The sequence below is a fragment of the Lentilactobacillus kisonensis DSM 19906 = JCM 15041 genome (assembly GCF_001434135.1).
Classification (GTDB): Bacteria; Bacillota; Bacilli; order Lactobacillales; family Lactobacillaceae; genus Lentilactobacillus; species Lentilactobacillus kisonensis.
Genome location: NZ_AZEB01000002.1, coordinates 115,343 through 173,013, shown reverse-complemented (window position 1 = coordinate 173,013; position 57,671 = coordinate 115,343). Strand labels below are relative to the sequence as shown.

At 41.5% G+C, this 57,671-nt stretch carries 52 protein-coding genes (2 of these 52 running past the window's edge); 15 read left to right on the top strand and 37 right to left on the bottom strand.

Going from position 1 to position 57,671, the window contains the following annotated elements; all coding sequences use genetic code 11:
- Both FC98_RS02315 and FC98_RS14580 read left to right on the top strand, forming a co-directional pair.
- A protein-coding gene (locus FC98_RS02315) for a DUF6198 family protein (protein WP_082602713.1) crosses the window boundary here: on the top strand, window positions 1-326 show its final stretch. It extends 349 nt beyond the left edge of the window; only the last 326 of its 675 coding nucleotides appear in the window; its start codon lies off the left edge, out of view; its stop codon occupies window positions 324-326.
- Between the two features lie 28 nt (window positions 327-354).
- On the top strand, window positions 355-498 hold the full coding sequence (locus FC98_RS14580) for a hypothetical protein (protein WP_008856606.1): 144 nt from the start codon (window positions 355-357) through the stop codon (window positions 496-498).
- 88 nt (window positions 499-586) lie between these two features.
- Here FC98_RS14580 and FC98_RS02310 read toward each other — a convergent pair whose 3' ends face one another.
- From FC98_RS02310 to FC98_RS02285, 6 genes are all read right to left on the bottom strand, one after another.
- Window positions 587-1,591: a hypothetical protein gene (locus FC98_RS02310; protein WP_040471397.1), complete on the bottom strand. Its 1,005-nt coding sequence runs from the start codon at window positions 1,589-1,591 to the stop codon at window positions 587-589.
- Entirely contained in the window at window positions 1,575-2,441 is an 867-nt protein-coding gene (locus FC98_RS02305; protein WP_008856604.1) for a nucleotidyl transferase AbiEii/AbiGii toxin family protein, read from the bottom strand. Before FC98_RS02305 ends, FC98_RS02310 begins: the two co-directional genes overlap by 17 nt.
- Window positions 2,438-3,031 carry a type IV toxin-antitoxin system AbiEi family antitoxin domain-containing protein gene (locus FC98_RS02300; protein ID WP_008856603.1) on the bottom strand — a complete coding sequence of 198 codons (594 nt, stop codon included), beginning with the start codon at window positions 3,029-3,031 and terminating at the stop codon, window positions 2,438-2,440. The genes FC98_RS02305 and FC98_RS02300 overlap by 4 nt, the downstream gene beginning before the upstream one ends.
- Before the next feature lie 249 nt (window positions 3,032-3,280).
- Window positions 3,281-5,062: an MFS transporter gene (locus tag FC98_RS02295; RefSeq protein WP_056949139.1), complete on the bottom strand. Its 1,782-nt coding sequence runs from the start codon at window positions 5,060-5,062 to the stop codon at window positions 3,281-3,283.
- 80 nt (window positions 5,063-5,142) lie between these two features.
- Window positions 5,143-5,613 carry a MarR family winged helix-turn-helix transcriptional regulator gene (locus FC98_RS02290; RefSeq protein WP_008856599.1) on the bottom strand — a complete coding sequence of 157 codons (471 nt, stop codon included), beginning with the start codon at window positions 5,611-5,613 and terminating at the stop codon, window positions 5,143-5,145.
- A 265-nt stretch (window positions 5,614-5,878) separates the two neighbouring features.
- Window positions 5,879-6,742: a YitT family protein gene (locus FC98_RS02285; RefSeq protein WP_008856598.1), complete on the bottom strand. Its 864-nt coding sequence runs from the start codon at window positions 6,740-6,742 to the stop codon at window positions 5,879-5,881.
- A 405-nt stretch (window positions 6,743-7,147) separates the two neighbouring features.
- On the opposite strand from FC98_RS02285, the gene FC98_RS02280 reads away from it, so the two are divergent.
- The 3 genes from FC98_RS02280 to FC98_RS02270 all read left to right on the top strand — a co-directional run bounded on the left by FC98_RS02280 (window position 7,148) and on the right by FC98_RS02270 (window position 9,316).
- Complete coding sequence (locus FC98_RS02280) at window positions 7,148-8,290, top strand: DNA/RNA non-specific endonuclease (protein ID WP_056949138.1); 1,143 nt, start codon at window positions 7,148-7,150, stop codon at window positions 8,288-8,290.
- A 105-nt stretch (window positions 8,291-8,395) separates the two neighbouring features.
- Entirely contained in the window at window positions 8,396-8,800 is a 405-nt protein-coding gene (locus FC98_RS02275) for a hypothetical protein (RefSeq protein WP_008856596.1), read from the top strand.
- An 87-nt stretch (window positions 8,801-8,887) separates the two neighbouring features.
- Window positions 8,888-9,316, top strand: coding sequence for a hypothetical protein (locus FC98_RS02270; RefSeq protein WP_008856595.1), 429 nt, complete (start codon window positions 8,888-8,890; stop codon window positions 9,314-9,316).
- A gap of 226 nt (window positions 9,317-9,542) precedes the next feature.
- Here the strand turns inward: FC98_RS02270 and FC98_RS02265 are convergent, their stop codons facing one another.
- From FC98_RS02265 to helD, 5 genes are all read right to left on the bottom strand, one after another.
- Window positions 9,543-9,923: a type II toxin-antitoxin system PemK/MazF family toxin gene (locus FC98_RS02265; RefSeq protein ID WP_008856594.1), complete on the bottom strand. Its 381-nt coding sequence runs from the start codon at window positions 9,921-9,923 to the stop codon at window positions 9,543-9,545.
- A 70-nt stretch (window positions 9,924-9,993) separates the two neighbouring features.
- The gene (locus FC98_RS02260; protein ID WP_008856593.1) at window positions 9,994-10,266 is read right to left on the bottom strand and encodes an AbrB/MazE/SpoVT family DNA-binding domain-containing protein; all 273 of its coding nucleotides are present in this window, start codon (window positions 10,264-10,266) and stop codon (window positions 9,994-9,996) included.
- A gap of 405 nt (window positions 10,267-10,671) precedes the next feature.
- Window positions 10,672-12,228: a glutamine-hydrolyzing GMP synthase gene (gene guaA / locus FC98_RS02255; protein ID WP_054654714.1), complete on the bottom strand. Its 1,557-nt coding sequence runs from the start codon at window positions 12,226-12,228 to the stop codon at window positions 10,672-10,674.
- A gap of 82 nt (window positions 12,229-12,310) precedes the next feature.
- Window positions 12,311-13,240, bottom strand: coding sequence for a type I pantothenate kinase (gene coaA, locus FC98_RS02250; RefSeq protein WP_056949137.1), 930 nt, complete (start codon window positions 13,238-13,240; stop codon window positions 12,311-12,313).
- A 113-nt stretch (window positions 13,241-13,353) separates the two neighbouring features.
- Complete coding sequence (helD, locus tag FC98_RS02245) at window positions 13,354-15,648, bottom strand: RNA polymerase recycling motor HelD (protein ID WP_008856588.1); 2,295 nt, start codon at window positions 15,646-15,648, stop codon at window positions 13,354-13,356.
- A gap of 482 nt (window positions 15,649-16,130) precedes the next feature.
- Between helD and FC98_RS02240 the strand changes: the two genes are divergently transcribed.
- A complete protein-coding gene (locus FC98_RS02240; protein WP_008856587.1) occupies window positions 16,131-16,784 on the top strand; it encodes a histidine phosphatase family protein in 654 nt (217 codons plus the stop codon).
- Between the two features lie 184 nt (window positions 16,785-16,968).
- Window positions 16,969-17,967: a GW dipeptide domain-containing protein gene (locus tag FC98_RS02235; protein ID WP_054654683.1), complete on the top strand. Its 999-nt coding sequence runs from the start codon at window positions 16,969-16,971 to the stop codon at window positions 17,965-17,967.
- 120 nt (window positions 17,968-18,087) lie between these two features.
- Here FC98_RS02235 and FC98_RS02230 read toward each other — a convergent pair whose 3' ends face one another.
- Both FC98_RS02230 and FC98_RS02225 read right to left on the bottom strand, forming a co-directional pair.
- Window positions 18,088-18,744: a Fic family protein gene (locus FC98_RS02230; RefSeq protein WP_054654680.1), complete on the bottom strand. Its 657-nt coding sequence runs from the start codon at window positions 18,742-18,744 to the stop codon at window positions 18,088-18,090.
- Window positions 18,745-18,755: 11 nt separating this feature from the next.
- A complete protein-coding gene (locus FC98_RS02225) occupies window positions 18,756-19,958 on the bottom strand; it encodes a hypothetical protein (RefSeq protein WP_008856584.1) in 1,203 nt (400 codons plus the stop codon).
- A 224-nt stretch (window positions 19,959-20,182) separates the two neighbouring features.
- On the opposite strand from FC98_RS02225, the gene FC98_RS02220 reads away from it, so the two are divergent.
- Complete coding sequence (locus FC98_RS02220; RefSeq protein WP_008856583.1) at window positions 20,183-20,473, top strand: hypothetical protein; 291 nt, start codon at window positions 20,183-20,185, stop codon at window positions 20,471-20,473.
- Between the two features lie 5 nt (window positions 20,474-20,478).
- On the opposite strand, the gene FC98_RS02215 is transcribed toward FC98_RS02220, so the two are convergent.
- Entirely contained in the window at window positions 20,479-20,724 is a 246-nt protein-coding gene (locus FC98_RS02215; protein ID WP_008856582.1) for a hypothetical protein, read from the bottom strand.
- 392 nt (window positions 20,725-21,116) lie between these two features.
- Between FC98_RS02215 and FC98_RS02210 the strand changes: the two genes are divergently transcribed.
- Window positions 21,117-22,325 carry a hypothetical protein gene (locus tag FC98_RS02210; protein ID WP_056949136.1) on the top strand — a complete coding sequence of 403 codons (1,209 nt, stop codon included), beginning with the start codon at window positions 21,117-21,119 and terminating at the stop codon, window positions 22,323-22,325.
- A 115-nt stretch (window positions 22,326-22,440) separates the two neighbouring features.
- Here the strand turns inward: FC98_RS02210 and FC98_RS02205 are convergent, their stop codons facing one another.
- From FC98_RS02205 to FC98_RS02170, 8 genes are all read right to left on the bottom strand, one after another.
- Window positions 22,441-22,626 (bottom strand): hypothetical protein, encoded by a 186-nt coding sequence (locus FC98_RS02205; RefSeq protein ID WP_008856579.1) that lies wholly within the window; start codon window positions 22,624-22,626, stop codon window positions 22,441-22,443.
- A 2-nt stretch (window positions 22,627-22,628) separates the two neighbouring features.
- Complete coding sequence (locus FC98_RS02200; RefSeq protein WP_008856578.1) at window positions 22,629-23,195, bottom strand: hypothetical protein; 567 nt, start codon at window positions 23,193-23,195, stop codon at window positions 22,629-22,631.
- A 357-nt stretch (window positions 23,196-23,552) separates the two neighbouring features.
- Window positions 23,553-24,515: an ABC transporter ATP-binding protein gene (locus FC98_RS02195; RefSeq protein ID WP_008856577.1), complete on the bottom strand. Its 963-nt coding sequence runs from the start codon at window positions 24,513-24,515 to the stop codon at window positions 23,553-23,555.
- Entirely contained in the window at window positions 24,512-25,609 is a 1,098-nt protein-coding gene (locus FC98_RS02190) for an ABC transporter ATP-binding protein (protein ID WP_054654673.1), read from the bottom strand. Before FC98_RS02190 ends, FC98_RS02195 begins: the two co-directional genes overlap by 4 nt.
- Window positions 25,610-25,619: 10 nt before the next feature.
- A complete protein-coding gene (locus FC98_RS02185; protein WP_008856575.1) occupies window positions 25,620-26,648 on the bottom strand; it encodes an ABC transporter permease in 1,029 nt (342 codons plus the stop codon).
- A gap of 14 nt (window positions 26,649-26,662) precedes the next feature.
- On the bottom strand, window positions 26,663-27,592 hold the full coding sequence (opp3b, locus tag FC98_RS02180) for an oligopeptide ABC transporter permease (protein WP_008856574.1): 930 nt from the start codon (window positions 27,590-27,592) through the stop codon (window positions 26,663-26,665).
- Window positions 27,593-27,710: 118 nt separating this feature from the next.
- Window positions 27,711-29,333, bottom strand: coding sequence for a peptide ABC transporter substrate-binding protein (locus FC98_RS02175; RefSeq protein ID WP_056949135.1), 1,623 nt, complete (start codon window positions 29,331-29,333; stop codon window positions 27,711-27,713).
- A gap of 625 nt (window positions 29,334-29,958) precedes the next feature.
- Entirely contained in the window at window positions 29,959-31,584 is a 1,626-nt protein-coding gene (locus FC98_RS02170; RefSeq protein ID WP_056949134.1) for a peptide ABC transporter substrate-binding protein, read from the bottom strand.
- Between the two features lie 683 nt (window positions 31,585-32,267).
- Here FC98_RS02170 and hflX point away from each other — a divergent pair.
- Window positions 32,268-33,545 carry a GTPase HflX gene (gene hflX / locus FC98_RS02165; protein ID WP_008856570.1) on the top strand — a complete coding sequence of 426 codons (1,278 nt, stop codon included), beginning with the start codon at window positions 32,268-32,270 and terminating at the stop codon, window positions 33,543-33,545.
- 72 nt (window positions 33,546-33,617) lie between these two features.
- Entirely contained in the window at window positions 33,618-34,979 is a 1,362-nt protein-coding gene (locus FC98_RS02160; protein ID WP_008856569.1) for an APC family permease, read from the top strand.
- A 431-nt stretch (window positions 34,980-35,410) separates the two neighbouring features.
- On the opposite strand, the gene FC98_RS02155 is transcribed toward FC98_RS02160, so the two are convergent.
- Window positions 35,411-36,367 carry a zinc-binding dehydrogenase gene (locus FC98_RS02155; protein WP_056949133.1) on the bottom strand — a complete coding sequence of 319 codons (957 nt, stop codon included), beginning with the start codon at window positions 36,365-36,367 and terminating at the stop codon, window positions 35,411-35,413.
- Between the two features lie 27 nt (window positions 36,368-36,394).
- Window positions 36,395-37,381 (bottom strand): LacI family DNA-binding transcriptional regulator, encoded by a 987-nt coding sequence (locus FC98_RS02150; RefSeq protein ID WP_040471391.1) that lies wholly within the window; start codon window positions 37,379-37,381, stop codon window positions 36,395-36,397.
- Window positions 37,382-38,216: 835 nt separating this feature from the next.
- On the opposite strand from FC98_RS02150, the gene FC98_RS02145 reads away from it, so the two are divergent.
- The 3 genes from FC98_RS02145 to FC98_RS02135 all read left to right on the top strand — a co-directional run bounded on the left by FC98_RS02145 (window position 38,217) and on the right by FC98_RS02135 (window position 42,258).
- The gene (locus FC98_RS02145) at window positions 38,217-39,608 is read left to right on the top strand and encodes an SLC45 family MFS transporter (protein ID WP_054654671.1); all 1,392 of its coding nucleotides are present in this window, start codon (window positions 38,217-38,219) and stop codon (window positions 39,606-39,608) included.
- 145 nt (window positions 39,609-39,753) lie between these two features.
- Window positions 39,754-41,424, top strand: coding sequence for a glycoside hydrolase family 13 protein (locus FC98_RS02140; protein WP_056949132.1), 1,671 nt, complete (start codon window positions 39,754-39,756; stop codon window positions 41,422-41,424).
- Window positions 41,425-41,571: 147 nt separating this feature from the next.
- On the top strand, window positions 41,572-42,258 hold the full coding sequence (locus tag FC98_RS02135; protein ID WP_056949131.1) for an MgtC/SapB family protein: 687 nt from the start codon (window positions 41,572-41,574) through the stop codon (window positions 42,256-42,258).
- Between the two features lie 546 nt (window positions 42,259-42,804).
- Here FC98_RS02135 and FC98_RS14575 read toward each other — a convergent pair.
- From FC98_RS14575 to uidA, 13 genes are all read right to left on the bottom strand, one after another.
- A complete protein-coding gene (locus tag FC98_RS14575) occupies window positions 42,805-45,669 on the bottom strand; it encodes a DUF5776 domain-containing protein (RefSeq protein ID WP_056949130.1) in 2,865 nt (954 codons plus the stop codon).
- A 186-nt stretch (window positions 45,670-45,855) separates the two neighbouring features.
- Window positions 45,856-46,563 carry an amino acid ABC transporter permease gene (locus tag FC98_RS02125; RefSeq protein ID WP_008857766.1) on the bottom strand — a complete coding sequence of 236 codons (708 nt, stop codon included), beginning with the start codon at window positions 46,561-46,563 and terminating at the stop codon, window positions 45,856-45,858.
- Between the two features lie 15 nt (window positions 46,564-46,578).
- Window positions 46,579-47,217 carry an amino acid ABC transporter permease gene (locus FC98_RS02120; RefSeq protein WP_008857767.1) on the bottom strand — a complete coding sequence of 213 codons (639 nt, stop codon included), beginning with the start codon at window positions 47,215-47,217 and terminating at the stop codon, window positions 46,579-46,581.
- On the bottom strand, window positions 47,214-48,044 hold the full coding sequence (locus tag FC98_RS02115; protein ID WP_056949129.1) for a transporter substrate-binding domain-containing protein: 831 nt from the start codon (window positions 48,042-48,044) through the stop codon (window positions 47,214-47,216). The genes FC98_RS02120 and FC98_RS02115 overlap by 4 nt, the downstream gene beginning before the upstream one ends.
- A gap of 23 nt (window positions 48,045-48,067) precedes the next feature.
- Window positions 48,068-48,808 (bottom strand): amino acid ABC transporter ATP-binding protein, encoded by a 741-nt coding sequence (locus FC98_RS02110; RefSeq protein ID WP_054654663.1) that lies wholly within the window; start codon window positions 48,806-48,808, stop codon window positions 48,068-48,070.
- Window positions 48,809-49,090: 282 nt separating this feature from the next.
- Window positions 49,091-49,594 (bottom strand): MarR family winged helix-turn-helix transcriptional regulator, encoded by a 504-nt coding sequence (locus FC98_RS02105; RefSeq protein ID WP_040471866.1) that lies wholly within the window; start codon window positions 49,592-49,594, stop codon window positions 49,091-49,093.
- 236 nt (window positions 49,595-49,830) lie between these two features.
- The gene (locus tag FC98_RS02100) at window positions 49,831-50,667 is read right to left on the bottom strand and encodes a DUF6681 family protein (protein WP_040471868.1); all 837 of its coding nucleotides are present in this window, start codon (window positions 50,665-50,667) and stop codon (window positions 49,831-49,833) included.
- Entirely contained in the window at window positions 50,667-51,293 is a 627-nt protein-coding gene (locus tag FC98_RS02095; RefSeq protein WP_056949128.1) for a hypothetical protein, read from the bottom strand. The genes FC98_RS02100 and FC98_RS02095 overlap by 1 nt, the downstream gene beginning before the upstream one ends.
- 78 nt (window positions 51,294-51,371) lie before the next feature.
- Window positions 51,372-51,812 carry a Fur family transcriptional regulator gene (locus FC98_RS02090; protein ID WP_008857776.1) on the bottom strand — a complete coding sequence of 147 codons (441 nt, stop codon included), beginning with the start codon at window positions 51,810-51,812 and terminating at the stop codon, window positions 51,372-51,374.
- A 144-nt stretch (window positions 51,813-51,956) separates the two neighbouring features.
- Window positions 51,957-52,526 (bottom strand): guanylate kinase, encoded by a 570-nt coding sequence (locus tag FC98_RS02085; RefSeq protein ID WP_008857778.1) that lies wholly within the window; start codon window positions 52,524-52,526, stop codon window positions 51,957-51,959.
- 3 nt (window positions 52,527-52,529) lie between these two features.
- Window positions 52,530-52,958, bottom strand: a complete 429-nt coding sequence (locus FC98_RS02080; RefSeq protein ID WP_008857779.1) for a bis(5'-nucleosyl)-tetraphosphatase — start codon at window positions 52,956-52,958, stop codon at window positions 52,530-52,532.
- Between the two features lie 32 nt (window positions 52,959-52,990).
- Window positions 52,991-54,130, bottom strand: a complete 1,140-nt coding sequence (locus FC98_RS02075; RefSeq protein ID WP_008857780.1) for a cation:proton antiporter — start codon at window positions 54,128-54,130, stop codon at window positions 52,991-52,993.
- A gap of 453 nt (window positions 54,131-54,583) precedes the next feature.
- Window positions 54,584-56,398 carry a beta-glucuronidase gene (gene uidA, locus FC98_RS02070; RefSeq protein ID WP_056949127.1) on the bottom strand — a complete coding sequence of 605 codons (1,815 nt, stop codon included), beginning with the start codon at window positions 56,396-56,398 and terminating at the stop codon, window positions 54,584-54,586.
- A gap of 160 nt (window positions 56,399-56,558) precedes the next feature.
- On the opposite strand from uidA, the gene FC98_RS02065 reads away from it, so the two are divergent.
- A protein-coding gene (locus tag FC98_RS02065) for a helix-turn-helix domain-containing protein (RefSeq protein WP_008857783.1) crosses the window boundary here: on the top strand, window positions 56,559-57,671 show its 5' portion. 105 nt of this gene lie beyond the right edge of the window; 1,113 of the gene's 1,218 nt are visible here — the first part of the coding sequence; its start codon is at window positions 56,559-56,561; the stop codon falls past the right edge of the window.

Below are 57,671 nucleotides of genomic sequence, written 5' to 3'. Positions count from 1 at the left end.
GTTTAGGGGTAACCACTTTCTGCATTGCCATTTCACTGTACCAACGGGCGAATATCCTCATGCACCCAAATGACGATACGACTAACATCTTGCGATTCTTTTATTTAAAGGGAAACGCGGTTGCCGCACAACTTGTAGATTTTGTGCCACCAGTTTTAGCAATGGCCATTTCGTTTGCAGTTACTAAGAACCTATATGCGGTAAACGTCGGGACTATATTTTCAATTTTATTTAATGGCCTTATTATTCAGACCGCCGATAAAGTGATTTGGCCAAAATTAAAGCATAATTTCAAATCACTTACATCCCCATCCATAAAGGATTAATCGCAACTACAAATGAGCCCTGACATCGTTGTCACGGGCTCATTTTGGTGATGTTGCCGCACTAAATGGCTTGACTCTCAATACTAAAGCGATCGATTTTGAATTAAAATATGAAGGTCAAAATGTTGAAGTCACTTCAATTTCACTCAAGGTGGTTAACGATCGAAAATAAAGCCGCTAATGGTCAAGCTTCGAACTGTTCAGTGAACTAAATAAGCTTTCTAGTCTACATTTTAATATTGCAATATTAAAATGTTGATTTAGGTTTTCTCTATATACATCCTTGAGCTTAAATTTCTCCATTTACGATCAATTAGAATATTCTCGTATTTATCATCAACGGTTGTGGGACGTTCCGTCGTAAAAAGACGCAGGGTGTGGCGAACTTTTTTCGGATCATCTCTTTTTCCACTAGAAATAAAGTTTTCAAAATCTGGTAAAAGCTCTTTAATCTGTTTTTCGTTCATAATTGCTGTAATATTTCGACCCTCAATCTTTTGATAGATAACAAGTATTTCATAATTCAAATATGAGTATCCATTTTCATTAGTTATTTTCGACTCATAAATTTGAATGTTACCATACCAAATATTTATCAAACGTGGATCAGGTAAATCATATTCATTTTTTGCATCTTCCAATTTATGAAAAAGACTACTTAGGTTAACTATTTTACCGTTATCAAGTGGTTGTTTTGTATATCTATTGTTAACAACAGCTCTTAACGTTTTTAAACCAGACCGACGTGTAATCGTTTTGTTAGTTACATTGGAGTTAATACGAGTTTTAGACTTACTTTTTCCAATAATTTCTTCACCCTTTAAAGCGCTGAATAAATCCGCTTTTCTCTGCCTTTCTTCATCCAAGGTATTTTTAAAAAAGTTTAGGAATGTTTGCCCTGACTTATATTTTCGATCTTGTTCATGATTTCTTGTAGCCTGTACTTGTGTTTCTTGCTTAATATTGCATGTATGTACCTTACCTGGCATAGTTTTAAAGTAAGATGGAACCTTGCTACTCCACGGAGCTGCAAGCATTACCCGGCACTCACATTTTCCGCTGCCTGACATATTTTGAGCATTACAAATAAATGCATGCTGATTATAACCATTGCGAACCAATTTTTTTGCCTGTTCAGCATCAATATTTTCTCCATATTTTGAGTAATCATACTGTTCTGTTGGGTGTGCATAGTCTAGCGTCATTTTATTTACTCTTTTTTTTAAATTAATATCATTAGCTACAAAATTATATCCGTTGCTCAAGTTCAGATTTCTTAGTAAGATCAATTGCTGCATCACATGTGGCACCAAAATCAATTCCCTGCGCATATTCGTTGGATTTTTGATAAGCAACCCATAATCTTTGAAGACTTGGGCTTGTTTTAAGCGCCGTTAGCACTGAAGTATAGGTATGTAATTGATTTATCGTTTCTCGTTTTGCGGAAGTTGCTTGTATCGCCCTTTTTAATACATCAAACCTTATTTCAGCCTTATCCTGATGATCAAGTAAATATAAATCGTAAAAGTCCTTCAATCGTGTATTAGCATCAGCCCGGCTAACGATTGTCTCCAGCTTTTCAGCAATGATGGTTTCAACTGTGTATGCCATAATTTGGACAGTCCGATCCTCAAGTATCATTTTGTGCCCATATTGGATGGCACGCTCAGTGATAACATCTCCAGTTGATATATCAATCTTAACGTCAACACGCGTCGTATAGATTTGTGCACTAATATGAATTCGGTAACCCGAATACTCATCCTCTTCTCTAATTTCGCCAATCCCTAAAATTGATAATTTGATTATATCTTCTGGTAATTCAATGTCACAAATTTTTTGAAATACACTTTTCATTTTATCTTCCGTAACTGGTAAACCAACAACTGAGGTGTCAATATCCCGTGTTGAGCGAGTATCTGTACCAATCAGTGATGCAATCAAGAAACCGCCCTTTAATACAAGATTATTTTTGTAACGTGAATTAGAGATTCGATCAATCAGGTCATCTAAAATAATCTCCTGCAGCATAATCTGTGGTGTGATTTTTCTTTCCTTTGCTAACTTTCTAATTCTAGCTAAAAATTGCTTCCGGCCAGTAAATTCAAGTTTCACAGTAGAACCTCCATATACGTTCTAATTTCTTCTTCCACTTTAAATATCCTTGCATACTCCATTAACTTGTGAAGATTCTTTCCTTTCCGATGGACGTAACTATTCATTGCTTGTTTAATCGTTTCAGCATCAGACCTATCTCGCGCTCGCAAAATATCACACAACGTGCGCTCAATATTGTAAACCTTAACCGGGTGTCTACCAGGAGTTTTAGTTGTCGTTATTCCAATTTCATAAAGCTCCTTTTTTTGTCGATAAATCTTGATTGGCGCATTTGTTTTAGTGCTATATGCGTATGGTAATGGAAAGTTCATTTCGTAGGTGCTTGGTGTCCGGTCAATCATTCCATACAGAAATAACGCTGTATCCTTGAAGAAAACACCTTTTGAAAGGCGATATTGTAATGCAGCGATATCGTCCCCAAACTCAAGTGGATCAATATAAACGCCTGGCGCTAATCTTTCAAGCTGACCATGAGCATACATATTGCGCAGCACTCTAGATGATATTCCCATTGAATTAGTTGTCTTAGATGTAATTTGGCCACCATTCTTATTCAAGTATTTAATGATTTCATCCTGTTGACTCATCCGTTTCACCCCAATTCAAAAATCCGTTATTTACTCAAATTATAGCATATATTGAGTAAATAACGGATAAACTATTTTTCGATTTATTGACTATTCTGCTTTCCATACTCAGTCTGATATATCTGCAATGCTATATTCTCTTAGGACGAGCCGATTTTCTAACAATAGCTCATGCAGAAGATTGTTTTTATTTTCTTGTCTCGCAATCTTAACATAGAGGGAGTTATCAATAATAGTCTTATCCATCTATTATTTGTTGTTTGGTCGATCCGTCCAAAAAGCCACTGGACACATCAAAGCTAAACAGATGAAGGCAACCCAAAATGTCTTGGTAAACGCCTTAGTTAATTCAGAATGCTTTTTGGTCACAATTTTATTTTGAACTTGTTTAATTGTCGCCGCTTGAGCAACTAGGCTAATCCCTTGCTTTAACTCCTTTTGTTTGGCGGTTAAGATCTGGCTGCCTTTAATTATCGGCACTGCCGCCTGAGAAAATGCTGGCAATCGTTCCGTATCTTCCCGTAATTTTTTCAAGCTGCCTGTCATCTTTTCGTTAGCCTGACTAAGTTTGCTGGCTCCCACATAAAGTTGGCTTAGCTCAGACGTTCTGATTGGTTTAGGAACATTTGAAAGGCTTTTTGCTGCTAAAGTCGCTTTAGCGTGATTAGCAGCTGTATCATGGTGGATAACTTTGTCGAGCGCTGTGCGAACGTTTGGTGACACCTGACTTTCCCGCACATTTTGGTAAGCACTCGCTTTAATCGCCGTTTTTGCATTTGCCACGTTATGATTCAAAACACCAACTAGCATTGCAATTCCCAGACAAGTGCCTAATTGACGAGCCGCGTTGATCATCCCTGACGCAATTCCTGCTTTCTCAACTGGAATATATTGAACCGCCGAAACAAGTGACAAACTCGCAAAGCCAAACCCAAGACCAATAATGGCCATATTCACCATCATCGTGAACCCCGTAACCTGATAAGTGAGTTGGGTCAATAACAAACCGCCGATTGTCATTAAAAGAACCCCCGTCACATTTGACCAACGATAATCTAATTTCTGACCCAATTGACTACCAACTGGTAATGAAATGACGACCGTAAGGGAACTAAACATGATGATGTATCCCGCGTGAAGTGGACCGAAATTGCGAACATTTTCCAAAAAGAAATTAAACACAACGCTCGAAATAACCACCGCAAAACCACACGTGAAATAAATAAGCGTTGAGGATAGAAATGTCAAATCTCTGAATAATCGAAACTCAATCAACGGTTCTTGGCGTCGTAAATCTAAGATCACAAATAATCCTAACAGAACGACCGCGCTACCACTCATCATGGTGATCCTCAAAGACTGCCAGCCATAATCATATCCCTTTAACAATACGAACGTCACAAAGAAAAGACCGCTACTAAGCAGAACAATCCCGATATAATCAATCGATTTTGAAATGGTCGTATCATAAGACTCATGAAAACAAATTGCGACTAGTCCCAGTGTCAGCAATACAATCGGTACGTTAACGAAAAAAATTTCATGCCATGACCACAAATGGATTAGTAACCCACCAATCGGGGGCCCAGCGGCAGCAGCAACTGCGGCAGCTGCCCCAATGACACCAACAATTTGATTGGCTTTTGCTCTCCCAAATAAATCAACTGACAAAGGCACAATAATTGGCGTGACAATCGCACCACTCAGCCCTTGAACGGTTCGCATGGCAATCAACATGCCAATTGACTTTGCCAATCCACAAGCTAAAGAACCAATTCCAAATAGGATTAACCCAATCACCATGAGCCTCTTGCGTCCCAATTGGTCAGTAATTTTTGCCATTGGAATCATCAGGACTGAAAGAATAAGCACGTAAACGGTACTAATCCAATTGCTGGTATCCAGCGTTGTTGAAAAGCTGCGGGTAATATCAGGTAGCGCAATGTTAGTAATCGTCGTGTCTAATGTGACCACAAACATGATTAAACAAAGTGCGACTAGCCCACCCGCTTTTTGCCACTTCGCATCCATAAAAAGGTCTCCTTTGTTGGTTTTTATCTAAATTGGTTTCTATATGAATCAGTTTCATAGTGAAACATAAAAGCAAAAAATTATTTTTGGCGCTCAGCAATCATTTTTTTAAAGAACGCTTCTGACTGGCTACTAATGGTTTCAAGATAAGGAAGTAGTGCATCTGGCACTTGCTGATAAATGGCGATCAATTGCTGATCGAGGTAAGCATCGTATTCTTGATGATGCTGATCAGCAATTTGCCCCTTTTTCGTTAATTCAAGTGATAATTGATTCTCCGAATTCGGAGCAAACTGCTTAATGACCATTCCCTTCTTGACCAATTTTTGAACCAGCTTCGTGGTGGTCCCCTTTGTGACATCCAGATACTGCGTCAATTCGGTTAGACTGGTCCCGGGATGATTGCCAATCGCCGTAATGGCATGAATTTCTGGTGGAAATAAGGGAACATCGGTACCATAATTGCTGGTTGTCTGATCCAATTCACTATATAACCTGGCAATCCGCTTAAATGGCCGAATCACTTTTTGAGCTAATTCTTCTTGTTCCAAAATTGAGACACCTGCCCTTTTCTGTTTCTCTATGAAACAGATTCATTATGCAACTCTGTTGGATTATTGTCAACAAATTATTTTTAGGTGTTGCTGCCCAGCACCGCTAACTTTTCCGACGGTTAAATGCCGTTATTAAAATATAATAATAATACTATCCTACAAAAAAGAGCCAGGATCTACTCTTAGCTCCAAAGATATGATCATCAATTTGTTAAGACTTGGCCTGCAAGAATATAAGCAGTTACGTCAGGCATCAATAAATTCAAAGAATCCGCCGCATATTCAACCCACGGGCACTCCGAATATTCTCCACAACAATAAGTGCATTCTTATCTTCACGTTCAATAATTGGCACAATCTTGGTGACCCGCCTGGGACTAGCAATCATGTAGAGCATGTGTTGGTCGGCATTACTGTAGAAGCCCGTCCCGTTAAAAATGGTGATCTCTTGATTGAGCTCTTTTGAAACCGTCGTGGCAATCTGCTGATACTTTGGTGACACAATCAGAACCGCTTTTCTTGCGCCGACGTTTGCTAGAAACTGGTTGGTAAAAATTGAGTAGACGTACAAGTAAATGATTGTCAACACGGTATTGGTAAATCCAATAATCATAATGAACGGAATGACGATGAATAAATCGAAGAACAAGCTACCGGTACCAATCGAGATACCGAAAAGGTAGTTGAGCAGCTTACCAATAATGGTATCGCCGGCAATCGTACCATTGTACCGGAAAATCAACCCAATCGAAATTCCCGTCAGTGCCCCTGCCAGAAGGGTTGGCACAATGAGTTCATGAGTATGATAGGAATAAAACACTGGTATTTTTAGAAAGAGTGTCATCCAAGCAATTGCCCATATCGTCAGGTAGGTCGTCTTCTTTTCAAACAATCGGTAGCCAACTGCAATGAGAGCAGCGTTGATAAGGAGATTGGATAGATATGACGGCACCCCAAAAGCGTAATAGAGTAATGCGGTGACCCCCATCGCCCCGCCTTCACCAAGATGCGATGGCAGCAATAAGTAATTGTACGTTATTGAGTAGATAAATGCCCCAAAAGCAACACCAATCAGCTCGGTTGCTTTAATATTTAACCGTTGCCAATAGCTAATAATCGATTTCATTTTTACACCCCAGGATTTATGTATGAGTTTTATTCTAACATCATTACTATCTAGATGCAGTGCGTATTTGAAAAGGAAACAGATCTTAGCAGCTGCTTAAACTACGACGAATTATTTTATCAACTTTTTTAGGACAGCTGCACAAAGCAGAAGTCTGCACATAAGCACCTCGAGTGAAAATTCCAAAACCCGGAATTCCCACCCGAGGACACTTATGCACCGACTTCTAATCGCTTTGCTCCGCTCACTTTTAAATATAACGATTTAATCCTAACTTAGGGCCCATTATTAACAATTTCTATTGAATTCTTCTTATGGCGTGATAGATTTGAATAAGGGAGTCGCTGATCCACGTTTAGTACATATTAGTCAATAATTAAGTCATAATAGCACTTGGGGGAAACCATGAAATTCAGAAAAGTAGCAACCATTGGGCTCACATTGCTGACAACGTTAAGTTTGGCAGCATGTAGAAATGATGGTGATCACAAAACCACACAGAGTGACTCACAAAAGACGGCGTCAAGTAACACTAGCCAGTATAAAAAATCTAGTACGGCGTCATTACAACCGAACAAAAAAGGAGTCGCTCATAAGTCCGGGGCTACAAAGCACCAAAACCGCACCATTTTAAGCAAACTTGTCTACTATACCAATCACGAATCCGCGGGGCCAACCCATAACTATTATTATGTCAATGGTCACGCAAAGCTTTCCGGATTTCATCATCTCAAAGCTGGCAATTATCATTTTGCTAGTGATCGTCAGGGGCGGTCCGCAACCGCTCGAGCCGTCTTAACTTATTCAGAATACCAATCGTCTGAAGGGTCGCGTCAAGGCGATCCACTTGCGCCACCTTCTTGGCCTGCGGATAACCCAGAAGTCGCCATTCATTACAGCTTGACTGACCGCACCTACCATGGTTATTTGTTCAACCGAAGCCATTCAATTGCGGACAGCTTGCTAGGGGCGAAATCGTATACCTCTGAATATAATTTCACTACTGGCACCCGACCACAAAATGTAGGAGCTAACCAAGATGGCGGTATGCGTTATGCCGAAGAAACCGCTGAAGATTACTGGGAAGATCATCCCGGCACCCGGCATACAATTGACTACGAGACCATCCCGCTTTATAAGGGAGCCGAAACAATCCCCCGCGGTTCGGTCGTTAATATCAAGTCGTCCGATGATGCCATCAATACGGAAATTGTGGTGCTTAATTCAGTTGAAGGTATCAAGATTAACTATGAAACCGGGACAAGTAATGCTAAACCAATCACCCACCACTCACCTGCTGCCTATCGTCATTCGACTAGTGATGGGGATACTCATCGAAGCCATTCAACCGTTAACCGAACCAGCAACTCAACTACGAAACAGGGTCAATGGACCGTTGCGGGAGCAGGCATGGTTTTTGTATCCGACAGCGATAAATTCTATTCAGAAGTTATTAACCCTGGCAATTACCAATATATGAACCAGTCAAAGGCAGAAGTGAGTGGTGCTACTCGGGCGTTACGGGGAAATGAGTATGCTAGGCCGTGAATTCTAATGGTGTGCGCTTCAACCTGAACTTAGAAATTAAAACAATGTCGTTTAGCTTAACGATTTGTCCAATGGTTCTATCAAATTTAAAATTAGGAGGATATTATGAAAATTAAAGGGTCATTAATATTAGGAATTGCTACCTTATCATTCGGAGAAGCAATGGTATCTGGAATCATAAACGCACAAGCTTATAGCACATATCGCACAATCCCGACAAGTATTCGCGGATACTACATTAGTCACGGGCATATTGCCATGTTAACCGGTCATCGAATTGTTTATGGACTTCCCCAAGCCGACGCTTATAGGTATACAGTCACCAGTGTGTCTAGACAGGGACATTATTATAGGATTCACACATATATCAAAATGCCGAATAGAATAAATATTACTTACAAAATTAAACATATTTCACACTATAAGATTCGCATCGGAAACGCTAATGTAATGAATAAAGTAAGTAAAAGTCACTATTATTGGTATGCTGACCATGGCGTCACTGGATAAGCTAAATCGTCTTTCTAATTTACACTATAACGTTTGAATACTGAGAAAATAATTACGTAACACTACTTTTTAACTTCGGAGGAAATCATGACCTTAAAAAATTCACTTTTAATCGGCACAACCGCTCTAGCATTAGGTATGGTATCAGGAGTTTCAAAACCTGTTAACGGTCAGGCAGCGACATTTTCACATTATATTAGAAGTCACGTATGGATTAGGACTACAGATGGAACTCAAGGCGGATACCACGACAAAACAACGTTCACCAACCGCACCGCAACTGTTCGTGATAAGTATTTAGGAACTCAAGTTTGGCGCTTTTACAATCTAAGAAAGACCAACTCACGTACATACTACGCAAATTTTAGGACCATCAACCATGGCAAAAAGTATCCCGTAAAAATACAACTGCGTTCAAAAAATACCATTTGGCTGGTACATAAACACTTCTGGCATTTAAAGGGCAATTATACCGGCAATTCAAACTTCGGCGCAGTTATTTTTAAACGAGCATAACATTATCGTTATATTCAGGATTTTGGCCTGTTGGAGATCACGTTTGATTCAAATTGTGGAATTATTAGGTAGTTTTTAAATCGGAGAACAATTTGAAAAGGCAGAGCATATAAGCCTCTTGAAGCATAAAAAATACCCTACACACTTTAGTCGTCAAATCAAAGTGCACGGGGCATTTAATACATATATGCTTAGTCACCTAGGCTATCGGCTATTGGTTTTTTTATTATTCATAAGTCATTAGCACAAACTTCAAAATTTCTTTAAGAACTTCATCGGGACAGCGTTCGATAAAACTAATATTTCGATTACTTGGATCAATAGATCTTTCTTGATCCGTTAAAACATACCCTTTCACTTGCATCCCAATTGGTAATGCAACATTAATTGGAAAATCCTTTTGAGATTCAGAAGATGAAATAGCAACTACCTTTATCATTCGCGTAAGCAAATAGAATGCACGACTAGAAACAACGACAGCCAGTCTTCCTTTCTGCTGTTCATGTCCTTTCGTAGGGTCAAAATCGCACCAAACAACACTTCCCTGGTCATACCACTCTTTATCGCCTTTCTCTTTATCAAAAATATGTTGATTAAGGTCTTTCATACAACAGTCTCCTACACCTATTTATTTTGCATAACCACGGCTCTTTGCCAAGGTTAGGTAATGATAACGTTTAAAAGACTTCCTTACCAACTGGTTTACCCCAATCAACCTCACGTGAACCATTTTCCTTAAAATATTTTTCGACATCAAAGTTTTCAAAACGTTTTTGCAAAGCTGAACGACTGTCTTTTTTCTGGATAGTCAAGCTGTTTCCTTTTACATCAATTTCCACAGTTTGACCAACCGGATTATCAATTCCAATTTTGCTGAGCATATCTTTAGGAATCCTGATTCCTTGGGAATTACCCCATTTATCAATCGTTTTTTTTATCAAATTGTTCATGTCTCCTTTCTCATTCCTTTGTTATAATATTCTTCCAGAATAACCGGTTTATCAATAACCGATAGCGATAGAGACTTATCACATCCCCACACTCAAAGTATATACTATGTTTAAACATAGTTCGCCAAAAAAGCGTCCATTTTTAATTGAGAAAGTGAGCGTAAATATGTATACCTTTTCACGCACAACGGCAAGAAAGGAGAAAAGCGAGGCCACTTCCGCATTTACTTATTCATTATAAAAAACCGCGGGTACAAAACCAGAAAAAGTTTTGTACCCGCGGTTGTACCCGCAAAGCGGTTAAATCTATTCAATTTAGTTCGTTTGAAATTCATTTAGGAAGCTGTAAAACCAATGTTATTCAAGTATTCATGAGTACCTGTCGGAATGCAAAATTGGTCTAGCCTACTCCCACTCAATCGTTGCCGGTGGCTTGCTCGTAATGTCATACACAACGCGGTTAATACCATCGACTTCGTTTACAATTCTTGTGGAAACGTTCTGAAGAACATCCCATGGAATCCGAGCAAAGTCAGCGGTCATCCCATCTACTGAGTTAACGGCTCGAATCGCGATCGTGTAATCGTAGGTCCGCCCATCGCCCATAACACCAACACTTCTGAAGCCTGGTAAAACAGTAAAATACTGCCAAATATCACGATCTAAGCCAGATTTAGCGATTTCATCCCTTAGGACCCAATCACTATCCCGAACAATTCGCAGCTTTTCAGGCGTTACTTCGCCGATTACCCGAATTCCTAAACCTGGGCCTGGGAATGGTTGTCGCCAAACAAGTTGCTCTGGCATCCCTAGCTTTTCACCAATCGCTCTAGCTTCATCCTTAAACAAGGTGTTTAAAGGCTCAATCAACTTAAATTTCATGTCTTTAGGCAAGCCACCCACGTTATGATGAGACTTGATCGTCTGGGCCGTATCCGTCCCGCTTTCAACGACGTCAGTATACAACGTGCCTTGAGCTAAGAAATCAATACCATCCAACTTACGGGCTTCGTCATTGAAGACCTGAATGAATTCGTTTCCAATGATTTTTCGTTTCTTTTCAGGCTCAGTAACACCCTTTAACTTAGACAAAAAGCGCTCCTGGGCATCTACCTTGATGATGTTCAAGCCAAACTTCCCAACCAAGCTATCCATCACCTGATCAGCTTCGTTCTTTCGTAATAAACCATGGTCAACAAAGATACTCGTCAACTGCTTGCCAATTGCTTTATGCAACAAGACACCGACAACGCTTGAGTCAACCCCACCAGACAGGCCCAGCAATACTTTTTTATCGCCGACAGTTTCTCTGATGTGTTGAATTTGCAAGTCGATGAAATCGTCCATTGACCAATTAGCTTCTGCGTGACAAACGTTGAACGCAAAATTCTTCAAGATTTCATTACCATACTTCGTGTTCCGCACTTCAGCATGAAACTGAATCCCGTAGAAATTACGATCAACATCTTGCATTGCAGAAATTGGACAATTCTGGCTCGTTGCGACCGTTGTAAACCCAGCTGGTACTTGCGTCACTAAATCGCCATGGCTCATCCATACTGGTTGCTCACGCGGTGTATTCTTGAACAACGTCGCATCATCGGACGTAATCTGAATATCAGCATGACCGTATTCTGAATCATCAGCCTTCTCAACCTTACCGCCATCCAGAGTATAAGCCATGATCTGCATACCATAGCAAATACCCAGGATTGGAATTCCTAACTTGAAGATGTCTGGATCAACCTTAAGCGCGCCATCTTCATAAACACTATTTGGACCCCCGGAGAAAATAATTCCCTTGGGGTTCATTGCTTTGATCTCATTTGCGGACAATGCATGGGATTTCAGTTCGGAATATACGCCTAAATCACGAATTCGTCTTGTAATCAGTTGGTTGTACTGACTACCAAAATCCAGCACTAAAATCTTATCAAAGCTTGATAAGTCAACGTTTGCCAAATCATACACCCTTTCAAAGTTCCTACATAAATAATAAACGATTCAACTATGGTTGGCAATAGTCGATTAAAAAGCCAAATATTCAATACTTTCTCAGATACAATCGATCAATCAAATGGTGATCGGTCTTATGCATAATCATATCAGCTCGTGAGCGGGTTGGCAGGATATTTGCCCTTAGGTTCGGTAAATCAATCGTCTGCCACACGTTTCGTGCCATTGAAAAGGCATCCTCACGATTTCCCATCGCGTAGTCATAATAATAGTTATCAGGATCCTGAAACGCTGTGTCCATCAAACGACCGAAGCGCTCTAAGTACCATTTTTCAATCAAGTCCACTTCCGCATCCATATAGATCGAAAAATCCGTAAAATCACTGATATAGATCTGTTCATTACTGGGGAGCTGTAATGTGTTGATCCCTTCAATGATCAGGACATCCGGTCGATCAACGATATCATAGCGATTAGGAATAATATCATAGCTCTGATGCGAATACACTGGTGACTTGGTGACCGCCACCCCTGATTTGACCTCGTTTAAAAAAGCAATCAGCTTACGCATATCATAGCTTTCTGGGAAACCCTTCCTGTCGTAGATTCCTCGTCTCTTTAACTCAGCGTTGGAATACAAGAAACCGTCAGTCGTAATTAATTGAATGTGCTCACCGGTAAAATAATTGGTTAACAGTTCTTCCAGCACCCGGGCAGTCGTCGATTTACCAACAGCCACACTACCAGAAATCCCAATAATAAACGGAACCGTCCGAACCTGCTTATGCAAAAAGCGGGCCTTAGTGGTCTGCCACTCATCAAAATTATTCTTCTGCAAGCGAATCATATGCACCAATGGTTTGTAAATATCAGAAACGTCTTGAATCGAGATTTGATCGTTAAACGCCTTGATGTGCTTTAATTCACTTGGGGTTAATGGTAAGTTAGCTTCACTTTCGTTGTAGAAATGCTTCCATTCTCCCTTAGTGAACGAGTAATAGTTAATTAAATCATCCATGAATTGTCTTATCTCCAGAACTTTTCTATTCACGTAATTATACCATCAAGCATGATCATTCCGCGGGTTTTTATAGAAAAAATCAATCTCACAAATTAGAGATTGACCTTAACTCACTTCATTTCGTATTCAGTCGTGGGCACCGTGTCAAATAACGGTGATAACGTCTTAGTTGCGACAATCGTCAATCGGTGCATTGCCCGCGTACAAATCGTATATACTAACTGTCGGTCTCGTTCCTCGCCGTAGCATTCTTTTGAAGCATCCCACATAATGACGCTATCAAATTCAAGCCCCTTGGCAAGGTATGACGGCACAACGATGACGCCCTTAACCAGCCGTTGGTTCTCAGTTCTAATGAGCGTTGCCTTAACGCCGGTTTCTGCTAATTTATCGGTCAACTGCTGACACTCTTTTAGCGTTTTGCCAATAATTGCCGTTGTTTCGTGGTCAGCGAGGTTAATTTCTGCCTGCTTCTTTACAACTTCAACCGCAGAATCCATACCATCTTCAACGTAGACCTGTGGTAAATCACCCTCCCGAGTAAACGGAATGATATCCTCACCATTAGTCAGCAGATGTTTTGTGAAGTTGGTGATCTGAGCAGTTGAACGATACGACTTCGTTAACTGAACCACCCGAGTCTTATCCTCAGGGAACATGCTTCCGAGCTCGTCCAGAAGCTTTCGGCTATTCTCATGAGTAAAGATTGCCTGGTTCAAGTCACCTAACAAGGTGAATTTCGCCCGCGGAAAGCTAAACTTCAAAAAGGCAAGCTGGAAAGCCGAGTAATCCTGAACTTCATCAATAAAGAGATATCGGATATCACGATCGCCACGTTTACCGGTCATTAAATCATACAAGTAAATGTACGTTGATGCGTCAGCGAGTGATAACCGTCCTTCTTTGAGCCGGCCAACCGTTGCCTTAATGTCAGCCTGCCAATCCGATTCAGTAATGTCAAAATCAGCTAGGTGAATAATCTTAGGAATATTTCTTAACATGTGCACGAACTGGTTATTGATGCTTAAGAAATGATTCCGGACGATCTGGCGCTGCACCTTCCGGAAGGACTTAACCACAATCTGACGAGCCAAGAACTTGAACTCTTTATCAGCGTCCAGGATCTCCTCTTCGCCTTCCTTGTGCATCTGCTGGATCTCCTCACGAGACAGATTTTGAATCGCGTCTTCAACCCATTTTTTGCGCATTTCAACGTGGATCTTACGATTCAAGATCTTTAACAACTGTTCTTTGGTTGCGTCAAGCCGGTTTCGTAAATTATAGTTTTCGTTAAAGCTATAGTAGATATCTTCAACCTTTTCCTTAGGAATCAAAACAGTGCCGTTAAACATTAAGTTTCTGAATCGCATGTCCTCGGTATTTAAATGGTTGGCGTAAGCACTCACTGCTTTGAAGTAATCTAAGCTGCCCTTCACATCATTGATTTTTTGGGCGTGAGGTTCAAATTGTTCATCAAACCGTTGCGCCAATGTCTCCACTTGAACGCTTGGAAGCCGATGAGAACTATATTGATAAAAGGTCATTTGAACCATATTTTGTTCGCCAAGTTCTGGTAATACCTGGTTAATATAATCGTTAAATAGCTGATTAGGTGAAAATAAAATAATTTGACCAGAGTGTAAATTTCCCCGATACTGGTACAGCAAGAAAGCAACCCGTTGCAAAACCGCGGCCGTCTTTCCAGATCCAGCTGCCCCCTGAACAAATAACAGTTCGGAGTCGGTATCCCGAATAATTTGGTTCTGTTCTTTTTGGATGGTCGTCACGATACTCTTCATTTTTGTATCGGAACGATTGCTTAATGCATCCAGCAGCATCTGATCGCCGACAACTTCTTCAGTATCAAAGACCGTTTTAATCTTTGCATTCTCAATTTGGAACTGCCGCTTTAGCTTAACATCAACCGTCTGCTCACCATCGGGAGTTTGATAGGTTACGTCACCAATGCCACCATTATAGTAGATACTAGAAATGGGAGCTCGCCAATCATAAATCAAATAGTGGTCGGGACGGTCAGTAAATGAAGCCATCCCAATATAAATGGTCTCATCGCGCTTCTCATCACCTTCACGAAAATCAATCCGCGCAAAGTAAGGGTTCACCTCGAGCTTAGTGAGGGTTCCCAATTCTCGGGCAGCGTATTCCTGGCGATTTTCCCGTTCAGACAGCATTTGTTGCTGCTGCCTGATCGACATTGCCGTTTCCATCATGCCACTATAGGTCTCGGTTTTTAAGCGGACATCATTGTTGAAATTGGCATTAATGTCCTTAACATCTTTTTTGGTTGCCTTAATCTTCTTTTGAAGACTTGTTTCGGCAACTTTGATTTTTTGGATAACACCATCTAAATGATGTTGCTCTTGTGCTTTGATATTATCAGCCATATTTTACCCCCTACAACTTGACTTAATAGTTTAGCATAAAACCGTTCTCAATTCAAAAATGTGAATGGAAATGATATCAAAATTACTAATTAACTTTATATTTTTAATTGGTATACCTTTAAATGGTTAGATGATACATGGTATAATTTGGATGCTTTTAAGAATTGTATATGTGGGGCAGCTTCTTACTGATTTGTTCTGCTCGCTTTATTTTTAGGACAGCTCCTCAAAGCAGAAACTTCCACATAAGCACCTCTGACAGAAATCCCCCAAAACCAGGGATTTTTGTCAGAGGAGACTTATGTTCCAGTTTCTAACCGCTTTGTTCTGCTCACTTTTCTTAGGACAGCTCCTCCAGGTAGCAATCTGCGCGTAAGCACCTCCAGCAAAAATTCCAAAACCGGGAATTTCCGCTGGAGGAGACTTACACTCCGATTGCTAACCGCCTGGATCCGCTCACTTTATTTTTAGGAGGATTTTACATGACAATCTCACTTTATTTTGTTCGCCACGGCCAGACTTACCTAAATAAATACCACCGGATTCAGGGGTGGTCCGATTCGCCCCTTACCGATAAAGGTGTTGCCGATGCAATTGATGCCGGTAAGCGTCTAAGCCATATTCCATTTTCTGCCGCCTATTCCAGCGATACCTCTCGCGCCGTTATGACTGGAAACTTAATTTTGAAGGCCAATTCAGGTAGCGTTGAAGAAGTAATTCCAAGTTCAGCCTTTCGGGAGCTCAACTTTGGCTACTATGAGGGGGAAGATGACGTCAAAACATGGCATACGATCGGCGGCCCAATTGGCGTCAACTCATTCCACGGCTTGATAGGCGAATTTGGCATTGATAAAGCTGAGGATATGTTCTCAAAGGCTGACCCATACGGCGATGCTGAGAGTAGTTCTAAATTTTGGGCACGGCTGCAGCCAGGAATTGATAAAGTTGTCGACAGAGCTAACGATGGTGATAAGATTCTCATGGCAACCCACGGAACGTTAATTCGAAACGTCGTCAGCAAATGGAGCGATATCCCCGTTAACGTTTCAACGAAGAATGGTAGTGTAACCAAACTTAACTACGATAATGGTGAGTTTTCGATCGAATATTATAATAATGTAAGTGACGACATTTAAAACAACGTAGCAAAGCGCTTGAACACGGATCCCGCTTCTTGGGTCTTAGTTCAAGCGCTTTTTACGATGTCCAGCAACTGATTGGAACACACTTCATTACCGCAATAATCAGAATCTCCTCACTCTAAGAATTATTTTCATCAAAGCGGTATAATATGACCAATGAAACAGAGGAGCGATTAATATGGAAAAGGGATCCAAACTATTAACATTATTGGCAATAATGGGTGGCATTATCTTAGGTATATCAGTGAATTCAACTCAACCAGCATGCGCCAAATCACCTATTAAAATCACTAAGATGTCTTATAACCTCAAGCAAAGCGGCAACTACGTTTCCTTTACAGGCAACAACGCCCTGTATACCAAAGCTGCCCCACTAAAAGGCGCAAAGGTCGTAAAGACGAAACAACAGTTACTTGAACTTAATCAATCCAAAGCTGGCCAAGACACCTTCATGTACTTGCGGTCCGCATATACCAATCACCACACCGTCTATTACAAAGTGATGAGTTTTGATCGTAAAATTAAAGGGTGGATTTATGCAGGAAAAATAAGCGATATTCAATCAGGCCTTGTCCACTACGCAAAAGATAAGAAGACGGTTGTCGGTGGCATCAATTCTTTTGAAACTCTTCAGAACAGTCCCCTTAACGATCTCGAAAAGAACGAATTTTACCACTTGAAATACCCCGGAAGCAAAAATAACGGTTCTGAACTTTTATATCAACTTCCCTTCTGGTGTGGGCCAGATGGTAAAACAAAACCAAATATGAAAAGTACAATTAAGTATCGACATGATGTCTTTATCATTGAAAATGCAATGACCCGGACCCGCGAAGGCGATCGTTGGTTAGTCATCCATGACTTAAGTAACACAAATATTGTTGGCTACATTAAAGACGGATCGCTAATCCCCATGCACAGCGTTCCAGCAACTGAAGGCATCACCGTGAACTACGTCGATAAAGCAACTAACAGACCCGTTAAATCAGTGATTGTTCCATTTGCTAAATCACCAAAGCAAGCTGGTATGAATCTTAAGACTTCATTTTTTGACTACAACGGCTTACCTGATGGCTATACGGCTGACGATGATTCACTTGGTTTCAAGGGAAATTCCGCAACTAATGCAATTAAGGGAGCTACTCTAAATTACTTTATTGTTAAACAGGTTAAATAATCCAAATTCATCCAATTAAAAAACCAAATCCAGTCAGAAACTAATAATTAATCAGTTCCCGGCTGGATCTTTTTTTATCCTAATAACTAAATACCCCTTATCACCCTGGTCAATTCAATTTCACTCAAAATCAATGCCGTAAATGCAGTGGTCATACGTCCACTGCATAATAGCGGTATCTTGATCAGATTCATAATAACCACTTAATAACTTATTAAATTCTTCAAGTTGATTTTCATTAATATTAATGATTCCCGCACCAGCGTTTATCAAAATATAATTTGCTGATAACACAGCGGTCCGCTTATTACCATCCCAAAAAATCTGTTGACGCATGATATAATACATCAACTTCAGGGCTTTCTCAGTAGCTGACACGTTATCGCTCATCATTTCTGAAACCGTTGTAATGACCACATTGGAATCAGGAATTGGTGGTACATATTCGACACCGCCAATTTGGACATTACCAGTCCTAATCTTTCCAGGTTCAAGTGCATCCTCAGCGGCAACAATGCCATTAATCATTTCACTAATTGCAAAGTCATAACGCCCATGATGATTAATGACATATTCAAACCCTTTCTTTAAATTCACAATCACTTGAATATCGTCAACTGGAACACCGGCAACGCTCATCCCATCAATGATTGTTTTGGTCTGAGCATACGTCGTCTTCACATTTTCAAATTTTGAAAGTGAATACACAAGGAGTACAAAACTTTTCTTCGCCAGAAAGCGACTTGGCATTTGGGTCAAATGAGTTTTATTTTCCATTTAAATTCACCCTATGACGCGCTTACAGCCAACAGCTTTAATTTTAAATGATCCAGCACCGCCTTACCAAATTGGCGTTCTTGGTCACTGCCAATCATATTAGCAGCCAGAGTTAATCGACCAGCAAATGTACTAATCGCCACTTGATACATCGGCAGCCGCCTGAACGAACCAGTCATCAAACAACTCTCGATTGAATTGTCAGTAAAGCGGAGTTGCTTATCATCAATCACGCCAAAGTTGGTATAGGCAATTGGTCGAACGTGATAATTCTGTTCAACAATCTCTTGCAACTTGTCAATCGCCGTCCCCTTGCCAACTTCAGTAACCAGCGTCCGAACGGATTGAAGAAATTGTTTCCGCTGTTTGTTGGTTGTCATCTGCTCATGAACCTTTTGAGCGGCTTGCATGACGGATTCGGTTACCTCTGACTCAACGGCAAAATTATAGCGAGCAGTGAGATTTTGAATACGCAGCTGCTGCTTAGCTTCAACAGTTAAAAATTGCCGCATGTCAGTTGGACAAGCCAGCGCAATGGTTGGAACCCCGCAGTATTGTTGAACTGTTTTGCCAAACGCTGCCATGAAGAAATCATTCAACGTTACCCCAATATTTTGAGTGACATTGTGAAGCTCAGCAAATTGCTTAGCATTTAGTTGGGTACGAATGACCTCGTATTTAGCTGACTGCCTGTCAGCTAAAGCCGGCAAATAAAGTGGTTTTGCTGGATGATCAGCCTTGCTTGAAACTTGTTGGGGCGTTTGATCAATTAGTTGCTTAATCTCATCGATGCCTTGATGGTTAGTAAGCCCACCGGCCATCCGCTGCTGGTTATAACAATCTGCAAGTAAGTACAAGAACTGCTTGCTACCAGCCCCGTCAGTCAGGATGTGACTAAGATACACAATTAATTTATTAGCCACAACGATCATTTTCACTTGTGGTCCCCTTAACAAATCAAATTGGGTTACAAGATCCTCACTGTATGAATTAACTTTGGAAACGATGGTCTTAGGGTCACGGTCTAACGGCACAAAAACGTTGTCCTGAATTCGATATTTGGCAAAAATTTCTGGCACAACTTGGCCTACTAATTCAACGGCCCTTTCTAACTTTTGCACGTTAATTGGTTCCTTCAAAGTGAGTTCACAACGTACAATCGGATATAATGTCTCCAATTCAATGGTATGAAGAATATTTAACGGGTCAGCCATCACGAAAACTTCCTTTTAGAATTGATTTAGAAAGTAACTTTCAATTGCTTTAATATTAAGCTTATACCACTCAATCTTCAATCCCAATTAAACGCCTGAAGTTGTGAGAACTAATGCCTCAAGCTCAAGTTGTCACATTAAAGAACTGATCGCTGTTAAGCCGGTTATCAGTATGTTATACCAGAACTGAATTAATCGAACTTAGTAATTTCATTATTTGGAGGGTGATTATTCTGAACAAGCAGAAACCCGTTCAATCCTATTTCTGGTTGAAAGTCATTGCGCTCAGCATCATTATTGCGATTTTCTATTTGATTGTTATTGCATCACAAACAACCACCGTCATTTTTACTTTTGACGTCACTTTGACTGCGGTTTACGCTTACTGGTCTGGAATCTATTTTCGTCGTGGACAAAATAGGCTTGCCATTATTGTTCTAATCGGCTGGATCTTGATTCCAATTAGTTTCATCATTATTCATTATCTAATTGGATTTTTATTGCCCATTCAATAATTTAGCTACTGATGATGCGCTTGTTTTCGACGTTGCCAGTACCAATTTGCAAGTAACACCATCCCGAAAATGATTCCAGAAAACAGGCTTTCACCTAGGAACTGATTCATGTAGTTGCCACGAATAATTGTTGTCCACGTGAACGTTCCGATTAACGTTGCTAATATAAAAATTAACCAAGTAGCGATTCTTGGGTAGCGCAATGCAGTTTTTACTAACTTATTGATATCAAATCCTCCTATAAGTGTCATTTATTCCTATGTAAACTAATTATGCTATCACGATAACAAATAAGTTTGAAAAAAATGTGACGCAAGCTCTTCTTACTAAAATCCAAAACCAGAATTTGAACTTCCTGTGTATCATAGTATAAACGTGCTACTCCAAGCAGGAATCTGCACGTAAGCACCCTTAAAAGAAATTCCAAGCCCAGGAATTTCTTTTAAGGGAGACTTACGCTCCGATTCCTAACCGCTTGGTTTCGCACTCTGATTTAAATGTGCTCAAACGAACAACAATCTCCACATAATCACCTTCTACTAAAATCCAAAACCGGGATTTTCGCAGAAGGCGCATTATGTTCCGATTGTTAACCGTTCGTTTTCGCACTCTGTTATAATGAACTCATCAGGAGGATTCGCATATGAAAACACGCATCTTATTTATCAGCCTTGTCTCCGCCGGTGTTATGTTACTTGCTGGCTGCAATCGTAATAAAGCTGACCTCAATAATTCTAACAACCATAATAATTCCTCAAACCAACTTAATCAGTTATTATCTCCCGCCACCGCAAAGGTTCCAGAAGATTCTCAAACTGACAAGCCTAATCTGCTATATTCCCAGTTTTATAAGGATGGCAACCAATGGCACTGGAAACTCAGTTCTAAACAAGACGGTCTCATTGATGATAGCCAAATTAAATCAGTTAAATCAGCTGGACAAAAAGATGTTTATAAATTTAACCTGGTTAGTAATACTAATAAAAAATATCAGTTGAACTTCAATTGGATCAATGGTGGTCACCAAGCTTATACCATTAATACCAGTTATCATAGCGTTGATGCCAACTTTATCTTAGCCGACACCAATCAATCAGCTGAATGGCACAATGGGACTCCGCAGGCACTAGAGGGCTCTTGGGCAACCGATTACACCAAGAATCCTAACAATAGCCAGCAGTTGCCTTATATCAAACAATTCTTAAATATTACTGACACGACAACGAATAGTTTTGTGAATGAATATGACGGTAATCATCGTTTATACAATTCCAACACGAATTCAAACACTAATAACTTGTCCTACCAAGCCACTAGTCAAGGGTTATACGTATTAAAATCTTATTCAAATACCAGCACTCCCGTTGTTTACAACATTGCAATTATAAACGCCAACCAGATCAAAGTTACTGGCTTGACGTCAGCACCATTAACATTAGTTAAATCATCAAGTACCGCAACAACTACCCAGGATCAAGACCCCATCACCAGTTCCCAGTCAGGCTCAAGTACGGCTAGTTCGGCAACTTCTCAACAAGCAACCCCAGGAACCACTTCAAATCACTTAACTGATCAACAGGTTGTGAACTGGATCTGGCCACAGGTTAAGTCAATTTATCCAAACATGAACGTCAGCTCAACTGATTTTACCTATATGCCACAAATGCGGAACGGCCTCTTATACGTTGATGTTCTTGAAAATCACGACGCTGCTGTCTTTAAAAACAGCAAGGTCGATTCAAATACCGATCCGCGAGTTGCCAGTTTTAGGGTTAATTCATCGGGTCAATTAGAGGAAATGGATTCAACAACCGGGAGTTGGATTGTGGTTTCACAGCGTACCTCCAAATAAAATTGATGCATTTTAAAAAACACCTAAAAGATTTTGATAGCAACTTTACCGAGTGCTACTAAATCCTCTGGGTGTTTTTTCGTTCAGTTCAGATATGACTGTCACAAATCCAAGTTCAGCTCTTAGCCCGTTTGCTAGCTTCTGTCTCTTGCTTAGCTTTGGACTCTGCTGTCCGACGTTGTTTCATCTCCGCTACCGGTGGCAATCCCATAATTTTCGCCAAATCATCCATGGTAAGATCATTGGCAATTTTAGCAATGTATTCATATACTTCTTTTTTAGGTTTTAGTAATTTGACCATGTTTAATTCTCCATTTCATAAGTGATAATGACATCTTTATCCCTGATACAATACTCAATGCCATTGGGAATAAAAAGATGGATTCCTTTATATAAATCTGTAGATGTTGCACATCTAACACAATTAATTTCTGACAAGTATCCACCCTTGCTTAACACCATTATAAAATACTCCAATAATGCACCGTCAAGTGAGTGTTGCTTAAAAGAGTTATGATATAGCTTTCCAAAGCGCTCAATTCTTCTCTGGAGCTTAGTCTGAAGTAAAAACCAGCGGAACAACTTCATATCGTCCAAGCTATCAACAAAATTTAACACTCGTTCATCGTCTACCTCAATAGTCATCTTAATAATAGCATAATCTTTCAAATTAGTGGTCTTTGAGATAAATGCCGTTGCCAGTCCAGGATCATCCAAGAAACCATACACCCCATATCCCAAGCTCCCCGGCTTCTTCTTAATGTTACCAACATAAAAACGCGCCCAATCATTTTCGGGAATTTTAAAACCGTTGTCCCTTATCTTTTTCCAAATTGATGCTGTGGTTGCATGATAGATTGCTTGTTTCACCAAATTTAGCCACTCCTGTCGTGTTTAACTTGAAGGAGGTTTCAATAACTCCTATCAAGTATTAACTACGGGAAATGTGAATGATATCCTTTTATTATTTGCTCTGCTAATCATTCTCGACACGCTATCCGAACAATGCTCTGGAAAGCATGTAAAAGGGCTTCGAAATGACTTAGTCATCCCGGAGCCTTTTTGAACTTCTTACTTTCATATTAGTTAGTTTTCTAGGCAGCCGAGCTGAGTAGTGCTCCGAAAAGCAGCTGCTAGACATATAAAGGGTTTCCCCCTAAAATCCAAATCAGGATTTTAGGGGGAAACCCTTTATATGACCGCAGCTAAGCGCTTTTCTCCGCACGCTTATTTCTTTACCCGGCTCTTTTCTTCCAACCGCTTCTGATACATCGGCAGTTCGTCCTCACTTGCCCTTATCCAGTGGTGTGGCGCAATTTCCACTAACTTGCGGGGCTTGCCATCAAATTCTTTGCTAGCATCGTAAGGGATTTGTACCCTTGCCCGCTCGTACTCCGGATCTGGAACAGGGACGGCCGATAATAGGCTGGCCGTGTAATCATGCAACGGATGCGCATAAATTTCATCTGAACTGGCAATTTCCAGCATTCGACCATAATGCATGACACCGATTCGATCACTGATGTACTTCACCATTGAAAGATCATGGGCAATAAACAAGTACGTCAAATTACGATCCCGTTGTAATTTCTTTAACAAATTAACCACTTGAGCCTGAATTGAAACGTCCAACGCAGAAATTGGTTCATCAGCAATAATAAATTGTGGCTGAACCGCTAACGCCCGAGCAATCCCAATCCGTTGCCGCTGCCCACCTGAAAATTCATGGGGATAGCGACTCGAGTGATCCTTATTCAACCCAACGGTCTCCAGCAACTCTTCAACCTGATGGGTCCGGTCAGCATCATCCTTAGCTAAATGGTTAATGTCAATCCCTTCAGCAACGATATCCTTAACCTTCATCCGGGGGTTTAGCGACGCATACGGATCTTGAAAGATCATTTGCATTTCTCTTCTGAAGTGTTGCTTCTGTTGCTTGGTTCTTAATTTCGAAACATCCTGACCATCAAAAATAATTTTCCCGGAGGTCGGTTCATACAAATGAATGATTGCCCGGCCAACTGTTGTTTTACCAGAACCAGATTCACCAACTAGACCGAACGTTTCACCCTTATACACATCAAATGAGATGTCGTCGACGGCGCGAACTTCATTAGGCTTTCCCTGGTTAAAATATTGTTTTAAATGTTCAACTTGTAATACTTTATTTTTTTCGGAATAGTCAATCACAGCTGCTCCTCCTGTTCTTCGACATGGGTGTCCTTATGCTGATCAATGGTTTTATGCGTCAATTTAGCATAGTGCTTCTGTCGTTCAATAATTTGTTCAGGAGGCGTCATCTTCGGCGCTCTTGGATCTAGCAGCCAGGTAGCAGCATAGTGGGTATCTGATACCTTGAAGAACGGTGGTTCCTGTTTCGTGTCAATTTCCAATGCGTACTTATTTCTAGCAGCAAATGCGTCACCCTTTGGTGGATCAAGTAGATCCGGTGGGGTTCCGGGAATTGATGGCAACTCTGTTCCAGTCGTATCCATCGTTGGCATAGAGTTCAATAGTCCCCATGTGTATGGATGCTTTGGATTGTAGAAGATTTCGTCAACCGTACCGTATTCAACAATCTTACCAGCATACATAACAGCAACCCGATCGGCCATCCCAGCAACGACACCTAAATCATGAGTAATGAAAATAATTGACGTGTTGATTTTAGCTTGCAATTCTTTCATTAAATCCAATATCTGTGCTTGAATTGTAACATCCAGCGCTGTGGTTGGCTCATCGGCAATGAGAATTTCTGGGTAGTTCACCAGCGCAATCGCAATCACGATTCGTTGACGCATCCCACCTGAAAATTGATGCGGATAGTTATTAATCCGCTGTTCGGCATTTTCAATTCCAACCAGCTTCATCATTTCAAGCGCTTGGGCATAAGCTTTCTCACGTTTCATGCCCTTATGAATAATCAGTGGTTCAGCGATTTGCTTCCCGATCTTCATTGTTGGATCCAATGACGTCATTGGATCCTGGAAGATTTCAGCAATATCGTTACCACGAATCTCATCCATTTGCTTTCTTGTTTTTTTCAATAAGTCTTGATTCTTGAACATAATCGTCCCGCCATCAATAACCGCGTTAGGGGAATTCAATCCCATGATACTTCTGGTGGTAACGGTCTTACCAGAACCAGACTCCCCAACAATCGCTAAGGTTTCACCCTTACGAAGGTCGAAGCTGACGTCTCGAATCGCTTTAACAGTACCCGCATAGGTATTGAAGTTGATTTTGAGATTTCTGACCTCAAGGATGTTCTTATCGTTTTCCATCTCAAAACACCTACTCTCTACCCTTTGGGTCAAATGAATCACGTAATCCATCACCCAAGATATTAAATGCAATCATTAAGACTGACAAAACAATGGCTGGATACCACATCTGGTATGGCAAGAATTGGAAGTTCTTCTGACCATCGTTAATCAACGTACCAAGTGAGGCTTGTGGGGCGCTAATTCCAATTCCAATATATGATAGGAAGGCTTCAAAGAAGATTGCCGTTGGAATAGTGAACATCAGGTTAATGATGATCACACTACTTAAGTTAGGTAACAAATGTTTAAAGGAGATCTTCCACGAACTTTCCCCTAGCGCTCGCGCCGCCAAGATAAACTCTTGGTTCTTTAGTTCCAGCGTTTGCGCTCGCACCAGCCGGGCCATGTTGATCCAACTGGTAATCGCAATGGAGTAAATAATCGCTGACATTCCGGGTTTCAATACCAAAATCAAGAGAACCATGACAACCAAGTTAGGAATTGACAACATGATTTCAATGATCCGTTGCATGATGGTATCAACTCGACCACCCATCCAGCCAGAAACGATGCCGTAAACAACGCCGAATGCTAAATCAAAGAAACTAGCGATCAACGCAATTTCCAGCGAAATCCGGGTTCCATAAAGGATTCTGGAGAAGAGGTCCCGGCCTAGGTAGTCAGTTCCTAGAATATAGTAAGCATTACCCGCATGAGCTTGCGCATAAGCGTTAATCCGGGTTCCTGACTGATCTAACGTCCCGTTAAAGCCGTTAATATCAATACCAGGAATCTTAGGTGGTAAGTTTGCTAAATTTGGATTAGTTGCATTGGGGTTATGGGTTTCAAAGAAGCTAGACCCGAACGCCAAGATGAATAAAATAATCAAAATCACTAAACAAATCATTGCTGCTTTATTTTTTCTTAACCGCCGCCACGAATCCTGTAGGAAGGTTAACGATGGCGCTGAAATTTTTTCGTTATCTAAATTACCACGGTCACCAGCGGTAACTGGTTTGAAATCACCGGCTGAGATTGGTTTTGCATTATCTGCCATTATTATTCTCCCTCCTAGTTACTGTTGCCACTAAGTCTGATTCGTGGATCAATTAAACCGTATAGAATATCCGTTATCAACAGCACAACACATAGCATTGCACAGTAGACAATCGTCAATCCCATGATCGTTGGGTAATCATTTGTCAAAACCGACTTAACAAATTGCTCACCAATTCCTGGAACCGAGAAGATATTTTCAACAACCATTGAACCGGTCATAATGTTAACGGTCAATGGGCCAATAATCGTGATAATTGGAATCAAACTGTTTCGAAGAGCGTGATGATAGATAATGCCAACCTTGCCGAGCCCTTTAGCCTTGGCAAGTTCGATATAATCCGAACTCAACACATCAACCATTTCTGTCCGCATGAATCGCGCGGTTTCAGCAAGTGGCGAAGCGGCCAGCGCCAACGTCGGTAAGACCGTGTACATGAAGCCGCCCCAATCAGCAATTGGGAACCATTTCAGCTTCAAGCCGAGATAGTATTGCAGCAAAACCGCCAACACGAATGATGGAATGGATACCAACAAAATTGAAACAATTGTTGAAGTGGTATCAATCCAAGTATTGGCCTTCACGGCACCAAGTGACCCAAGCACTAACCCAACCAGAACACCTAAGATCATTCCTTGACCACCAATGATGAGTGATGGTCCAATTCGGCTGCCGATCAAATAGGAAACGGCTTGGTTACTAAACTGGAATGAGATCCCGAAGTTCCCATGAACAACCCCTGCCAAGTAGACAAGGTATTGTTGCCAAACGGGCTTGTCCAATCCGTACTGCTTATAGATCTGGTGAATCTGGCCCGGCGTCAACTTGGCTTGGTTAGTCAAAGGCGTCCCTGGCATGAACTTCATCAGAAAAAAGGTGATTGTACTGACGATAAACAGGGTCAAAATAATATAAAATATTCTCTTTCCCAAGTACTTTACCATATGAGTTCCTCACATTCTAATTATGTTGTTACTGTTTTCTCATAAAGTCCATAATAATGTAAAAGAGACTGGAATTCAATAACCAGCCTCAAATACTTTGAACTGTAAAATTAAATTACTACTTAACGTATGACTTTGCCCAATCATATTGTGGTGAAGTTGGGAAAGGCTGTACGCCCTTAACAGAAGACTTCAGCAATGCTGCTTGGCCTTGTTGATAAAGTGGTACGACACCCTGTTGGTTCATCAAAATCTTTTCAGCTTGAACCATATCGTTCCAGCGAGCGGTTTCGTTGTTAGCATCAGTTGATTCAGATTTCTTCATCAAAGCATCATATTGCTTGTTTGACCATTTACCATCGTTTTGTGGGTTATTAGACGTCATCAAGTCCAAGAAATTACTTGGATCTGGATAATCGGCAATCCAGGCAGATAGTACTAAATCAAATTGTTGGTTTTGAGCACGGGAAAGTTTTGATTTAAATGGAATGTTTTGGTTATTGATCTTTAATCCAGGCAATTTAGTTAATTGACTTTGAACAAATTCAGTTGCCCGTTTAGTATCATCGTCATCAGCACCAAGTAAGGTTAGCGATAATGACTTCTTACCAACTTGCTTCATTCCTTTTGCAAATAAAGTCTTAGCTTCCGCAAGATTAGAGTCAGTTCCAGACTTTACATATGCTTGAGCTGCAAAGTCCTTACCATTATGTTTGGCCATATCAGCGGGAACGAAGCCCTTAGGTGTAATGTCACCACCCTGCATAACTTTGTTGACCATTTGTTTCTTGTCAATTGCCAAAGCCATCGCCTTACGAATATCAGTATTTCGAAGCGCTGGGATCTTCTTCGTATTGAATTCCATGTATGAAGTAGATGCTTCTGGGAATACAACGTAATCCTTGTTCTTCTTATTATTAGCAGCTAACGTCCCACTCAAGGTAGTAAAGTCAAGTTTGCCACTGTTATAACTGTTCAAAGCAGTTGACGGTGTCTTAATTGCTTGGAATTTAACGTCTTGAATCTTGACACTCTTAGCATTCCAGTAATCCTTGTTCTTTGTAAGCGTCCAAGTATCGTTGGTACCATTCCAACCCTTAAGAACAAATGGTCCGTTATAACTATTCTTAGTTGAATTAGAAGCAAAACTACTACCATACTTAGCAACAGTCTTTGGATTCTGTGGGAAGAATTCTGGTTGGGTAACCATGAACTTGAAGAAACTTTGTGGCTTGTCAAGGGTAACAACGAACTTATAATTACCTTCAGCCTTAACGCCAAGTTTTGAAACGGCCATCTTACCACTGTTGATTTTAGCTGCATTCTTAATGTTGGCAAATATGTAAGCATACTGTGAAGCCGTCTTTGGATTAACAGTTCGTTGCCATGAGAATACAAAATCTTTTGCAGTTACAGGATCGCCGTTATTCCATTTAGAATGACGTAAATTAAATGTCCAAGTCAAACCATCCTTAGAAGTGCTATAGCTTTTTGCAACTCCTGGATCAACCTTGTTGTTCTTAGCCATCCGAAGAAGTCCTTCGTTAGTACCATTGGCAACCTGAGCAGAATACAAATCAGTCATTTTTGATGTGTCCATTGTTGCAATGGCCGATGGTGTCATCCAACTGATTTCTTGTTTCTTTGAACCTGATTGTGATGATTTACTACCACACCCAGCGAGAACAACTGCAGATAATAACGCAACCCCGCCAAGCTTTGCTAATGAATTTAATTTCATTTCGCAATACTTCCTTCCTCAAAATAATTACTAACATCTTGTGATGCACCTATTCTAAATTAAAATTTGATTAAAAGCAATGTGTAGACTAACTTTTTTCGTGTGATGTCACTTGATTGCTTGTGAACTAATAAGAATCAGAGTCGAAAATCCTTTATATAAAGGGCATTACTTACTTTTAGTTGTTTCCTAAACTATTCCAAATTTATTTTAAATTTTTACATAGATAACAAAACAATGGCTTGAATATGAATTTTATCGTTTTTTATTCGGAATTGATTCACATGTTTAACTAAGATAATTAGGGAACTGACATTAAAGCTTAAAATGTATAAAAGCCTGTATAAATAGACGGCACGTAATCGGTTACCTTCTTACCATAATTTTTCTAGTATCCAAAAAGAGCGACACAAGTTTTGATTTGTATCGACCTTTTTGATAATGTATTGTTTTCTGAGTTTGATACTTTTGATTGATGCTATCTTCATTTCTAAGCGGCTTAGAGCAGGACCGCTCCGCAAAGCAGAAACCTGCACCTAAGCCGTCCCGCTCAAAAATCCCAAGCCCAGGGACTTCTGAGCGGGACGGCTTAGGCTCCGACTTCTAACCGCTTTGCTCCGCTCACTTACTTGCTCACAGTGATCTTACTCCAATCCCATTGTGGTGCTGTCGGGAAGAATTGGACGCCGTGAATTTTTGGCTTCATCAACGTTGAAATAGCTGGTTGATACAGTGGCACGATTCCTTGGTCGTTCATTAGGATCTTCTCTGCTTGGACCATATCATTCCAACGGGCATTTTCGTTTGCTGCATCGGTTCCTTCTGACTTCTTAACCAAGGCATCATACTTCGCGTTGCCCCACTTACCATTATTGTAAGAGTTCTTTGATGTCAGAATGTCCAAGAAATTACTTGGATCTGGGTAATCAGCATTCCAAGCAGTGATAACTAAGTCAAACTGACCACTGGCAGAACGAGAAAGCCGGGTCTTATATGGCACATTTTGGTTAGTAATCTTTACACCAGGCAACTTCGTTAATTCGCTTTGAACAAATTCGGTTGTCCGCTTGGCAACGTCAGTATCGTCTGATAATAAGGTCAAGTTAACTGACTTCTTGCCGGTTTCCTTTAGACCCTTAGCCCAGTATTTTTTAGCCTCAGCCAAGTTGTATTCAACCGCGCCCTTAACATAAGACTGGTCAGCAAAGTCCTTACCATTATGTGAAGACATGTCATCAGCCACAAAGCCTTTAGGTGCTTGGGAACCATCTGCCAGGACCTTCTTGGCAAGCTGATTCTTGTCAATCGCCAATGAAAAGGCCTTCCGTAAGTTCTTATTCTTGAACATAGGGAACTTCTTTTCGTTCATTTCCAAGTAGTAAATTGAAGCTTGCTTATAAACGTGATAGTTCTTATCGTTTTTATACTGCTTAACTTGAGTCCCACTTAGGGTCGTGAAATCAAGTTTGCCACTCTGGTAGCCATTCAGCGCAGTTGCAGGATCCTTAACTGCTTGCATATTCAGTGTATTTAATTTAATTTTCTTAGCATCCCAATATTTCGGATTCTTAACCAATTTCCAGGTGTCATTAGTTCCGTTCCACCCCTTTAGAACAAATGGGCCGTTGAAACCGATCTTCTTGGCGTCAGTCCCGTATGCCGAACCATACTTTTTCACCATCGAAATTTCTTCTGGGAAATAATAACTTTGAGAGACCATGTACTTGAAGTAACTCTGTGGTTTAATCAAGCTAACAACCAATTTATAGTTACCATCGGCTTTAACACCCAATTTTGCGGGAGCCATTTTACCAGCAATAATCTTATTGGCGTTCTTTAAATTACCAAAGATATAAGAATACTGTGAGGCGGTCTTCGGATTAACCGTTCGTTGCCATGAATAGACAAAGTCTTTTGCAGTCACAGGCTTACCGTCACTCCATTTAGAATGGCGCAAATTAAACGTCCACGTCTTACCATCCTTGGAAACCGTGTAATTTTTTGCTACCCCAGGAACAACCGTGTTATTCTTAGCCATCCTCAATAATCCTTCATTAGTACCATTCAAATTTTGACTGGATATGAGATCAGTCATCTTTGAAGGATCCATTGTATTGATGTTTGCCGCAACCATCCAGTTAGCAGTTTGCTTCTTACTTCCTGATTGCGAGGAATTACTGCCACACCCCGCTAAAACCAGCGCAGATAATAATCCAACGCCACTAACCTTAATAACTGAACTTAACTTCATTATTTACTTCATCCTCTCAATATGATGCTTATAATTAAACCCTTTAATGCATTGATTCTAGATTAAAATTTAATTAAAATCAATGATTACTTTTCATTTTAGGATCTTTTCTAATTATAATTTAGCTTTCGATTCACCGTAAATAGCTGAATATTGAGATTAAGAGATCATTAGATTATTTTGGAAGGATAAGAATTCTCCTTCTAAATTATTTCATGAACGGTCTCTCCAAACCAGCGCATTTGTTTATTATCTTTTTACACTTGTGTGTTATACTTGAACACATAATTATTAGGACAGCTACGCAAAGCAGAAACTTCTTTAATGAACACCTTAAGCAGAGATTCCAAATACGGAATCTCTGCTTAAGGAGACTTGTATTCCAGTTCCTAACCGCTTTGTTCCGCTCACTTTTCTTTAGGACAGCTGCGTCAGGCAGAAACTTCCATATAAGCACCTCGATCAAAAATTCCAGAAACGGAATTTATGATCGAGGAGACTTATATTCCAGTTTCTAACCGCCTGACTCCGCTCACTTTTTTAGGACAGCTGCACAAAGCAAAAACTTCCACATAAGCACCTCTGACAAAAATCCCCCAAAACCAGGGATTTCTGTCAGAGGAGACTTATGTTCCAGTTTCTAACCGCTTTGTTCCACTCACTTTTCTTTAGGAGGCACATTAATGGATGTAACAGACGCACTCACCCCCGTTGTCACTATCGGGCTTAACCGGAATTCTAGCAGCTTCGATTACTCAATGACGGAGCTCAATAATTTGGTTGAAGCCAATAACATGACCGTGGCTGAGACTTTGGTCCAAAAATTGGATAAACCAGACCCCGCTACTTACTTTGGCAAGGGAAAAATTGAGGAATTAAAACAAGTGGTGATCGATGACGGTGTCGCCACCATCGTCGCAAATGACGAACTTTCACCTAGTCAAATCCGAAATATTGAAAAAGCCACTAACGCCAGAATTATTGACCGAACCGGACTTATCTTAGAAATTTTTGCTAACCGAGCTCAATCGCGGGAGGCAAAGCTTCAAGTTGAACTCGCCAAGTTAAAGTACCAATTACCACGGCTGCATACTAGCGCCAGTCAGCGACTTGACCAACAAACTGGAACCGCAAGTGGTGCCGGCGGAGCAACTAACCGTGGTGCCGGTGAATCGCAGTACGAATTAAATCGGCGAACGCTTGAGAAACGGATTACTCACGTCAACCAGGAACTTAAAGAAGCCTCAAAGGCCGACCAAACGAAGCGTAAACAACGGGATCAAAGTGACATCCCCACGGTCGCTCTTGTCGGCTACACCAACGCCGGCAAATCAACTGTCATGAACGGTTTAATCAAACTACTTGGTGAAGATGAAGATAAACAAGTGTTAGTCAAGAACATGTTATTCGCAACTTTGGACACTTCCATCAGACGATTAACCCTCCCCGATCAGAAAACCTTCCTATTAAGTGATACCGTTGGTTTTGTGAGCCAACTACCTCACCAATTAGTTCAGGCCTTCAAATCAACCTTATCAGAAGCGGCTAACGCTGATTTGTTAATCCAAGTTGTTGATGGTTCTGATCCACACCGTGATTTAATGATGAAAACAACTGAAGATACCTTAAACGAAATCGGGGTTACTAACATGCCGATGATCGTTGCGTTAAATAAAGCTGATAAACAAGACATTGCCTACCCCACCCGGGAAGGTGACAACCTTATTATGTCCGCAATGGATGACGCTTCTCTAACCACGTTAATTGACATGATTAAGGAAAAGGTCTTCAAAAACTACCAGACCATTTCACTACTCATTCCATTTAGCAAGGGCGAAGTCGTTTCGTATCTGAATGACAACACCAACATTTTGAAGACTGAATATAAAGACGACGGAACCTTGATTACCAGTGAATTAAATGAAACTGATGCTAAACGATTGGAAAAATATCGTGTGTAATCTCTGACAGATCAACCATCGTCCGTAGGTTAAATACACACAAATCTTAAGAGAAAAAGGGGAATTTGACTCATGGAACAACAAAAAGAAGTGTCACTAGACCGTGATCTCGGTCTCTGGTCGGCACTGGCACTCGTGATTGGAACGATTATTGGTGCCGGTGTCTTTGTCCGTCAATCAGCTGTCCTAGATGATGCCGGCTCAACCACAATGGGGCTTTTAGCCTGGTTTGCTGGTGGTTTATTGACAATTACCGCCGGTCTGACAATTGCTGAAATCGCGTCACAAATGCCGGAAACTGGTGGCCTGTATGTTTATATGGAACGAATCTACGGCAAGATGTGGGGTTTTCTTTCCGGTTGGATGCAAATCATCTTTTATGGCCCCGCAATGATTGCTTCACTAGGCGCTTACTTAGCAATTTTACTTTCAGATTTTTTTGGCTTTCCAAGCAAATATAACGTCTACATCGCAATTGGTACAATCGTTGCCGTTGGTATTTTGAATTTATTCTCGAACCGCTATGGCGCTACTTTCGCTATTATTACGACCCTTTGTAAACTGGTCCCAGTGGCTGCCCTTATCATTTTTGGCTTGTTCTTCGGCAACCAAAGTGCCTTTGGTCACAGCCTAGTTGAAGTTCATCAAACAGCTGGTAACTTTGGGGTCGCCATTTTAGCCACATTATTTGCGTTTGATGGCTGGATCCTCGTTGCCAACCTGGGTGGGGAAATTAAAAATCCCCGCAAGCTGCTGCCACAAGCAATTACACTTGGCATCCTGGCAGTTTTAGTAATCTATCTGTTAGTTTCTTATGGTGTTTATCGTTCGGTTCCTGCTGAACAGATCCACAAGTTAGGCACCAGTGCGATTCCTTACATCGCCAACCAAGCCTTTGGGGCAGTCGGTGGTAAGATTCTAAGTATTGGCATTATCATTTCAATTGTCGGCTGTATGAACGGTAAGATCATGACGTTCCCCCGGATTATGTATGCGATGGCCAAACGCGGTCAGCTACCATTCTCCAAAACGTTGTCATACCTTCATCCAAAGTCACACACACCAATTTTTTCAACGATCGCTGAACTCATCATTGTCACGATCATGATTATTTTCTCCAACGCGGATCGTCTGTCTGAACTATGTATTTTCACGGTTTACTGCTTCTATGTGATGGCATTTGTGGGCGTCTTCCTGTTAAGAAAACGGAATCCGGGCCAAAAACGGGTCTTCTCAACCCCACTCTTCCCGATTACGCCAATCTTAGCCATTGGCGGATCCCTCTTCGTCATTGTCAGTGAAATCGTATCAGATCTCCCGGGTGTTTTGACCTCATTTGTTCTGGTCGCAATTGGTATTCCAATTTTTTATTATGAAACCAAACGGAACCGGGAAGCTTTTAAGGATAACTCTGAATTAAAGGACCAAGATTAATTGTTATAACAATACAACCGAATACAAAAGGGTGAGACAAAATGTGTTAATTGCCTCACCCTTTTTTAATTTCAAATGTAACTTTTTCGGTGGCAAACGCACTGTATTAGAACCGCTTTACTGGTCATATGAACCATGGCTTTGCCTACGTGGTGCAAACTTAGTATTTCTTCCTGTCTTTTGATGGTTGGGTGTTTCCTGTTATAAGGAGTGGGACCGCGCTACAAAACAAAAGCTGCGTCTAAGCTAACTCATTCAAAAATCCCAAGGTCAGGGATTAAGTATCTCTGGCAACATAGCAGAAGCGTGCTGCACCAGGCAGAAGGTTGCGCATGAGCACCTTTACTAAAAATCCCAGAACCGGGGATTTCCGCTAAAGGAGACTTATGCACCAACTTCTAAACGCCTGGTTCCGCACTCTGACTGTTTTCTCAATCAACACGAACGATCACTTTACCAAAACTTTGGTGGCTATCCAAGAATGCTTGGGCATCAGCCGTGTGGGCTAAATCAAACACCTTAGTTGGTGAAACATCCAGACGATTTTGTTTAATCAGGCCAAACAGCTCGTCAAACGTTTCTTGATTTAACGCGCCGGATTCAAAACTCGTTAAATAAGCGCCGTTTAACTTGGAAATTGGCTCAAACTCTTTCAGATTCCAAACACCACCTAGCTCACCAGTCATACAAACGATGCCATCAGCTTGAGAAACCGTCAGTGAATTTGGTAACGTCAGTGCGCCTACCAATTCGAGAATCCGATCATAGTGCTGATCACTAATTTGGAGCTGCTGGTCTTTATCTTGAACAACCTCATCAAACCCTGCTGCTTTTAATTCAGCGGCCTTTTCCATATGTCTTGTGGATCCAGTGATCGTAATCGATGGCACCATTGCCCGAGCTAATTTGGCCGCAGCAACCCCCACCCCACTCGTAGCTCCTCTAATCAAAAGGTGATTATCGTCAACGAGCTTCAATTTTTTAAGGGATCCGAATGCTGTTCCATACGTTTCTGGTACCGCTGCTAAATTGTCCCAATCTAGATCAGTCTGGACTGAGTAAATTTGCTTGTTTGGCAGCAAAACTTCCTCCGCATAACTGCCATCAAACGCACGTCCCATGCCACCCATGACTGAAATCACCCGTTGTCCTGGATGTAATCTATTGGGATCCGTTGTCTTAACAACTTCGCCGACACATTCAATACCTAAAATTCGGGGCAATTTAACGGTTGGTGACCAACCATGCCGGGTAAAGATTTCGGATCGGTTAATTCCAAACCCCTTCACTTTAATCAGCGACCAGCCCTGCCTAACCTTTGGAGTTGGAACCTCTTCATAAGAAAGAACGTCTGGTTCGACTGGCTTTCGTAACACAACGGCTTTCATAAGATCACTTTTCCTTTTTATGTTTAATTAAACGCTTTGTCTTTCAATAATCCTAATTGGGGTAAACGTTGACTCAGCAGACTTCACCGATTTATTAATGATTCGATTCATTCCCCGCACGCCCATTTCAAAGAATTCCTGGGTAACGCTCGTGAGCTGCGGCCGGACGATTTGGCATAATTTGGTACCATCAACGCTCATCACCGCCATGTCCCTTGGAATCCGCATTCCGAAATCTTGAGCTTGATTCATCACCCCAATGGCTGCCAGATCACTGGAAGCCATAATGGCCGATAATGGTGTGTCGCGGCCAAACCGCTTCATCGCCGCCACGCCATCCTCGTATACCCAATCACCCCCATAAATCCATTTAGGATCAGCAGTCAAGCCATTATCGGCCATTGCCTGCTTATAGCCATTCAGACGCAAATGCCCCGTCATCGACTCTAAATCAGCGGCGACGAACCCAATTTTGGCGTGGCCTTTATCTATGAGGTACTTAGTAGCCTGATAGCCAATTTGAAAGTCGTTGGAAGTAATGAACGGTAGCTTCCGATTCCTCAGAGTGATTGATAGAAATTGAAACGGAATGTTAGCAGACATTAGCAGATCAGCGTTACTTGGCTCAAGATCCACGGCCACCAGCAAAATCCCCATAACCGACCGCTCAATCACGGTTTCTAAAGCTTTTCGCTCACTTTCGGGATTCTTCTCACCAGCATATAAAATGATAACGTTAAGATCATTTTTGGTTGCTTCCTGTTGAATGCCGTCAATAATTTGGTCAGAAAAATTTGTCTTAGTCGCACTAACGATGACGGCAATCACCCTACTACGCCGGGTGACCAACTCCACAGCAGCGGTATTTTTCTGATAGCCCAATTCCTTGGCAGCTTTTTTTACCTTTTTGGCGGTTTTTTCTGAGTAAAACTCTGTTTGCCCGGATAAAACCCGGGAAACTGTAGCTGGAGAAACCCCAGCTTCTTTCGCAATATCTTTTATTGTCGCGGCCATAAACGCGCCTCTTCTCGTCATTAATTATGATGTAGATTAACCCTATTATACTAAGTAATAATGGGATTGTAATTAATTCACAAGTTTTGATTTTTTCTTGGCATGCTTAGTGATAGATAATTGCATCATAAACAGCGGGGACATAGTGATCAACTTATCTTAGGTGGCTTAGGCCCAGGCACATACGTAGCTACAATCTCAGGGCTAGGTCATCATTGTTCTATATTATTCTGTATTTACATAAGTTAGGATCACTCCGCAAAGTAGAAAGCTGCACCTAAGTTTTACCTCACTCAAAATTCCAAAACTGCTTAGTGGTTGTTCTAGGCTATATAGATTAGGACCGCTCCTCAAAGCAGAAAGCTGCACCTAAGCCACTCCGTTCAAAAATCCAAGCCCAGGATTCGTCAACATATAAAAACGTGCTACACCAAGCAGAGACTTGCATCTAAGGAACTTCCGACTCAAACCCAGGCCCGGGGTTTAAGCCGAAAGCACCTTAGACTCCAGTCTCTAACCGCTTGGTTCCGCACTCTGACCGCTTTGCTACGCGCACTTATTTTTTACTAAAACACAAACGTTTGTGATATTGATGTAAAAGGCTTGCAAACGTTTTCTTTGGGTGCTATTATCATCAATGTAAACGTTTCCGAGCAATGTATTTATTGGCCAAGTTGCTACGAAGACGCTCATTAGGACAGCTTCGCAGAACAGAAGTCTACGCATAAGCACCTCGGGTAAAAATTCCAGAACCGGGAATTCCTACCCGAAGAGCCTTATGCTCCGACTTCTAACCGTTCTGCTTCGCTCACTCATCTTTAAAGGAGGAATTCTCATGGACGCAAAAGCAAAAGCTGGCAACGCAGACGTCAAAACTGAGCATAAAAGTTTTGCATCTCACTTGCCAAGTTTGAAAGTAAGCACGATTTTTGCAATGACCTTCGGATTTTTCGGAGTCAACATGGCGTTTTCACTGCAGCAATCACAAATGGGACGAATTTTTCAAACCATTGGTGCTAACCCTAATAACCTTGGATTTTTCTTCATCCTACCGCCATTAGCTGGTATGGTTATTCAACCGTTAATTGGTAAATATTCAGATCGTACCTGGACCCGTTTTGGAAGACGAATGCCTTATTTATTTATTGGCGCTCCAGTCGCAGCAATTGTTTTGGTATTACTTCCTAACGCGGGATCATTTGGATTTGGATATGGTTCAGCTGCCGCACTGTGGTTTGCCGCTATCGCTACCCTGTTCATGGATTTATCGTCTAACGTCTGCATGCAACCGTTCAAGATGGTTATCGGTGACATGGTTAATGAAGACCAAAAGGATATGGCATGGTCGTGGCAGCAATCATTCTCTAACCTTGGTGGTGTTTTAGCCAGCTTGGTACCATTTTTCTTAGCCTTTATTGGTCTTTCTAACGTTGCTCAAAAAGGTGAAGTGCCAATTACCGTTAAGTTGGCGTACTACCTCGCCGCAGCCGTTCTATTACTGACCTCGTTCTATACAATTGCCAAGGTTCACGAATACAACCCTGAAGAATATGCCTTGTATCACAACATTGACTTAACAAAACAAAAGAAACAACCAAGTCTTTGGACCCTTACGAAAAAGGCGCCTCGGGTATTCTGGGAAATTTCAATTGTTCAATTCTTTACCTGGTTTGCCATTCTCTATTCTTGGACTTACGCAGCCGGTGCCATTTCACTGAATGTTTGGCACACCTCTAATCCATCCTCAGCAGGCTATCAAGCTGCTGGTAATTGGTATGGTGTTCTAACCTGCATCCAAGCCGTTGCTTCTGTATTATTTGGTCTCCTAGTTCAAGCACGAACTAAACCAGAACATCGAAAAGCATGGTACGTCTTTGGATTACTTGCTGGTGCCCTTGGTTTTGTCTTGATTTTCTTCATTCATAGCAAGTGGCTCCTTGTATTGCCGTTCTGCTTGATCGGAATTACTTACATCACAATGAACACGCAACCATTCTCACTATTAACTGAAGCTTTGAACGGTGAAAATGAAGGGGCTTACCTGGGATTATTCAACTGTGCAATCTGCTTACCACAAATTGCCGCATCACTTTGCAGCTTCTTCATCTTCCCAATGGTTGGTCACTCAATGCCAGCAATGTTCTTAGTTGGCGGTGTGTCATTGGTGCTCGCTGCATTCTCAGTTCGTTTTATTCATTCAAGGCTCAGTGAACCGGTTAAACTATAATAATTAGGACAGCTACGTCAGGCAGAAACTTCCATATAAGCACCATGGGCAAAAATTCCAAGCCCACGAATTTCTGCCCATGGAGACTTATATTCCAGTTTCTACCGCCTGACTCCGCTCACTAAAAAACAGAGGAGAATTTAATATGACTCACAAATGGTGGCAAAACGCCGTAATTTATCAAATATATCCACAAAGTTTTCAAGACAGCAACAACGACGGTATTGGTGATCTTCATGGGATCATCAAGCGCCTCCCTTATTTAAAGAAATTAGGAGTGGACGTTCTTTGGTTGAACCCAATCTACCAATCACCATTGAAAGATAACGGCTATGATATTGCCGATTACGAAAAAATTCTGCCTGACTATGGGACGATGGCTGACTTCGATGATTTATTAAAAGAAGTCCACGCCCATGGCTTAAAATTACTGATGGACCTCGTGGTTAACCACACTTCTGATCAACACCGATGGTTCCAAGAAAGCAAAAAGTCAAAGGATAATCAATATTCTGACTACTACATGTGGCATGATCCCGTTGACGGTCACGAGCCTAATAACTGGCATGCAGCATTCGGTGGCAGTGCCTGGACCTATGTTCCGGAACGTGGCCAGTACTACTTGCATCTATTTGCTCCTGGTCAACCTGATTTGAACTGGGAAAATCCCGAAGTCCGGGAATCCGTTTGGAATATCATGCGTTTCTGGTTAGATAAGGGTATCGATGGCTTCAGAATGGACGTCATCAACCTAATCTCCAAACCTGAAGGCCTTCCCGATGCGCCTGAACCTGGCACCTACCCATTAACCGAGGGATTGGTTGCCGATGGGCCTAAATTAAATGACTATCTGCGCGAAATGAACGACAAGGTTCTCTCCCATTATGACGTGATGACCGTCGGTGAAATGCCGAGTTCCAAGCCAGAAGATGCCATCAATTATACCGGCCTCGACAGCCATGAACTGAACATGGTCTTCCAGTTCCAGCACGTTGCTTTGGAGCCTAATCCAGATAAACGCCTTGGTAAATGGAACGACCAACCGGTTAAATTACCTGAGCTAAAGAATGCCCTGTCCCGCTGGCAAAAGGCCTTGGATGGTAAGGGTTGGAACAGCCTGTATTGGAATAATCATGACCAGCCACGCGCCGTTTCAAGGTTTGCCAATGATGATCCTAAATACCGTGTCCGTGCCGCTAAGATGCTGGGAACCACCCTTCACATGATGCAAGGAACCCCATTTGTCTTTGAAGGCGAAGAACTTGGGATGGCAAATGCGCATTACACCAGCATTGATCAATATGAAGACCTCGAGTCAATCAACGCTTATCGAGAATTAGTCGAAGAACAAAAGTTAGTTGATGGCCCAACGATGCTGAAATACTTGGCAAATATTTCCCGGGATAACGCAAGAACACCAATGCCATGGGATGACGGAAAGAACGCCGGCTTCTCAAATGCAAAGCCTTGGTACGCGTTGAACCCAACTTATAAGGAAATTAACGCGAAAGCCGTTGTTGATGATAAGGATTCCGTCTTCTACCACTACCAGAAGTTAATTCAACTTCGTCATGAATCTGATTTAATTAAGTTTGGTACTTATGATGAGATCGATCCTCAAGACGCCGAGGTATTTGCTTATCGTCGGCATTATGAAGGCAAGACGCTGTTAGTCATTAGCAACTTCACCGCCAAGACAATCACTCGTGATTATGATCAGGATAAAGCTGACCGATTAGTTATCAGTAATTACGATGATGACAAAGGGACGGAATTGCGGCCCTATGAGAGTAAAGTATATGTATTCAATGATTAGAACATTTTAACGAAAGATCCCCCACAGTTAGCTATCAAGCTAAGTATGGGGGATCTTTCATTATCGTGAACCAGAACTTTTACCATGTCGAATTGAAGCGGTATAATTATGATTGTATCACGACTTGAATATGAGGAGGTGCTGCCAATGGATTACTGGTTATATCAACTGGAATGGGTGTTGCGGCTGTTTGTGGCCGCTATTTGCGGTGGCGCGGTCGGTTATGAGCGCAAAGTCCGCTTGAAAACCGCTGGCATTCGGACCCACATGTTGGTTGCAGTCGGTGCCGCCCTCTTTATGATTATTTCTAAATACGGATTCTTTGATTTAACTGGTCACGCCACTGACATCAGCTTGGACCCATCCCGGGTGGCTTCCCAGGTTGTCACTGGAATTGGATTCATCGGTGCCGGGGCAATCATGACCAGAAACCACAAGATTGACGGTTTGACCACGGCGGCCGGCTTGTGGGCAACGGCAGCAATTGGTTTGGCTATCGGGGCTGATATGTATGTCATCGGCATTGCCGGTACGCTGTGCATCTTGATCACCCAAACAATTGTCCGCCGAATCAAGGCATTGAAACGCTACCCAAACCGGGCACTGATCCGCCTACAGGTCACCTTTACCGGAAAAACAAATGCAATGGATGCCCTGCCAGATCGTTTGAAAATCATCGGTAGCAACAATGTCAAAATGAGAATTCTAGCATACAAACCAGACTCCTTCTCGTTGGAAATGCAAATTAGATTAGTAAGAAGAACTGATCCGGATGATTTTATTATGAAAATGAGTAATTTGGCAGATGTTAGGAAGATTGATGTGTTGGATTAGAAGCAGTATTTGAAGCCAAACGGTTAGCAACCAGTTCATAAGTTGCTATCAACGAAAAGCCTGGGCTTGGGATTTTTGTTGATGGTGCTTATGGGCAGATTTCTACTTGGTGGAACACGTTTCGGCTAAGCTAATCTAAGTGATTAGCTTTTTTTATTAGATAATACGCTCGTGTGAACGTTAAGTTCTCTTGCGCGGTTACACTTGCACCGAGATGGTCTCCTAATCTTTCCATTTGGCATAGCACCTCGCCTCCGTGGATACTTATAATAAGGGGGGGTACCATCAGTCAAAGTTGATTAGGCGCTACCTAAGTCTCTCAATTGTATGTTAATTTTAACGGGTGGCCCGCTCGCAACACAATCATTTCTTCAATAGATCATTTTCTCGGTCAACTCGTGGTATACGACCTATTTTAATATATGTCGTATACCTAATTCACGATGCTCATAAAATGGATTTTCTGATTTTTCAAAATTTACTTAAAGATCACATTTATTTTACATAAAAAGCCTATCAGCATCTGATAGACTTTTTTTCGTAATCTTATTTAATTACCCTCACATACTTGCTATTAGCAGTTACATAACCACCGGCAACCGCATAACGTTTAGCTCCAAAGGTCGTGGTTGAGTATGGATGTGAGTATTCCCACTTCTTAACTTTCAACACGGTGCCCTTCTTGATGTGCTTCGTGCGCTTACCAAAGTTGGCGTTGTTGTAACGGTAGATAGCTTTCTTAACTTTGATTTGTTTTGGCTGTTTCTGACTGCCAGCAATCACCAATTTGCGGTTACCAGTAATATAGTGACCATTACTCAAGAGATAACGAGTGGTCAAATTGTGTTTTGCAAACCCTTTAACCTTGAGTTGCGTCCCCTGCTTGAAGTTCTTAACTTTACCAGTCAAGTTTTTGTTCTTATATTCATTGACGCCCCGTGGATTAATGATCGTCAACGTCTTGTGAGAACTGTGATAGTAAACTGGACGAACAAAGGCGTAGTCGGCGGTGATGTATCCCGTCTTACCGGCAGTCTTGCTGTGATGGTTCACACCACGAACGACATAACGTAAGTTGCCGGCTTTCGACTTCGCATAATCAGTGACCACAAACATCGGTCGATTAATCCGCGGCTTCTTGGCGTAACTCGCAACTCGTTCACTCTTCTTGAAGTCCTTATTACTATACATGTAGATCTTCTTCAAAGCGTAAACGGCTTCACCCTTTTTGGCAATGCCAGGAGTTGCTGGTTGTATGGTTACTGTTGGATTAGAAGGTATTGGGTTTGGAGTCGGTGTTGGATTAACTGGATTTACAGGGTTAACCGGATTTACTGGAGTAGGTGGGGTTGGATTATACTTCTTTATATACTTATACGTGACGGTTTGTGGCGCATCTGTAAACTTCCCACTATATTGGCCACTAGTATGATTCCAGTCTACGGAAGTATTACCAAGTAATACATCGGTTAATGTATACTGGTCCAGGTTTGTATACTCTTGTTTAGTTAAAGCATCGGTTGTAAATGGATCATTCACAAACGCCGTCTCTCCGCCTGCCGGTAATATCTTATCCTTTACCAATGGTACCCCGGTTGCTGCATCAATATAGCGGACTGTTACTTGAGCTGCTTTTACGGGAACCTCTTTTTTACTATAAACATAAGTTACCGTCTGGGCATCACTTGTATAGGCACCGGTATACTTCCCAGTAGTAGTATCACCGACATTCTGACTGCCATTTGACACAATCTTATCTAATTTATAATCACCAATTTGATATGGATCATTAAATTTAGTTGGATTAGTTGTCGTAAATGGATCGCCGCTTGCAGGAGTGTCTCCTGTAGCGGGAAGTGTCTGATCGGGAGCCAGGGTCTCGCCATTAATATCGTTAAGTCGATAATGGACTGTAACAGGGCCAACAGCTACTGGTACATTTTTCTTGCTAAATGTATAAGTAACCGTTGGAGCCGAGTCGGCTTTGTACTGACCGGTTGTCGGGCTGCTTACCGAAATCTGACTAAATTGATAACGATCTCTTAAATTATCAATAATGTCTTGAATATTCTGATTTGGGTTTTCACCAGAAGGATTATTCTTCGTAGTATACAGAGTAAAACTATTCTGTTCACTCAACGATAAGTTCCAAGAATCATTTAGTGGCCCAGAAAGGAACACCGATGGGTGAAGATACTGTCCTGTATCACCATTTTTAAAATTGACTTGAACGTTACCAACATCGGCATCCAGAACGTAAGGTTGAATAATTACTCCATCATACGTATACGCCGAATTGTTGAATAATGGATCATGCCATGAAACTGTCATAACTCCATCATTAATTGTGTTATTCTTGCTTAAATTTGTCCAATCAACGGACGGTCTCGGCGTCGAATTATCATTGTATGCAGTACTAATGGAATCTTCAAAAGAGCTATTAAAGCTAGTAAAGAGTTGATCCTTTCCATAGTAGTTATCTACCCCATAAAATGGGTGGATAGGAACATTAGCACCAGTTGGATTCTTGATAACCACAGATGGCGTGGTAAAAGTGTTTGTATTAGGATTTAAATGTGCAACCGGCATTGTATATTCCTGATAACCAGTCGAAGTACCAGACAATATGGTTTCTAGTGATGAGGACAGTGGTGAAAGATCAATTATATGATTATATGCTAACGTTACTACGTTGAGTTTTTTTGTTGCAAGAGGACTAATATCGTAAAGACTATTCATCTGAAGATTCAGATTCCTCAATTTACTGGATTCCGCTAAAGCACTAATATCGGATAAAGCCCCAACATGATACGGTGTATTGAAATGTAACATGTTGGCAGTGCTATCAGAACTTAGACCAATGTTAGATAAACCTGTAGCATACTGAAAGCATTCTAAGGATCTTGTATTGCATACTTCATTGTAATATGAACTGTCGTCTGGATCTCTCTGACTATTGATGTCAACTACAAAATCAGTTTCATATTGATTCAACAAATTCTTGGTAAGATCATTGACGCTTGCGATGTCTTCGTCATACTGTTGGATATCAAACAAGATAAGCTTCTGTAGATTCTTATCAGGCATCCATTCATCAAGATAAGGGTTGCCTGTTGTCGAATCAGTGCCCTTAGCATCACCGCCTATTTCCTGGGCATATTCTTCACCTTTCCAATTTAGATTAACGACTTTTTGTAACCACGTATCGTGCTGAGCAGCGGTTCCGCCCAACCAGTTTCCGTCTTTATCCATGTAACTAGTAGGTGTATAAGTATCAGCAGCTAGAACGCTCTGCTGCCCCCCTCCCATCATATTAAACGACAGGCCAAACAAGACTGTTGCCACGGCCACCATAATGGTCTTAAAAAGCCATCGCAGTTTTGCCTTTTGGTGATAATCAATATTATCCATGACAAAATTCCTCCCTCAAAATTTGTATATAGTCTATACAAAAAATGTATACACTTGCACCCCTTCAGCAATTTTATTCCAACATAAAGCGCTTACAAACTGGTCAACATATACTAAAAAATCACAACTACCCATCTTCTCCGGATGAATGGTTGTGATTCACTTAAATATCTATAAATAATTAATTTATCGCTGTGCTTCCTGCGCCACAATCTCCGCCTCGTCTGCGCCCTTCTTGGATGACCCAATTCGATGCTCAAGGTATCGTGATAGCAACGACAGTGAGTAACAAACAATGAAGTACATGACTGCCAGTGCCAAGAACATTGGGATCGTGTAGTTGGTATTTTGGCCATAAATAATCTGAGCGTGGTTCATCAAATCTGGTAACACAATGATCGTCGCCAGCGACGTATCCTTAACCAATGAGATAAATTGGCTCACAATCGCTGGAATCATGTTTTTAACCGCCTGCGGTAAGATAATGTACCGTAATGATTGCCAGTACGACAAACCATTTGCCCGGGCGCCTTCCATTTGTCCGACTGGAATTGAATTAATGCCGGCTCGAACAATTTCGGCCACCATCGCCGATTCAAAGATCGCCATGGCAATGATCGACGCCCATATTGGATCTGGCTTGAAGCCAATATTTGGTAACCCAAAATACGTGAAGAAGATAATCAAAATAAGTGGCAGGTTCCGGATAATATCAATTACAAACCCAACGATCGCCGATACATACTTAATTTCGACGTAACGGATAACCCCCAAGATCAGTCCAAATATGTAGCTCAAAATAATTGACAGAACTGATACTAGAATAGTTACCCAAGCTCCTTCAAGAAGGAACCGGATGTTAATCCATGAATATGCACCTAATACCGTTAACATATTACCATTCCTCCTCTAGGCTAATTTCTTTTCGAGATGCCGCATATAATAGCTCAGCGGCAAAGTCAAAATCAAGTACAGAACCCCAACACAGAGATACGTGCTCATACTCTGTAAGGAATCAGACGCAATCACGTTACCCTGGTACATCAAATCAAAACCGGCAACGAAGGCCAACACTGATGAGTTCTTAACCAAGTTAATAAACTGATTACCCAGTGGCGGAATAACGTATCTAAACGCCTGTGGTAACACAATGTATCTCATTGACTGCCAGAAAGTCAGCCCATTTGCCCGCGATCCTTCCATCTGACCGGGATCAACGGATTGAATTCCTGAACGCACGGTTTCAGCGATGAACGCTGACGAATAGAGAATTAAGCCCACGGTCCCAGAAACAAAGCCACTGATTTCAACGATATACATTGGAATAACCACGTAGAAGAACATCGTGATAACCAGCAATGGAATATTTCGAAAGACTTCAATGTAAATCCTGGCAATGATTCTTAAAAATTTATTGGGGACGACCTCAAGAATGGCAAATCCCGATCCAATAATAAGCGCGAAAATCAGCGCAATGATACTACATAAAAGTGTCTGGCCTAATCCATATAAGAGCGCGCCACCATAATTTTGAAAAATACTGATCATCGTTCTGCCCCCTTTAAGTCAAAGCCCTTAACTCGATGGAACCATTTATAGAGTAATTTATTGTACTGACCAGACTTTTCAACCTTGGTCAATGCTTGATTCATAGCGTTTTTCAGTGGTGCTTGACCCTTATCAACGGCAATTCCGTATGGTTCGTTAGTGAAGGTTCCACCAACTACTGAATAGCCAGGATTCTCTAATGACATCCCGTAAAGAATTCCGTTATCAGTTGTCAGCGCCTCACCTTGACCAGACTTTAAAGCGGTTAACGCCTGGGAATAATCTGATAATTGTAACACCTTCGCTTTGGGCGCGAACTTGCCAATATTTTGAACTGAGTTAGAACCAACAACGCCAAGAACCACGGCGCCCTTTTTATTTAGATCACGAACATTCTTAATTGGGCTACCATCCTTAACTAGGATTGCTTGCCCGGCATCAAAATACGATCGGGAAAAATCAACTTGCTTTGCCCGCTCTGGGGTAATGGTCATTGTCGCCATAATGGCATCGATGTTACCATTTCTAAGCAGCGGCATCCGCGTTTGACTAGTAACTTGTAAGAAGCGGGCTTTGCCATTCTTTCCAAGAATCTGTTTCGTCATCGCTTTTGCAAGGTCAATTTCAAACCCCTTAATTTGATTATCCTTAACATCCATCAAGCCAAACAGCTTAGTGTCGGCTTTCACGCCCCAGGTAATGGTCTTTGACTGCTTATCATCTTGCAGAACGTTCTTCTTGGAAGCCGAACTGCTGCACGCACCCAATGAAATGACCATCACAGTCAAGGCAACTAGTAACCCTATTTTTGAAAAGACTTTTTTCATGATGTGACCTCCCAATACCGATTTTAGTGCGTAATAATCTTGCCAAGAAATTGTCGGGCACGTTCATTGGTTGGCTCACCATCAAAGAACTTATCACTGCTATCATCTTCCAAGATCTGCCCATCATCCATGAAAACAACCCGGTTAGCAACTTCACGGGCAAACCCCATTTCATGAGTCACAACCAACATCGTCATATCTGAATCATTCGCAATATCTTTCATAACGTTCAATACGTCATCAATCATTTCAGGGTCAAGCGCACTGGTTGGTTCATCAAATAGCAGACATTTCGGCTTCATTGCCAGCGAACGGGCAATCGCAATTCGTTGTTGCTGACCACCTGAAAGGTTAGCTGGTAACTTATTGGCCTGACTACGGAGGCCAACTTGGTCAAGCAGCTGCATTGCCGTTTCTTTATTTTCCGCTTCTGGGCGATGCAATACGATTCTTGGTGCCAACATGATATTCTCTAAAACGGTCTTGTTCGCATACAAATTAAAATGCTGAAAAACCATGCCAACGTTCTTGCGAATTCGGTTAATATCAGTTTTACGGTCAGCTAAGTCCTGACCATTAACGATCAGTTTGCCTTCTTGAATTCTTTCGAGGCCATTAACAGTCCGGATAAGCGTGGATTTTCCTGATCCTGAAGGGCCGATTAAAACAACCGTTTCCCCTGCTTCAATTTTTAGATTAATATCCTTAAGCGCATGAAAGTCGCCATAGTACTTTTGGACATCTTGAAATTCGATCATTGCCATGTTATTTCCTCCAATATATTAGGCTTCATTAGAATTGCCTAAGAATGATACTAATTCCATATTATGTTAAAAGTTCTCATTGGTCAAAAAAATGTAACAAAAATTTTACCTCAATGTGATTTTTTAATCAACCGGTGGATCACCATTTTCAGCGGGTAAATCCCGCAACCAGTGGAATTTTCCGTGCCCCAATTTTTTATCCCACCACGCCAAATCCACTAGAAACCATTCCGCTTTCAAAGAGCCTTTCCATCCTTAAGCCTAAATTGGAAAGTCTTCCAATTAATTATCAGGCTCTGATAACACCAGCTTGAAAAATTGCCGCCGCATACTGGCTAAAATCTGTTTGCTGGTTGGATCGCTATATTTTTGCGTCAGCCCGTGGATAATAATTTCCATCAAGGTTGCCATTTGAGCCTGCTGTTGGGGTGAGAGATACTGCCAGCCGGATAAATCGGAGTGATCAACCGCAGCCACTGCATGCTTGCCCGCACCAGTCAGGCTAACAATGACAACCCGTTTATCTTTTTGAGAACGGGTTTTTGTGACCAGGTCTTTCTTAACTAATTTATTAACAAATTCAGTGATGGTCGGCGGGCTGATTTGTAGCTTCTCAGCTAATTCACGCTGGGACATCGACGCTTTTTCATCAAGTGCCAACAAAATATTTCCCTGGCCTTGAAATAACAACGACGGGTTATCCTTGCCTTGCATATCTAATGCAAATAGTAACGACAAGTCAAAAAACTTTTCAGTAAGCTCGTGTTGAGCTAATTGCCCACTCATTAGCATCCCTTCTTATTTTCAATTATAATCATTATACCATATTTTGTTTGGTCCCCTAAATAGTTCTTGACAATTTAATTAGGGGACCTCAGTGTCTCCCTAACTAGTCAATAGACGGTTAATTGGGCTATTTGCAAAAACAAGCTTTTCGGAATCTTAGATTAGATTCCGAAAAGCTTGTCTTTTTTACGATGTCAATGAGTTTTAAGTCCTTTTAAGACGCTAGCTCAGCGCCATTACGCTCGTTTTTTGTATGCGACCGTCGCCCGGACGGTATAAGCTTGTGGCGCTTCAATAACCCCTGCCCGACCGATTTGTTTATACGGTCCGCCGACCAGCGTTACTGACGCGAGGTACAATTTCACCCGTGACAGGTCAAGCGACTCAACTGACTGTAAGCCGACCCGTTTGATTTCGCCAACCGGAAATACTTCCGCCTGATTCATGCCACAATACACAACCAGCGATAACCCCTGCCGACGCATTTCAAAATATGGCATCAAGACATCCTTACCAATTGCAAAAATTGGCTTACCGTCATTAACCTTTAACAGTTCATAAATCTTTCGATCATCCATACCATCGTAGTCTGAACGGAAAAGACCCTCCCGTTGCATTTGGGCCGCTAACCGATCAATATTTTGCTGCTCAGAAGTGGTCACTTCAAGTTTGGCTGGCAACAAGTGTGAATCATCAAATAGCCCGTTGGCAGCGATGTTATTGGGCCGCGCTTCCGGAACAACCGTTGATCCCATTCGCGAGTTCACCTGCGTCTCTTGGGGATGCTCTTGAATATGCAGCCACTTAGCTAATTTAGGTGAAATATCAAACCATGGTTGGTGCTTCGTAAAGTAATAAAAGAAGTTGCAAATCGTAAAATACAGCAAAACAATTGCCACTAGTAAGATTAGTGATCCCTGTTTAAGGTAGCTATTTTTTAAGAAGCGAAGGCTAATGTAAAACAAATATAGATCGCCAAAAGCACCCAGAATCGTATAAATCCGGCTTTTAAGCTTAACGTTAATGTTGAAATAACCAAGATAATGATTAACCATGTCCAAAAAACTAAACACTATTGATTACCCCCTTCGCCGCCCTGGGTAGTCGTTGTGTTCCCAGTGGTATTGCCAGTATTGCCGCCAGTTGTTCCAGTGGTCGTGTTGCCGGTTGTGGTATCAGAGTTATTATCGGTTGTGCCGGTTTGGTTATTATCGTCATTAGTCGTCTGGTTATTACCCTTATTGGTCGTTTCACCAGTTGTTTGATTACTTTTAGTTGTGTTGCTCTTGTTCGTGTTGTTATCCCGGGTATCCGTACCAGTAGATTTTTTGGTCCCGGTAGTTGTATTAGTATTCGTATCGGTATCGTCACTGGTTTGATCTGCCTTATCTGATTCGGCTTTTGCAGAGGAGGCCTTTTTTGACTCCTCTTCCGCCTTCTTTTCAGACGATTCCTTGGCCGCCTTTTCAGATGATTCCTTAGCTTTTTCCTTTTCCTTATCGGTGTCAGCCTTATCCTTCTTTTTAGGTGTACCAAATATTTTGTTGGAGGTATTTTTTTGATTCGTAGTTTGCGTGGTCGTAGGCGTTCCTTCGTTCGTGGACGTTACCTTATTAACCACGACGTTTGTTGCTCCGAGTGCCAGTGAAATTGACAAAATGGCAAACGGCGTTATTAATGGTGGAATTCGATTATCCATTCACAAAAACTTCCTTATTCAGATTTAGTAGACCAATTATCGCACATTAACCTGAACGATTGGTAAATTTTTAGTTAATTATTCGTTAAGTTGGGCGCACTCAGGACACAGACCATAGATTTGAAATAAATGACCGGTTACTTTGCAGCCACCAAGTTGGTCGGTGATTTCCTTGCTGAGTGGGCAGTCTTTTAGCTCAATCACCTTACCACAGTTACTACAAATAAAGTGATGATGGTGTTCCTGTTCAAAATCACACTGAAACTTCACTGACGCCCGATCGCCTTGGACTTGCCGTTCAACGATTCCTAATTCCGCAAACTCAGAAATATTGCGGTAAATCGTATTATGGCTCATGTTAGGAAAAGTCTGCCGCATGAAATTATCAATGCTGGTCACTTCAACGAACTTTTTTGTGGCGGTATTGACCAAAAATTCAAGCATGGCCATCCGCTGCTTTGTTATTTTAAAATGATTACTCTTTAAAACACTTGTTGCTTCTTTAACTGCTGAAGGCATCTGATTTCACCTCTAAAAATTTGATTGCGGTTTGATTAGCCGACTCCCATCTGCCAGCAAACCACAGTCAGTCCATTTCATATTCCGATTATCGTAATTATTACCATTTAACAAAATACTATCATATTTAACAGCTCGCAACAACTATCCCATCGGTTCGGTTAGGTATTGGGTTACGACTTTATCGATTTTGCGTTGGGTTTTCTGAAGATCAGTATTAACGATTTCATAAGCTTTACCCTCTAACGCCACTGGCATTTCTAGATCCCGTAAATATTCTTTACTTTGAATCCGTTTGGCAACCATTGCTGAATTGTCACCCCGACATTCCATCCGCTTCCGCAACTCAGTTGTATCACCAACTTTAAGGTAAATAATCACCGCCTGATCGCCTAATTTTTCCTTATATGTAATGGCCCCCGCAGTGTCTAAAACGATACAGGCAAACGGTGACTTCTTCCAAGCTTCTTCTAGTCCTTCATACGATGAGCCATAGAAATTGCCAGCATAAGTAACCGACTCCAAATAATGATTCTTAGAAAATGATTCTTTGGTTTCAAAATAATAATCAACCCCATCTTTTTCATGGTCCCGGGGATTTCTCGTGGTATGGGTAATCACTTTAGTCATATGAAACTTATCATGGAGATAATTACGCACGGTGGTTTTACCACTCCCAGCTGCCCCCGTTATCACAAACACTCGATTAGTCATGCATCAGGCCCCAATACTTTCTTTGTTACGAATATAGTTATCCGCCCGTTTCAATAGCTGCTTAAGATTATCATATGACAGCGTGTCGTAAGCCTCCTGATAACTAAACCAACCGTATTGGTTAATTTCTTCATCTTGCTTAGTTACTTTGACATCGGGATGAACCTTGCTGACGAACAGCGTCACGTCCTTGTGATGGCCGTTTTTCATATCATACTCAAGCTTATCCTTAAAAGTCGTATCAATGATCGTTTTCAGGTTAGTTTCCTCGCGAATCTCCCGAACCGCCGTTTGAATCAAATTTTCATTTTTTTCAACGTGTCCCTTGGGGAATCCCCAGAAATCATCAGTCGCACTTCTCAATAATAAGTATCGAACCTGATCGTCCTTAACCTCATAGACAACAGCACCACTTGCATATTCTGTAACCATAAGTCATTCTCCTTTCAAATCCTTACCATATATTATACTTTTAAAGTCCGTTTCAATAACAGTGGCGCAACAATTGTCGATAACACAATGACAATAATAATTTCGGAATATAAGTTCTTAGCCATCAAGTTAGCCGACAAACCAATTTGCGCAATAATCAACGCCATTTCGCCCCGGGAAACCATCCCCGAACCAATCACAAATGAGCTGTGCCAATCCATCTTGGTTATTGCCGCGCCAACTGCCCCACCAAAGAGTTTAGTAACAATTGCCAATAGTGTCATGATCACAATAAAGCCTAGGTTCTTAATCACGCCACTAAATTCCATATCAAGCCCAATGCTAACAAAGAAAATCGGAATAAAGAACGTATAGCCGACTGAACTCACACTACTGGAAACCTCGGTTTGAAATTTAGTTTGCGAAACCGCAACCCCAGCGAAAAACGCGCCAACCACTGAACTCAGGCCAATCACATCAGCTAACCATGCCATTGAGAGGCATAGAAACAACGATGTGATTGCCACTGAACCATGGACGGGAATCCGCTCCGCAAACCGCAGGATGACTGGCGCCACCCATTTCACTAATACGATAACTCCTAAAAAGTAAATCAGCTGCAAAATCGTTGCAACCAATAAATTAGGCGCGTGATCCCCGCTGACTCCAAATGAGCTGACGAAGATACTGAGTAAGATAACCGCGATAATATCATCAACCACTGCTGCCCCAAGGATCGTAGCACCTTCCTTTGTGTTAAGCTTCTTAAATTCCCGCAATACCTCCACACTAATTGAAACGGAAGTTGCTGCGAAAATGACGCCCCAAAAGATCGCCCGCTCAAATCCTTGACCCATCAACTCCCCATAAGCATAGAACGCAACCATTGGAAATAAAACCCCAATTGCTGCGACACTGATGGCTGGCTTAAAATATTTCTTAAGCAGATCCAAATCACTTTCGATCCCTGCAATAAACATTAAAATGATAACTCCGATTTCAGAACCAGCATGCATCAAATGAGTGTTTTGCAAGATACCAAAAACGCCCGGTCCCAGAATCACGCCAACGATTAGCTGCCCGATAACGGCCGGCATCCCTACTCGTTGACTAATTGCTGCAGCAAGCAGAGTTGCTATTAAAATTAACGCAATTTGCCCAATAAACCCCATCTATCTCTTCCTATTCTGTCTTGACGATTTCGTAAATAATGATTGTACTCAGTTTAACATAATCGATTGGTCGCCTTAACAAAAAGAAGCCTCGAGAGGGAATAATTACTCTCGGAGCTTCATGAGTTAGCTTGATTTTATTTAGTGAGGTGATCTGTTGGCGAAGGCTTTTTGAATAATGCGGAACGTGCTAATTTGGTACGACGGAAATGTCACCTATCTGGTGATTGTTCTAGGTTACATAGATTGGGATTGCTTTCGCAAAGCAGAAACTTGCACCGAAGCCTTCTCTGCCTCAAACCCAACCCCGTCTTAGTAGTTGCTCTAGGCTACATAGATTAGGACCGCTCCGCAAAGCAGAAGCTTGCACCTAAGCCATCACGACCAAAAATCCAAAACCGGGATTTCCGGTCGTGATGGCTTAGGCTCCAGCTTCTAACCGCTTTGCTCCGCTCACTTAGTCTTGTACCCCAAATTCGGAATTCCCGTCCAACGATTCTTCAGATAGCGAACAACCATCTTTGGTTCCCTTGCTCTTGTGAAGATTCCCTTTTTGTTGCCTTGAACCCTCTGAATACCAAATTTAGTTTGGAAGTCTGCAAAATTCCACAGCTGTTCGCCAACAAAATTTGGAATTTCGTCAAAGACCTTACTGGACATCCGGTAATAATCCTCTTGGAATTCTTCCGAGAATGGTTCGCCGTATTTGCTATGAAGACCCGCAACCGTATCAGCACCGTATTCCGTGTACATAATTGGCTTGTCAGGATACTGCTTTTGATATTCCTTCAATTCATCCCGGGTTGCCGTTTCAGCTGTCTTCAAATCACCATTGCCAATGTACCAGCCATAGTATCGGTTCAATGCGATGACATCAACCAAATCAATACATTCATCCGTCTTTGGGGTTGCCATCATAATACTCGTATACGTACATGGTCGCTTCTGGGGATCTAACTCACGGGCTTCATCGAATAACGGCTTGAAGTAATCATGAGCCCCTTTCGAAAATGTCGCTGCTTCATTTGCGATTGACCACATCACGACAGACGCGTGGTTTTTATCCCGATCAATTAATTCCCGGATGACTTGCCGATGGGCTTCAGCAGTCTTTAACTCTTTCCAAGTTGTATCCTCATAATCGTCGTCGGCAAACATATTCACGTCAAAGCCAAACGTTACCATCAATCCAACCGCGGTGGTTTCATCAATGACAACGATTCCTTCCCGGTCACACAAACGCATCATTTCCTCTGAATAAGGATAATGCGAAGTTCTAAACGAATTAGCGCCCATATCCTTCATCAGGTTAATATCTAAGACGTTCACCGGTTCGTTGAATCCCCGGCCGTGAACATAGGTATCTTCGTGCTTACCAAACCCCTTAAAGTAAAAGGGTTCGCCGTTAATTAGGAACTGTCCATTCTTGACCTCAATTTTACGAACACCAAATGGTTCTGAATAAGTATCCACAACCTTTCCATTTTGAATGCCGTCAACCTTGGCCGTATAGAGGTAAGCGTTTAAGGGCTGCCACAACTTAACATCACGAATCGCTAATGTTTGATCCTCGCCAGTGCCACTAGTAACGACTTTGCCCGCCTGGTCCAAAATGGCCACGTGAATTTCGTCGAAGTCATCACTTGATTTAACAGTTGTGTGAACACTAGCTGAATGATCAGCCAGATCAACGCTCGGGACAATCACAATATCATCAATGTGTGCTTGAGGGGTTGAGTAAATTTTAACCGGGCGTTGCAGGCCAGCATAGTTGAAGAAGTCAAAGTTCTCATCCACTTTGCGGACAATATGGCCGTTCTCATCCTTTGATTCACTATAATGGCCAACCGGCAACGTTGAATAATCGAGTAAGTTACTCAGCTTAACCGTCAAGCGGTTGTTACTATCCTGTAGATAGTCATTAATTTCAACTTCAAACGGCGTAAAGCCGCCCTTATGATGGGTAATTTCTTGACCGTTTAGATAAACCCACGCTTCGTGAGTGGCAGATCCAAATCTCAAAACTAACCGCTGTGAACGTAATGGTTTTGCAATTTCAAAATTGGTTTCATACCAAACATAACCGGAATGGTCGCGAATCTTTTGCGACGCCGTCTGGTCATTAAATGACGCTGGGACGGAAATCACATCTTCCGTTGGCAAAGGCTTATTAACGTCTATTGGGGTCAATTCTTCATCAATCATAAATTTCCAAAGACCTGATAAATCTAAAAGTGCTCTGGTTGGGGTTGCAATTGGGTATAGCATTAATGAATTCCTCCATTCAAATTTTAACCAACATCGTTACTATCATTTCTTCGATGAGTAAATCATAACGGAAGTTGAGTTAAAATTCTTATACTATTTTTACATAAATAGTTGTATCATTACTTTTGTGTAACCGTTGTCATTTTAAGGAGCTGATTTTTTGAAAAAAGCCGATTACCAGCGCACTGCCAAACTATTTTATTCGGCAACTGGCATTGATATCACTGTCTATAACCCAGATGGCCAGCCACTGATTACGTTAACTGACGACCGTGCCGCAACTAAATTCTATGGTTCATTCCCATTTAAGAAATTAAGCAATTCTCTCAATTCTTCTGGTTATAACCACTACATTGCTGCCACAAAATTAGAATATCTAATCATTAAATTAACCACGATGGCCCCAAAAACAGGAATCATCGTTGCTGGCCCCTTCATTACTAAAACAGTCAGCCATGATGAACTCAATAATATTTTAATTGCCAACTCACTGACGGTGAGTGAAAGCAGCCAGCTTGAACAGTTTTATCAAGGACTCCCAATTTTATCGCCAGCAAAAATCGGTGACATTGGGACCTTATTGGTCAATTTATTTAATCACAAGCTCTACCAACCAAATCAAACGACCATCACAGAAAAAAACGCCTCCTCCCTACCAAACCCCATTACAATTATTAACGCCCAAGATAAAGCTCAAATTGAGCGCCGTTACGCCGCAGAACAAGCATTAATGACTGCCATTGCTTCAGGCGATGAGCTGGCAGTCAAACAACAGAACTCATCAATCAATAGAATCACTGAGCTATTTTCTAATCGGATTCCCAACAAGCCACTCAGATCAACTAAAAACATTTGTTTTGTCTACAACACCCTTTGCCGCATTGCCGCTCATCAAGGTGGCGTTCATCCGGTATACTTAAACGCAATTTCTGAAAAATACGCGCTTCTAATTGAACGCCAGAACACTGTCACCGGACTTCAATCCCTAACAACTGCAATGGCATTAGCCTATTGCAAATTAGTCGCTACCCTTTCTACGAATGGTTATAGTCCAATGATCAAACGAGCAATTGATTACATGCTACTCAATTTAGGTCACCACATCGCCTTACAGCAAATTGCCACCGAGGTTGGAACTAACCCAACCTATCTTTCAAGAAAGTTCAAAGAAGCCGTTGGTTTGACTATCACCGATTACATTAATAACCGCCGGGTAGCCGAAGCCAAGAAGTACTTAGTTAGAAAGACACCTTCAATAACTGATATTGCGTTG

Excerpts from the sequence above, each read along its gene's own strand:
- FC98_RS02300 (WP_008856603.1), bottom strand. The coding sequence starts at position 3,031 with ATGAGTCAACAGGATGAAATCATTAAATACTTGAATAAGAATGGTGGC.
- FC98_RS02295 (WP_056949139.1), bottom strand. The coding sequence starts at position 5,062 with ATGGATGCGAAGTGGCAAAAAGCGGGTGGGCTAGTCGCACTTTGTTTA.
- FC98_RS02285 (WP_008856598.1), bottom strand. The coding sequence starts at position 6,742 with ATGAAATCGATTATTAGCTATTGGCAACGGTTAAATATTAAAGCAACC.
- FC98_RS02280 (WP_056949138.1), top strand. The coding sequence starts at position 7,148 with ATGAAATTCAGAAAAGTAGCAACCATTGGGCTCACATTGCTGACAACG.
- FC98_RS02275 (WP_008856596.1), top strand. The coding sequence starts at position 8,396 with ATGAAAATTAAAGGGTCATTAATATTAGGAATTGCTACCTTATCATTC.
- FC98_RS02270 (WP_008856595.1), top strand. The coding sequence starts at position 8,888 with ATGACCTTAAAAAATTCACTTTTAATCGGCACAACCGCTCTAGCATTA.
- FC98_RS02265 (WP_008856594.1), bottom strand. The coding sequence starts at position 9,923 with ATGAAAGACCTTAATCAACATATTTTTGATAAAGAGAAAGGCGATAAA.
- FC98_RS02260 (WP_008856593.1), bottom strand. The coding sequence starts at position 10,266 with ATGAACAATTTGATAAAAAAAACGATTGATAAATGGGGTAATTCCCAA.
- coaA (WP_056949137.1), bottom strand. The coding sequence starts at position 13,240 with ATGGATGATTTAATTAACTATTACTCGTTCACTAAGGGAGAATGGAAG.
- helD (WP_008856588.1), bottom strand. The coding sequence starts at position 15,648 with ATGGCTGATAATATCAAAGCACAAGAGCAACATCATTTAGATGGTGTT.
- FC98_RS02240 (WP_008856587.1), top strand. The coding sequence starts at position 16,131 with ATGACAATCTCACTTTATTTTGTTCGCCACGGCCAGACTTACCTAAAT.
- FC98_RS02235 (WP_054654683.1), top strand. The coding sequence starts at position 16,969 with ATGGAAAAGGGATCCAAACTATTAACATTATTGGCAATAATGGGTGGC.
- FC98_RS02230 (WP_054654680.1), bottom strand. The coding sequence starts at position 18,744 with ATGGAAAATAAAACTCATTTGACCCAAATGCCAAGTCGCTTTCTGGCG.
- FC98_RS02225 (WP_008856584.1), bottom strand. The coding sequence starts at position 19,958 with ATGGCTGACCCGTTAAATATTCTTCATACCATTGAATTGGAGACATTA.
- FC98_RS02215 (WP_008856582.1), bottom strand. The coding sequence starts at position 20,724 with ATGACACTTATAGGAGGATTTGATATCAATAAGTTAGTAAAAACTGCA.
- FC98_RS02210 (WP_056949136.1), top strand. The coding sequence starts at position 21,117 with ATGAAAACACGCATCTTATTTATCAGCCTTGTCTCCGCCGGTGTTATG.
- FC98_RS02205 (WP_008856579.1), bottom strand. The coding sequence starts at position 22,626 with ATGGTCAAATTACTAAAACCTAAAAAAGAAGTATATGAATACATTGCT.
- FC98_RS02190 (WP_054654673.1), bottom strand. The coding sequence starts at position 25,609 with ATGGAAAACGATAAGAACATCCTTGAGGTCAGAAATCTCAAAATCAAC.
- FC98_RS02185 (WP_008856575.1), bottom strand. The coding sequence starts at position 26,648 with ATGGCAGATAATGCAAAACCAATCTCAGCCGGTGATTTCAAACCAGTT.
- opp3b (WP_008856574.1), bottom strand. The coding sequence starts at position 27,592 with ATGGTAAAGTACTTGGGAAAGAGAATATTTTATATTATTTTGACCCTG.
- FC98_RS02175 (WP_056949135.1), bottom strand. The coding sequence starts at position 29,333 with ATGAAATTAAATTCATTAGCAAAGCTTGGCGGGGTTGCGTTATTATCT.
- FC98_RS02170 (WP_056949134.1), bottom strand. The coding sequence starts at position 31,584 with ATGAAGTTAAGTTCAGTTATTAAGGTTAGTGGCGTTGGATTATTATCT.
- hflX (WP_008856570.1), top strand. The coding sequence starts at position 32,268 with ATGGATGTAACAGACGCACTCACCCCCGTTGTCACTATCGGGCTTAAC.
- FC98_RS02160 (WP_008856569.1), top strand. The coding sequence starts at position 33,618 with ATGGAACAACAAAAAGAAGTGTCACTAGACCGTGATCTCGGTCTCTGG.
- FC98_RS02155 (WP_056949133.1), bottom strand. The coding sequence starts at position 36,367 with ATGAAAGCCGTTGTGTTACGAAAGCCAGTCGAACCAGACGTTCTTTCT.
- FC98_RS02150 (WP_040471391.1), bottom strand. The coding sequence starts at position 37,381 with ATGGCCGCGACAATAAAAGATATTGCGAAAGAAGCTGGGGTTTCTCCA.
- FC98_RS02145 (WP_054654671.1), top strand. The coding sequence starts at position 38,217 with ATGGACGCAAAAGCAAAAGCTGGCAACGCAGACGTCAAAACTGAGCAT.
- FC98_RS02140 (WP_056949132.1), top strand. The coding sequence starts at position 39,754 with ATGACTCACAAATGGTGGCAAAACGCCGTAATTTATCAAATATATCCA.
- FC98_RS02135 (WP_056949131.1), top strand. The coding sequence starts at position 41,572 with ATGGATTACTGGTTATATCAACTGGAATGGGTGTTGCGGCTGTTTGTG.
- FC98_RS14575 (WP_056949130.1), bottom strand. The coding sequence starts at position 45,669 with ATGGATAATATTGATTATCACCAAAAGGCAAAACTGCGATGGCTTTTT.
- FC98_RS02125 (WP_008857766.1), bottom strand. The coding sequence starts at position 46,563 with ATGTTAACGGTATTAGGTGCATATTCATGGATTAACATCCGGTTCCTT.
- FC98_RS02120 (WP_008857767.1), bottom strand. The coding sequence starts at position 47,217 with ATGATCAGTATTTTTCAAAATTATGGTGGCGCGCTCTTATATGGATTA.
- FC98_RS02115 (WP_056949129.1), bottom strand. The coding sequence starts at position 48,044 with ATGAAAAAAGTCTTTTCAAAAATAGGGTTACTAGTTGCCTTGACTGTG.
- FC98_RS02110 (WP_054654663.1), bottom strand. The coding sequence starts at position 48,808 with ATGGCAATGATCGAATTTCAAGATGTCCAAAAGTACTATGGCGACTTT.
- FC98_RS02105 (WP_040471866.1), bottom strand. The coding sequence starts at position 49,594 with ATGAGTGGGCAATTAGCTCAACACGAGCTTACTGAAAAGTTTTTTGAC.
- FC98_RS02095 (WP_056949128.1), bottom strand. The coding sequence starts at position 51,293 with ATGGATAATCGAATTCCACCATTAATAACGCCGTTTGCCATTTTGTCA.
- FC98_RS02090 (WP_008857776.1), bottom strand. The coding sequence starts at position 51,812 with ATGCCTTCAGCAGTTAAAGAAGCAACAAGTGTTTTAAAGAGTAATCAT.
- FC98_RS02085 (WP_008857778.1), bottom strand. The coding sequence starts at position 52,526 with ATGACTAATCGAGTGTTTGTGATAACGGGGGCAGCTGGGAGTGGTAAA.
- FC98_RS02080 (WP_008857779.1), bottom strand. The coding sequence starts at position 52,958 with ATGGTTACAGAATATGCAAGTGGTGCTGTTGTCTATGAGGTTAAGGAC.
- FC98_RS02075 (WP_008857780.1), bottom strand. The coding sequence starts at position 54,130 with ATGGGGTTTATTGGGCAAATTGCGTTAATTTTAATAGCAACTCTGCTT.
- uidA (WP_056949127.1), bottom strand. The coding sequence starts at position 56,398 with ATGCTATACCCAATTGCAACCCCAACCAGAGCACTTTTAGATTTATCA.